Source organism: Clostridium sp. Marseille-P7770, from assembly GCF_902143525.1.
GTDB lineage: Bacteria > Bacillota > Clostridia > Lachnospirales > Lachnospiraceae > Pilosibacter.
Map to the genome: position 1 here is coordinate 57,672 of NZ_CABFVC010000005.1, position 57,671 is coordinate 115,342.

Sequence of the window (57,671 nt, forward strand, 5' to 3'; positions counted from 1 at the left end):
CGATCTTATCTCTCGTCTGACCGATGAGAACGAGATAGCGGACTTTTCCGTCAAAACTCTCGATCCACTCGTCGTACTCGGAATGCTTATCATATCCGCCCGCGATCAGAAGTGTCGGTCCCGGCATCGCCTTGATAGCCTGGATCGCTGCATCCGGGTTTGTTCCCTTGGAGTCGTTATAATAAGTAACGCCGAAACGTTCTCTCACATACTCAATCCTGTGCTCGACTGCCTTGAATTCCTTGCACGCCTCGCGGATCATATCCATCGGGACACCTAAACGGATCGCGATCGCAACAGCTGTCATCACATTCTCATGGTTATGTCTTCCGATGATATTTAATTCGTTGACGTCAAGGACTTTCTCGCTCTTTCCGTCATGACGATAGATGATGAGATCGCCGTCCATGAAGATGCCCTCGTCGAGCTTCTCCTTGCTGCTGAAGTAGAGGACCTTGCACTTTAAGGTCTTTCCGAACTCTCTGAGGACCGGATCCTCGTAGTTTAATACGCAGGTATCTTCCTCTGTCTGATTTCTTGTAATTCCTTCCTTTACCTGAATATAGCATTCCATCGTCTTATGGCGGTCCAGGTGGTCCGGAGTGATGTTTGTGATCGCGGACACGTTCGGATGGAAGTCCATGATCGTCTCGAGCTGGAAGCTGGAAACCTCAGCGACTGTCACGGACTCATCGGTTGTCTCGAGTGCGTGGGCAGTATACGGATCTCCGATATTTCCTACTACGAATACGCTCTTATAAAACTTCTTCATGATCTCTCCGGTGAGCGCTGTCGTCGTTGTCTTTCCGTTTGTGCCTGTGATCGCGGCAAGTTTTCCCTTTGAGCAGTGGTAAGCGAGCTCGATCTCACTCCAGATCGGGATCTTCGCCTCATCGATCACCGCAACGAACGGTGCCTCGAGCGGGATGCCCGGGCTGATCACGCATAACTCTACCCCTGCAAGATCTGTCTTTTTCAGTTCTCCGAGAACGATGGTCACTTTCGCGCCTTCGTCAAATTTTGCTTTCAGTTTTTCTTCGGAAAGTTTCTCATTTCCATCATAAAGGACCACTTCGCCGCCCTGGGCAAGCAGAAGTTTTGCTGCGGAAATACCGCTGATCCCTGTTCCTGCAACTAATACTTTCTGTGACATGGTTTCTCCTCCTATATGTTTATAATCCCAGATAGGCAACCAGACAAAGGATTGCCGTAATGATCGAGAATACTGCGACAACTCTCGTCTCTGACCATCCGCAAAGCTCAAAGTGATGGTGGATCGGAGCCATCTTGAAGATCCTCTTTCCGCCGGTCTTTTTAAAGTATGTGACCTGGATGATCACGGAAAGGACCTCCACCAGGTAGATCAGACCGACAAGTGCGATAAAGATCGGCATCTGCATCATGAACGCGCTGGATGCCACGAAACCGCCGAGAGCCAGGGAACCTGTATCTCCCATAAAGACCTTCGCCGGATATACGTTGAACAGTAAAAATCCCAACAGACTTCCGACTACCGCACCGGTGATCGGGCTGATCCCGCTGTCCTCGCCGATCGCGACCACTGTAAAGAAGGTCGCTACGAGGATCGTCACGCTCGTGCAGAGTCCGTCGAGTCCATCCGTAAAGTTTACGCCGTTGTCTGTACCGAGAACGATAAAGAATACCGCCGGGACAAACAGCCAGCCGAGATTCAGATAATATCCGTTCTCAAATCCGCCGGTGAACGGGATCAGCATTCCTGTTCCCACATCCCCGGAGGTCATCAGATAATAGGTGAAGATCCCGGTAATGATAAACTGACCGATGAGTTTCTGGATCGGATTCAGTCCTTCCGACCGCTTCATGACGATTTTGATGTAGTCGTCCAGGAAACCGATGATCCCGAATCCGACTGTCACGAACAGGATCGGAATGATCCTCGGATAGCTCTTGATATAGAATAAGGATGTGATCACGGTCGCCGTGAGAATAATGAGTCCTCCCATTGTCGGAGTTCCCTGTTTCTTTAAATGGCTCTGCGGACCGTCATCGCGGACCTGCTGCCCGAATTTCAGGCGGTGAAGGAAAGGGATCACCACCGGGCAGAGCGCCGCGCTGATCGCAAAGGCGATAATGATCGCCAGGATTGTCTCATTTACCATACTGAACCTCATATTTCCAGTTGCACCTCATACTTCCTATGTAAATATCGCGGGACCGGCCTGTTTTTCATCACATTTTCCGGTCTGCCGCGTAAATAGTATACGTCCTTTTCTCTTAATAATCAATCGAAATTTGTATCTGTTCCGTACCTTCACGCCCACGCGCAAAAATTCATTCCAGATCGGCAGGATCCACTCTTTCCACATCCAGATACGGCAGGATATTTGAAAAGATATCCGCGATCACCGGAGCCGCGATCGTGCCGCCGTAATAGATCCCCACCGGCTCATCGATCGTGATCAAGGCAATCACCTGAGGATCATCCGCCGGCGCGAAACCCAGGAAAGAAGAAATATACTTCTTTAAGCTTCTCGGGAGCTTTTCAGATGTCGCCGTCTTTCCGCCGATCCGGTATTCCGGGAGCTTTGCTCGTTTTCCGCTACCCTCCGCTACCACCTGCTCTAAAATATAGCGCATGGTCTCACTCGTGGATCCCGATACGACACCGGTCCTTTCCGGGTAGGAAAATGTCCTGTAAAACATCCCGTCCGTGCTCTCCGCGCTGACCGCGAAGTGCGGTGTGATCCGCCTTCCCCCGTTTATGATGGAGGAGGCCGTCGTGATGAGCTGGATGGGTGTGATCTGGAAAGACTGACCGAAGGAAACCGTCGCAAGTTCGACTAACCCCATATTTTCCTTTTTATGCATGATCGTCGCCGCCTCGCCCGGAAGATCGATCCCGGTCTTTCCGAGAAGTCCGAACTGTTCAAAATAGTGGTAGAACGAATCCACGCCGAGTCTCTGTCCCACGTCGATGAATACCGGATTGCAGGAATTCATCGCGCCCTGGAGGAATGTCTCCGCACCATGTCCGCCGACTTTATGGCAGCGGATCTTCCGGTCCTCCACGATCCGGAATCCCGGACAGGAAAATTTATCGTCCAGATGGACCACTCCGGCCTCAAGTCCGGCAGCGGCTGTGATGATCTTAAATGTGGATCCCGGCTCATACGTATCGTTGATACAGCGGTTCCTCCACATTTTGTTCCGCGCATCCTGAAGCTCTGTCCCTGTGAGTCCGCTGCTTTCCCCGCTCAATGAAAACGGGTCGTTCAGGTCAAATTCCGGCGCATTCACCATCGCGTAGATCTCTCCGTTCTGAGGATTCATGATGATGATGGAGACCGCCTTTGCACCTTTTTTCTCCATGACCTGGTATGCAGCCTGCTCCGCGTACTTCTGGATATTCACATCCAGACTCACGGTCAGGGTATTTCCGGGGATCGGTTCCACCCGCTCCTCCGCGGCATTTTGAAGTTCTGTCCCTTTCGCGTCTGAGAGTGTCAGGATCAGACCGTCCTGTCCCTTCAGATATTTCTCGTACATGACTTCCAGACCGATGATCCCCTGATTGTCCGCCCCTGTAAATCCAAGAACTTTGGATGCGAGACTTCCGTAAGGATAATAGCGCCTGTAGTCCTCATCGACTTTTACGCCGGAAAGTCCGAGATTCATGATCTCGTCCCCCACCGACTTTTCCACATTCGTCCGGATGATCTCCCTGGAAGACCACTTTTCCACTTTTTTCCGGACTTCCTCCTCGGAAAGATCCAGTATCCGCGCAAGCTCCCGGATCACTTTCTCCGGCTCCTTCACCTGATTGTGGATCACGGACACCGTGCAGACCGTCCGGTTCGCCGCGATCACGGTCCCGTTCCGGTCCACGATCTCACCCCTGGCGGCCTTGATGGTCCGCTCCCGCTCATGGAGCGCATCCGCCATTTTGCTGTAATGATCCGATCTTGCGATCATCAGGAACCCCAGCTGTCCGCATAAGCCTGTCATCAGGAGCGCCGAGATCACAAAAACGACCAGGATTTTTTTCCTGTGATATGTCAGAAATTCCGCCATCTCCAAAACTTTCAATAAAAAGTCTTGGTAACTAATATACGGGACTTCCCGTTTTATCATGCGCAAAAATCCATGTTCTCAGCTTCCGGTCTGCATTTTCCTCTTTCCCGTTCGATCCGCTACATCGCAAGGAATCCGGCCAGAGCCCGTTTCGCCCCGGTAAGTCTCTCCTCAAACTGCGGATAAAAATCCTCTTCTTTTTTATAAGGAGACAGGTAAAACTGCCGGATCAGATACAGGCTGATCGTCTTCGCAGCCTGTCCGGACGTATCTTTCCCGATCACGCGCTCCAGATCCTTTAAAAAATAATGCCAGGTACAGACAAAAGCGTCATAGCGCTTTGGCTCCGGCATATCGATCCATTTCCTGACTTTTACTTTGGCGCGGGTCTCCTTCGCGCACTCGTAGACCTGTAAAAAATAGCGGAATCCGCCGTCCTCATAGATCCTTCCGAGAGGAAACAGTCGGCAGATCCCCGGACGGTACGCATGGATCGTGCATCGTCCATTTGCGTCCAGAAAAGAACAGGTCTCTTCCTCACCGCTCATTTTAAGGTTCGGGAGAATGATCCCGTCCACCACATTTAACTCCAGCGGTCCCGCCAAAAGCGCCTCAAACGTTTTTCCGGTCCCGGCTGTCATGCGGTACGCGTCAAAAGGATCGAGGACCACGGAGGTCCCCATCCCGGTACAGCAGGCGTGGCAGCCCTCGCACCCGGCGCAGTCCGCCTTCACCATATCATCCAGGCCATAGAGTTTTCCGTCGGAAACCTCTGCCATATCCATCTCTCTGTTCATCGTCTTCTCCCCATGTGGCAAAACACGCTCCGCGCATTTCCCCATTATTGTGACAGCAGCCAGAGCCCTGCGCATTGCGCGGACTCCGGCTTATCGTTTGCGTAATTTCATGCAGCAGGCATAAGCTGACCGGTCTTCACCGGAATTACTGTGCAGCCTGCGTCGTCTCCATCGTCTCTTCCGCTCCGTCCTGCACTGTCTCCGTCTCCTGAACGGCTTCCATGCTCTGGGCTTCCGCTGTGCCCGCATCTGAACCATCGGAAGTATCCGCCGGCATATCATCCGGCAGCCCGAGACCGTCATCAAACGGGACCACTTCATCCTGCGGTGTTGTCTCCTGCGGGATCACATTTCCGTCAGCGTCCGTCGGCGCTTCTGTCTCCGCCTCAGTCTCTCCTGTTCCGGGCTCCAGTCCGCCTTCATTGTTGTTCGTGATCCCCTCACTCTGGTCCGCGAGACTTGCGTCCTCCGCCGCGGTATCCGTATCCGGGAACACATTCAGGTAAGGAAGAGCCTCCGTCATGATCTTCTGGAAAACCTCTGTAGCGAATGTACTGTGCGCCTGCTCTTTTCCCGGAAGGTTCGGGGTATCGATGACCACATATAAAAGAAGCTGCGGATCATCCGCTGGTGCAAAGCCGCAGAAAGATACGAGATAGTTGTGTGCGGAACGCGGAAGCTTCTCCGCTGTTCCTGTCTTTCCGCCGACCTTATATCCGGCAACACGTCCCGCTTTTCCGGTTCCTTCCTCGTCATCGACGGTCATGAACAGTGCATGACGGATAAATTCGCTGGTGGACTCGGATACCGTCTCCCGAACCAGGTTCGGCTCGATCTTTCTGACGACTGATCCCTGATCATTCACGATCTGTTTTACCACATGCGGTTCATAGTAGGAACCGCCATTGATGACAGAGGCGAATGCCGCTGCCATCTGGATCATCGTGCAGTTATAACTCTGTCCAAAAGAGTTTACCGCAAGGTCCGTCGGTCCCATATTGTCGGAATTGTAGATCAGTCCGTACGCCTCACCCGGAAGATCGATCCCGGTCTTCTGGCCCATACCAAACAGTTTCTGATACTTCGCAAAACGCTGGATTCCAAGTTTCGACGCGATCTGCATCATGACATCGTTGCAGGATTTCATCAGGGACTGCTCTACCGTGAGGATCCCGTGTCCATAGATGCTGACACATTTGATCCTGTATCCGCCGACATCCTGTCCGCCGTCACAGAGGAATGTATCGTTTTGTCCGATCACGCCCTCCTCCAGACCGGCTGCAACTGTCATCGGCTTCGCCGGGGAACCCGGCTCATAGGTATCGTTTACACAGTAGTTTCTCCACATCTGGTTCCAGGCATCCATCCTGCCTTCATCCGTCATGGCAGCGATCTCCTCCTGGGAGTAGGCGCTGCTCAGATCTCTCGGATTATTCAGGTCGAATCTCCTGTTGGAGGACATGGCAAGGATCTCGCCGTTTCTCGGGTCCATGGCGATGACAGCCGCGGTCTTGCTTCCGATCCCGCTCATCCACTCATCGATATATTTTTCCACGATGCGCTGGATGTTCACGTCGATGGTGGAAACGATCGTGTTTCCGTTCTCGGCGGACTTGATGACCTTCTCCATGTTGGCCTCATCATCCAGATAGCCGTACTCTCTTCCGTTTGTTCCTGTCAGCTGGTCGTTGTAATACTGCTCGATCCCGCCGCTTCCCTGTTTTCCGTTATCATAGGAAAAGCCGATCACATTGCAGGCCAGCGTGTTGTACGGGTAAAATCTCCGGTACTCATCCTCAAACCAGACACCTTTGACCTTCTTTCCGCTGTCATCCTTCGACTTTGCGTAGGCATCGTTCAGTTCCTTCTTCTTTGCCTCGAATTCTTCCTTCTTATCCGCGGAGATCTGCTTCTCATACGGCACATAGTAGGAATTCTCGTTTGCGGAGATCACAGCCATCAGGTCCGCCCGGTCGTACCCGAACACCTCGCAGAGGGCGGACACCGTCGGCTCCAGATAGTTATCCTTATCCTGGTTGATCTGATTCGGGTCGAGGATCAGGTTGTAGACCTTCTCGCTCGTCGCCAGATACGTTCCGTTTCTGTCCACGATATCACCGCGGCGGTACGGGATCGTCCGGCTGTCGTAGGAGGAATGCTGGTTCAATACGATCTGGGTGTAGTCTGCGTTTTTATCCTTGATCATCCGGTATAAAACAACGACAAGACCAAACAAAGCCAGCGTCGTTACGAGAACCGTAACCGCCAGCTTTTCTTTCATACTCATGGTAAAAACTCTTTTATTATTACCGTTCCGGGATGTCTTCATACTGTCTTACATACTCGCTTTCCGTCTTATTGTATAAGCGGACCTGGTCCTTATTGGCATAAACCATTCCCAGCTCCTCTGTTGCTACCTTATACACATAATCCAAGTCCACCGATGTGTTGATCCTTGTAAGAAGGGCGTCATTGTCCCCTTTCAGCTTTTCAATGCTCTCCTCAAGGCTTTCAATGTGATTCAGCCTCGCCGTCACGGAAGACTGGAGCTTTAAATAGCTCACACAGATATACAGCGTGCAGATCATAGCCGCTGTCAGCAGTAATACGGAAAAAAGATTCATCTGAAGCGCTTTTTCCTGATTTCTCCGAACTGTAACGGTATGGGATGAATTCCGTTTCTTCTGCTTTCTTCTTTCCTGCCCCTCATACTGCGGAGCATGCTCGATCTTGCGGACAGTATTTCCCTCTACATATTCGGTTGCCTGTGGGGCTCTTCTCCATCTCCTTGCTGCCATACCATCACTTCCTTTCTAAAAATGGCTGTAACTGCTCAGTATCTTCACAGTTATATAGGATTCTTCTTTTGCGATGCTCTCTGGCTTCTCTCAAACACACGAAGCTTCGAGCTCTTTGATCTTCTGTTCTCTTCCAGTTCCTCTTCCGACGGGACGATCGGTTTTCTCGTCACGACACGGCCTTTGCTCTTTCTTCCGCATACGCACACCGGGAAGTCCGGCGGGCAGATACATGGATTTTCATTGGTGCGGAATCTCGTCTTTACGATCCTGTCCTCCAGAGAGTGGAACGTAATGATCGAGAGGCGTCCACCCGGATTTAAGAGATCGATCATCGTGTCAATGGAATCGTTCAAGACATCCAGCTCATGGTTCAGTTCGATGCGGATCGCCTGGAATGTCCGTTTTGCCGGATGTCCGCCCTCTGCGCGGATCTTTGCAGGGATCGCACCGCGGATGATCTCCGCGAGCTGCAGTGTCGTCTCGATCGGGTGGATCTCCCGCTCTCTCACGATATGCTTCGCGATATTCTTCGCAAAGCGATCCTCACCGTAATCGCGGATGATCTTATACAGCTCCATCTCGCTGTATCCGTTTACGATGTCCGCTGCTGTCTTATCGTTTCTCTGGTCCATTCTCATGTCCAACGGGGCATCCTCCCGGTAGGAGAATCCACGGTCCGCCGTGTCTAACTGGTAGGAAGACACGCCAAGATCCAGGTAAATGCCGTCCACCTTTTCGATTCCAAGGTTAAAGAGCACTTCCCGGATATTTTTGTAGTTGCTTCTGACGATCGTCACTTTATCTTTAAATGGGAGAAGGCGCTCTGTCGCAGCCGCGATCGCGTCCGCGTCCTGATCGATCCCGATCAGGCGTCCGTTTTCGCCAAGTCTCCTCGATACTTCGTATGCATGTCCTCCGCCGCCCAGTGTTCCGTCCACGTAAATCCCGTCCGGTTTTACGTTCAGACTGTCGACAGTCTCCATCAGCAGGACTGATTTGTGTTCAAAAATCATATGCCAAGACCTTCCATATTTTCTGCAATTTCTTCCATGTCATCATAGACATTCTTCTCGTTCCAGACTGCCTTATTCCAGATCTCGATCCGGCTTCCGACGCCAACTAAGACAACGTCTTTTTCCAGATGTGCGAATTCTCTTAAAACAGAAGGGATCAGGATCCTTCCCTGCCTGTCCACCTCGCAGGCGCAGGCTCCTGCCAGGAAAAATCTTGAAAACTTTCTGGCATTGGCATTCGTAAGAGGAAGTGCGTGGAGTTTTTCTTCAAAGGATTTCCATTCGGAATTTTCGTACACGAAGAGACACCCGTCCAATCCCTTTGTCACAACGAACTCATCGCCCAGCTGCTCACGGAATTTAGAAGGGACGATCAGACGACCTTTTGCATCGATTGTGTGACTGTACTCCCCTATGAACATGACTCTCCCCGTTGGACGGCGACTGTTTTTTATCCACCGATCCACCATTTTAAACCACTTTTATCCACTTTCCACCACTTCTAATGTAATCTTAGTACATTTACTTTAAAATAGCAAGGAATTTTTCACTTTTTCGTGTATAAAAGGAGGTGCGCTTTTTTAGTTATCCATATGCCGGGGAAACGGTGTAAAACCGGACATTTTCAGAGTTTTCCACAGAAAAGATCCCATATGTGCCGGATATAACTGCGCCGGATCCCTCTGCCTGTGACTGATTTCACACCTAAGCAAAGGAATTTTCCTGATGAAATGAAAAAAGCTGCCCATCCGGACAGCTTTTTTCATTTCATCAGGTGTATATTCGATTTTTATGTACTGCGGACTTTAATATCCCGCATCCATATACTCTTCGATCAGCCGGTCAAGCTCCACACTATACCGGTAGATCAGATCATATGCCTCTTTTCCATCAATGCTTCCGTTCAGGCGTTTTCTCGCCTCTTCGATCCGATTTACCAGTTCTTCCCTGCTCTCCATATCAGTTTGCTCCCTTTCTCTGGGCGAACGCTTTTCTCCTGTGGTAGATCAGTACCACAAGAGATACCGTCGCCAGCACAACAGATAACGCCTGGGATACCGCAATCCCGGTACCCGGTATCAGGAGAGAATCCGTCCGCAGGCCTTCGATCCATGTTCTTCCGATCCCGTATCCGGCAAGATAGATACAAAGCATTTCCCCCGTGAACGTTTTCCGTTTGCGGAACCAGAGCATAAACATCAGAAGTCCGAAATTCCACAGTGATTCATAGAGGAACGTCGGATGGACCTGAATGTACTCGATCCCGTTGTCAAGGATCAGATGGTCGAGGAGGTTCTGTGAGATCATGCTTTCATTCACGATACTACGTTTGAGCCGCATGGCAAACAGACAGTCCGTATAACGGCCAAAGGCCTCGCAGTTCACAAAGTTTCCCCATCGTCCGATCATCTGTCCGGTTACAAGTCCGAGGCAGGCGCTGTCTGCCATGGACAAAAAGGAAAGATGGCGTTTTTTCGTAAATACGAGCAGCGTCAGGATCCCGGCGATCACTCCCCCGTAGATCGCAAGTCCGCCTTTCCTTAAATTCACGATCTCCAGCAGGTGGTCTTTGTAATATCCCCACTGAAAGAAAACATAGTAGATCCGCGCTCCGATGATGGAAAAGATAATCCCGTAGAGTGCGAAATCAACATAAATATCCGGATCCTGTCCCCTGCGCTTCGCGTCGGACTGGGCGACCAGAAGTCCCATGATCATACCGATCCCGATGATCAGCCCGTAGTATGCGAAGGAGATCCCTCCGATCGAAAAGCTCTTCACCATATGCGGGATCGTGATCCCGAGGTGAACGAAGCTTACATCTGCTCCTGTCATATCGTATTTTTTCTCCTTTATTTCTTTGGTGAGTTTTATTTTACTCCGAAAACATGCAAAAAGCAAACAGATTCGCCAGACAGTCCTCATGTTTATTCGACAAAAGTTGACGATTCCTGTGGAACTTTCCGGTTACTTTTCGCGGGTAGGAATTTTCTGAACTGAAAATTCCGTATGATACCGTTGTGGCCGCGGATTTTGCCGATTCGGAATGCGAAGCATCGGCAAAATCCTGTTACGGTATATTTTATACTTTCCATTGACATCAATTTTATAAGTTTTTATACTGAAACCATAAGATGTTGGGGTCAAAAGGTTTTGACCCCTTACAAGGAGGAACATCCATGGACATTCAGACCTATCTCGATACACTGAAATCATATGAGCCTTCCATGATCCGGACGCGCCGCGATCTTCACAGACACGCGGAGACCGGCTGGCTCGAATACCGCACCACCGCGCTTCTTATTAAGAAGTTAAAGGAACACGGGATCCCGGTGAAATACGGAAAAGAGATCATCAACAAGGATTATCTCTGGGCTTACCCGTCTGAAAGCGTTCGGAAAAGCGCCATCGGCCGGGCGCTTGCAGAGGGCGCCGACCCGGAAATCATCGAAAAAATGGACGGTTTCACCGGTCTCTGCGCCGTGATCGAGACCGGAACGCCGGGACCTGTCCTCGCACTCCGCTTTGATATCGACTGCAACGATGTCACCGAGAACACCGATGCGGACCGCCAGCCTGTGAAAGACGGATTCTGCTCGATCCATGACGGCTCCATGCATGCGTGCGGCCATGATGGACACGCATCCCTGGGACTCCACACCTGTATCGCGTTGAATGAGCTCAAAAATGATCTTTGCGGGACCATCAAAGTCATCTTCCAGCCCGCCGAGGAAGGAGTCCGCGGCGCACAGTCGATCGCGGAAGGCGGGATCCTCGATGATGTGGACTATCTTCTCACCGGACACCTCGGGATGGGATGGAATACCGGTTCCCTCGTCGCCCTCTCAAAAGGATTTCTCTCCACAACGAAGGTCGATGCCGAATTTAGGGGGGTCTCCGCTCATGCCGGAATGTCCCCGCAGGACGGAAAAAATGCAATTCTTGCGGCATGCTCGGCAACTCTCGCCATGCACACGGCCTGCCAGGACTCCAGAGGCGCATCCCGGATCAACGTCGGAACGATCCAGGGCGGAAGCGGAAGAAACGTCGTACCTGCGAATGCCATGATCCGCTTTGAGACACGCGGGGAGACCGCCTCTATTCAGGAGCTTGTCCTGAAAAAGGCTATGAACGCGGTAAACGGGGCCGCTGAAATGTTCGACTGCTCCGTGGATACGAAGATCATGGGCAGCGCTTCGAGTGCCGACAGCAGTGCAGAGCTGGAACCGTTCATCAGGGCCGGAGCCGCGAGAGTCCCGGAGATCACCAATTATGTAAAGGAAGCCGCTTTCTCCGGCTCTGAGGATGCCACCTACCTGATGGCAAAAGTCCAGTCCCACGGCGGAAAGGCTGCTTATATGTGCATCGGCTCCAATATTGCTGCTCCGCACCACAATGATCATTTTAATTTTGATGAGTCGTCCCTGCTCACGGGGCTGCGGCTTTATGTCTCCACCGTGCGGGAGATCATGCACAGATAGAAGAAGGCAGCACAGACTCCTCTCCATTTCAGTTAGTGAAAGCCAACAACTTTCTTTCAGAACATTGCGCTCTGCGCTCCGTTTCGATCGGTGCACCCCATTGTCTTCCAGACATATGCGCCTTCGAGGAGTGTTTATCTCAGCCGGAGATTGGACGCAGCTGAGACAAATTGGTGTTACCTAACATCCAAAAGATGTGGGAGTTTTATCTGACTGAGACAAATTTTGATCAAAAAAAGCCATGGAATCGTACATGATACGCATTCCATGGCTTTTCTTATATTTCTTTATAACAACTGTTCAGTTCCTGTGATCTTGCAATCCGCACAGGAAACTTTCGGACTTTCCGCAGCTGCTTCATCTGTTATAACAAGCCTGTCATCCAGCCGAAAATTATACGTTAAAGCGGAAGAGAACAACATCTCCATCCTTCATCACGTAATCCTTACCTTCCATGCGGACAAGACCTTTCTCCTTCGCACCGTTGTAGGAACCGCAGTCTAAAAGATCCTTGTAGTTGACAACCTCTGCCTTGATGAATCCGCGCTCGAAGTCGGAGTGGATCTTTCCTGCTGCCTGCGGAGCTTTTGTGCCAACCTTGATGGTCCATGCACGTGTCTCCTTCTCTCCTGCTGTCAGATAGCTGATCAGGCCAAGGAGACGGTAGCTTGCAGCGATCAGCTTGTCAAGACCGGACTCTTTTAATCCGAGGTCGTCTAAGAACATCTTCTTCTCATCATCGTCGAGTTCAGAAATCTCTTCCTCGATCTGGGCACATACGACAAATACCTCACTGTCGTTTTCTGCCGCGAACTTGCGGACAGCCTGTACATGCGGGTTGGAAGCACCGTCATCTGCGAGATCATCCTCACCGACGTTCGCTGCGAAGATCACCGGTTTCCAGGTGAGAAGGTCGAGAGATGCGACAAATGCCTGCTCCTCCTCGTCCTCGCACTCGAAGCTCTTTGCAAGGTTGCCGTTCTCAAGATGTTCCTTTACGGCCTTTAAGATATTTAATTCCTTCGCGAGTGCCTTGTTGGAAGCTGCGCCTTTTCCCATCTTTGCGATCCGGCGGTCGATGAGCTCGATATCTGAGAAGATCAGCTCCAGGTTGATCGTCTCGATGTCGCGGAGCGGGTCAACGCTTCCGTCTACATGGATGACGTTCGGGTCCTCAAAGCAGCGGACAACATGAACGATCGCGTCAACCTCACGGATATTTGCAAGAAACTGGTTTCCAAGTCCTTCACCTTTGGACGCGCCCTTTACGAGACCGGCGATATCAACGAACTCGATTACAGCCGGTGTTGTCTTCTCAGAGTGATAGAGGTCTGTTAAAAGTTTTAAACGGAAATCCGGTACCGGTACAACGCCCACGTTCGGGTCGATAGTACAGAACGGATAGTTCGCGGATTCTGCACCCGCCTTTGTCAATGAGTTAAATAAGGTACTTTTTCCTACGTTCGGCAGACCGACGATCCCAAGCTTCATTTTATTTTAATCCCTGTTCGAAGAACCTTTCCATGCAGGGCTCTTCGCCTTTCTTTAATTTTCCTGTACGCAATTTTCACTTTTTCGATGCAACTCCCGCTTTCCGGCAAAAAAGTCCATCGCGACTATAAATTATAGCATAAGGGCTCTGCTTTGTAAATCTTAACAGGAATTTTTTGCATGACTTGCATGACTGCCGCACTGCCTCACATGTCTACCTTGAAAACCAATCCTTCATGCACTGAAGGACCTGTACCAGTTCCTCCTCTTTGATCACATACGGAACCATCGCGTAGAGGTAATTTAAAAATGGACGGCTGAATACTCCTCTCTTGTAAGCATACTCCTGATATCCTTTCAGAACGGCCGGATCGTAGACCTCAACGCAGACACATCCGCCCATGATCCGGACTTCCCGGATCCTCGGGTCTGTGAAACCTGCCATCTCGCGGCGTGTGATCTCCTCGATCTTTCTGATCTTCTCCATGTAATTCTGCGTCTCAAACAGCTCGATCGATGCAAGAGCCGCGCTGCAGGCCAGCGCATTTCCCATGAAGGTCGGCCCATGCATCAGGGCATGTTCCGGAACGTCATCGTAAAACCCTTCAAATACTTTCCGGTTCGCCACGGTAGCGGCATGGCCGATATATCCGCCTGTCAGAGCCTTTCCGAGAACCAGGATGTCCGGAAGGACAAGATCCGCCACGAAGCGGTTTCCGGTCCGCCCGAATCCGGTCGCCACCTCATCAAAGATCAGGAGCACACCGTACCGATCACAGAGCTCCCGCGCCTTTTTTAAGAACGATACATCGTACATCCGCATGCCTCCGGCTCCCTGGAGGAGCGGCTCCACCAATACACAGTTCAGCCGGTCATGATATGTCTCAAACGCCTGCTCCAGCGCCGTGATCTCCGTCGGGATATGGGCGACATATGGGCTTGCCCCGTACGCCTTCAGCACGAAATGATAATCTTCATCATCCCCAGCTTCCATCGTCTTAAAAGTGTCTCCATGGTAGGCGTGTTCCAGAGCCAGGATCATCGTTCTCTTTTCATCCCCGCGGTTCATGTAGTACTGAAGCGCCATTTTTAACGCAACCTCGACTGCCACACTGCCGGAGTCCGAGAAGAAACAGTAGTCAAGATCTCCCGGAAGCCAGGATGCCAGCTTTTCCGAAAGTTTTCTCGCCGGCTCATGGGTCAGTCCGCCGAGCATGACGTGGGAAAACTTTTCCACCTGGGAGATGATCGCCTGGTTGATGACCGGATTCTTGTATCCATGGATCACGCTCCACCAGGAGGAAACGGAATCGATCATTTTCTGATCCTTTGTATAGAGATATACCCCGTTTGCGTCCACGATCTCGTACGGTGCCTTCATTGTTTTTAATTGTTCATATGGATACCAGATCATTTTTCTCTTCTCCTTATCTCATCTTTGTTTCCTGCTCCGCCTGTTTTGCGCTGCATGATTTCCCATCGTCATATAAGTTCTTCAATTCCTCCGCCCCGATGGAAAGCTCTGTGTCACCGTCCGCCACGCACGCGACGACCGGAACTCCTGTATAAAATTCACACATTTTCCGGTTGTCCTCACAGAGCACATCTCCCTGTCTGTAGTGGTTCAAAATGATCCCCTTCAGAGCGATCCCCTGTTCCTTGAGGTAATATGCGGTCAGAGCCACGCCGTTGATCGTTCCAAGCCCCGCGTCCGCAACGATCAGACAGCCAAGGTCACAGGCTTTTACAACATCCGGAAGGCGGAGATCTGCCTCATCGAAGCAGAGCGGACACAGGATCCCGCCGCTTCCCTCCACGGTCACATATTCGTATTTTTCACAGACCTCATGGAACTTTTCCAGTACCGTTTCCATCCGGACCGGATTTCCCTCCAGCCGCGATGCCAGATGCGGGGAGACTGCCGTCTCATAGACGTACGGACACATCTCCTCCAGCGGCTGACGGATCCCCGACATTGTTTTTACCTGAAGAGCATCCCCCGGGATCAGACTGCCGTCCGGGCGCCTCTCATTCCCGCTCATTGCCGCTTTATAGTAGGCCGCGTCCGCTCCGCTCTCCTTCAGCTTTTTCACGATCAGACCGGTCACATACGTCTTTCCGACATCGGTTCCCGTGCCTGTGATAAAAATATTTCTGCTCATCTCTTATCCAAGTCTCCCTTCCCTGATCATCGGGATCATCCGTTTTCCGATCGCCGCAGCCAGAATGCACAGCGCGATATCCCCCGGAACTGCCAGCAAAAAGCAGTATAAAAACAACGGCCACAGACCGATCGGCGTGTTCAGCACGAAATTACTGATCACATAATAGTAGACCATGCCGAACGCATAGACGATAAAAAGGCCGATGAAATTTGCTGCCAGAAGCCGTCCGTAGCCGGGATGACTTTTCTCATTCGCGATCCGTCCGGTCACATAAGCGGCCGCCGCAAATCCGATGATGTACCCGAAGCTCGGCTGAAAGATGTAGCCAGGCCCGCCGCCCTGCGTAAATATTGGGAGTCCCGCCAGGCCCAGCACGATGTAGATCACGACCGCCAGCGCCCCGTTTCCGGGGCCGAGAAGAAGCCCGGCCAGCATGGTGAACAGAAACTGCAGGGTAAACGGAACGACCGGAACAGGAACCTTGATAAATGCCCCGACTGCGATCAGCGCGACAAACATCGCGCACAGCACAAGGTCTTTTGTTTTCATACGCTTCAAAATGATTTCCTCCTCAAATACATGAACGTCCCGGAAATCCGGAACATTTTTCCTTGAAATGTCTGAAATCTCCAGCGATCCGGAGCGTCTCAGCTTTCTGCACATGCGCATGCTTTTCCCGTCTCTCCCATACCTTCTGGGACAGCCGCCGCCATCCTCAGATCCCGGGTGGTATCACAGAGAAGAACTGAGAAGGAGCTTATCATAGAATTTTCGTATTGTCAACCTATTGTTTTTATATGGTTGACAATTATATTAAAAAGATACCGAATAAGCTCTATGGCCTACTCGGTATCCTGGTATCATTACGTTTTATCGTTCCTGTTCCCGCGCTCTTCGAACAATCTCACTTCATCCACTCAAACGCGATCCGCGGTGTTCCATCCGGAACGTAAATGATCCCGCATCTCTCAAATCCCTGTTTTTCCAGGGCTTTCTGCATGACTTTATTATGTTCGTGGGTATCGATCCTGATATGGGAGATGTTGGATTTTGCAAAATCCATGATCCGCCCGATGACATTGTGAAGGGTTCCGTCGCTCGCGACACGATGTACCGCGGCGTATGGGGCATCGGATTTCCACTCACCCTGCTCAATCACCGCGTAGCATGGGTCTGCGCCGATGATAAAAGCAAAGGCCGCATGGATCTCGCCTGCTTCCTCGAGAACGTACAGATTTCCTGCTTCAATATCCCCCGGAAGCAGACGCTCCGGAGCATCTTCGCCGTCCCACTGGCTGAAATTCCCGTGGTCACGCATGAACTGGCGGGCGGCCGCGTAGATTTCATGGATTCTCAGAAGATCGGCCGGAGCTGCTTTTCTGATCGTAAAGGTATCTTCTGTCATGGATTTCATCCTCCTGCATATGTATATTTTTCACTGGCCTGTTTTCATCATTGTATCACAGCATATTTTGCAAGACAATCTGTCATTTTTTGCGTAAGGACCACAGGGAGGAAAATCCACCGGGATCCTTTGCATCCCGCCCTGTGATCCTCAGTGCAAGTTTCCCTCCACTGCTCATTGCTTTTCACAGCAAAAGCGTGAGACTTACTTGCTCTTGTTAAAATATTTCTTCAGTCTTTCCCAGGGCTTACCATGGAATCACCTGTTTTCTGTTCTGTACTTCCTTTGTACTGCTCATAGTATGGTCCAAAATCCGCCTGCTATGCGCGCTGATAACAGGTTCCCTGTTCCATTTTTTCCATGAATCGCATTCCCGGGGCGGTCACATCACCTGAAAAGCTGGAACACACCGCCCGCCGGTTCCATCGCAAACGTCATTTCTTTTTTTGTCACCGGATGGAAAAAAGTCAGTGATGATGCACAAAGGGCGATCGACTCTCTCTGTCCGCAAAAATTTCCGGCTGATGTTCTTTTTTCTGCCGCCATGCCATACTTCATATCCCCATAAAGCGGCGTTCCATGATACGCCATCTGCACACGGATCTGGTGATGTCTTCCGGTCTTTAATGCAACTTTTACGAGACTCAGCCCTTTTCCGGGCATCCCATTCTCTTCCCCATCGATCGTTTTTAACACCTCATAGGAGAGCTCCGCCTTCTTTGCTCCGGTTATCCCCTTATCCACAACCTGTGAATAATTCCCGTCCGGTGTTTTCACCAGATAATCCACATAGTTATCCACCGTATTCACAGGCTTTCCGTGGACAACTGCCGTGTAGATTTTTTTCATCTTATGGCTCTGAACCTGCTCACTCAAAGCCGCCGCTGCCCGTTTCGTCTTCGCGTACACCATTACACCGGAAACCGGCTTGTCCAGTCTGTGGATAACTCCCACATACGGTTCCTTCCCCGGTGTGCATGATTTGTTGATAACCAGGTGTTTTTTTACCTCACTCACCATATCCGGCGCGAATCGTTTTGCCGCCTGGGATTCCACTCCCGCCGGCTTTACGACGACGATGATCTCGTCATCCTCGTATAATACTTTTAACATCAAAATATTTCCCCTTGCATATTTTTATCGTAAGTGGTATAGTATATTCAAACATGATAAGTAGTTTTCAAAACTACATATCGTGTTTCTGGTATTTAATACAGGTTACTCATTCACATGATTGGAGGAATGATTATGGAACTGAAAATAAAAGATCCCGGAAGCGCGCTGACTCACTTTATCGCAATGCTGGCCGCTATGGCTGCCGCAGCGCCGCTTCTCGTAAAAGCCGCGTCCGTCCCCGGGACGATGCATTTAAAGGCGCTCAGCGTGTTCATCGTCAGTATGATCCTGCTCTACGCCGCAAGTACGGTCTACCACACCTTCGATATCTCGGAGCATGTCAATAAACTTCTCCGAAAGATCGATCACATGATGATCTTCATCCTGATCGCCGGAACTTACACTCCGGTATGCCTCATCGTCCTCGGAAACCGTTCCGGCTACCGGATGCTGTCCCTCGTCTGGGGCATCGCGATCGTGGGAATCATCATCAACGCCCTCTGGATCAACTGCCCGAAGTGGTTCTCCTCCGTGATCTATATCGCGATGGGCTGGGTGTGCGTCATGGCGATCCGTCAGATCGTCGCAGCCCTGACTCCTGCCGCTTTCGCCTGGCTCCTCGCCGGCGGGATCATCTACACGATCGGCGGCGTGATCTACGCTCTGAAACTGCCGATCTTCAATTCAAAGCACAAAAACTTCGGCTCCCACGAGATCTTCCACCTCTTTGTCATGGGCGGAAGCTTCTGCCACTATATGATGATGTACGGATATGTGGCAGCTGCATAAAATTTTCGTAACTGTTCAGTACCTTCACACCTACAGGAACCTCCCCCGGAGCTTCCCTTCGGATGCATGGCAAGTTACACGCAAAAATCCATTCCAGATCGGCTGCGCCGATGGGATTTTTGCCTTCAAACCCATGTTTTCTTACGGTCAGCGCAGTAAATGCGCAGACCTACTGAACAGTTACAAACTTTCCAACTACACCAATTTCTATTGTTTTCATTTCCGGCGCGGCTAAAAACCGCGCCTTTTTCAGTATAGCAGACTTCGGCTGCTTTGTCATTCTGAACTGTTTTGGCGGTTATCCTGCCTGGTTTCATAGAAAGTTCCATCGGCATTTCCTGTGAAATGAAACAAGTGAAAACACGCTTCGCGAGTTTCCCCTTGTTATCGCGACAGTCGCCAAGGTCTCGCGCAAGCGCGGGCTTTGGCTCGTTGTTCGCGTAAACAGAAAAAGCAGAGCCTGCCAGCATTTCGCCAGCAAGCTCTGCTTCTTTATTATTGTTCTTATGCAAGACCGGCTTCTTACCCCGGGCGCTTTTCCTCACAAGATCCATATTCCGGATCCTGCCTGTCTTTTTATCGTTTCCGTCTCTCTTTGTCCCGCTTCCGCTTCTCCTCGAGCAGCCGGTTAAATTCGGCTTCCGCGTCGCCGCCTTCCGCAATGAGACGCTGTCTTCTCTTTTCCCGCCGGAGTGCTTCCGCTTCCGCCTCTTTCTTGTTGCTCTGGATCCTGAACCAGATACCGCCGCCGATCAGGGCTGCTGCCGCAAGGATCCCCACAATGATCAGGACGATCTTCACCGGGAATGCAGCTCTTACATCTCCGCTTCCGGCCTGGTCCGACGCGTCTTCACCGTCTGCCGCAGTCGTCACATCCATTTCTCCCATGGTCTCCGTCTCTGTCTGGTCATCGGTATTTCCGTCGTCGGATGAAGAATCCGCTGCGTCCGTACTTTCTTCGGACGGTTCTTCCGCAGCCGTGGTCTCCGTCCCGCCTGCTGCCTCCGCAGCCGCGAGCGCCTCCGCCCCCGCCTTCGTCATCAGGTACGCAGATCCGATCTTTCTCTCGTTATAAATATAGTTCAGGACGCCGACCGTTCCCTCCGGCGCTCCGTCCGGAACCGCACCGAGCCTCAGCTCCGCGTCCGCAAAGCTCGCATCCTTCGGGAGTGTGATCTTCTTTCCCGCCTGGACCGCCAGATCAGACGGTGCATAGCTTGTCCCGTTGACATCCACCTGGTCCTCTCCTGTGACATATCTTGTCTCATTCTCCGCGATGTCCACGTTCTGGAAACGGTTCAGTCCAAACTGCAGGAGATTCTTTCCATCCACAAAATACTGTCTCGGACTTCCCTTTAAGATGACGGATACGACACGTCTGCCGTCCTTCTCTCCGTATGTGACGAGTGTGTTTCCCGCTTTTAAAAGATACCCTGTCTTTCCGGCAACCGCCTCCGGACAGTAGTACGGGCTCTCGGTATCCTCCGTGATCACAAGGCGGTGCTCATTTCTCACACTCACCCCGTCCGGGTTGTTCGTGGTCGCACCGACCTTCCATGATTTCGCGGAGCTGATCTCTAAAAGCTTCGGATTGCTGTACGCCGCAGCTGCGATCTTCATCATGTCAAACGCAGTGACGACCTGATCATCATTGTTGAGTCCTGACGGATTCGCGAAATGACTCTCCGTGCATCCCAGCTCCGCGATCTTCGCATTCATCATATCCACGAAATCCGGGATGCTGCCCGCGACATGTTCCGCCAGCGCGTTGGCCGCCTGGTTCACGGACGCCAAAAGCAGCGCATAGAGACAGTCCTCAACCGTCATCGTATCGCCAGCCACAAGACTTAACTTATTTCCGCTGTCCGCCTCCACGGAGTTCATCGCTTTGTCCGAGTAAGTAACCGTATCGGTAAGGTCCGCATGCTCCAGCACTACAAGCGCCGTGAGGATCTTTGTGATACTCGCCGGATAATATTCCACATGGCTGTTCTGTCCGAAGAGCATCGTTCCCGTGTCCACGTCCATGACAGCTCCGGCTTCCGCCTCGATCCCCGTATCGGACGGCCAGTCCGGTCTCGCGAACGCCTGTATCGTCCCCATCTGGGCAAATACGAGCACGCCGCAGAGTACCTTTGCCAGTTTCTTTTTTAACGTATGAATCATAAATCTTTTCTCCCTGTGTTCCGGTTATTCGGCCCCTGGGCCACCAGCTCCTCTTTCTGTTTCCGGGAAAGCTGTTTTACCTTTGCTTCCCGGCTCATCGCCTCTTCCTTCGTCTCGAACGTCTCATACCACACCAGCCGCACCGGCCGCCGCGGTTTCGTATATTTTGCGCCGCGCCCGGAATTGTGCGCGTTCACCCGCTTTTCCAGATCATTCGTCCATCCGCAGTAAAGCGTTCCGTCCGAACACTCCAGAAGATATGTGTAGTTCATCTGCCGTTCTCTCTTTCTCAGGTTCCGGTACCCAGGCACTCCCTGCCCGCGCACCGCAGCACGATCTTCCGATACTTCGCGTTCCGTCTTTTTACATATTATGTAAACGGCAATGGGACCATGGAATCCATCACCGTCCTCCGAAAGCCAGCGCCTGCGGAATCTATATGAAAGCATCGGGATGCCCTGTTCTGTTGTGATACTGTTATTTTATGCGGCGTCATCAGAAAGGTTCCGGAAGCTACGGAAGCATTTTTTTCTCTTTCCGGCGTGCGCAAAAAATCCGCGACCATAACGGTATCATACGGAATTTTCAGTTCAGAAAATTCCTACCCGCGAAAAGTAACAAAAATCCCACTCATACCATTATATAAAATTTTCCCCGAATTGCAACCAGACATTCGGGGAAAATAAAAATTTCAACCCTGTACCGTTTTTACCAGGATCAGCCTGTCACCGGACCGGATCGTGCTGTCCGTCAGATGATTCAGTTCCATGATCCGCTCCACGCTGGTGTGGAACATCCTTGCGATCTTCCAGAGCGTATCTCCCGGCTTCACCACATATCCGATGATCCCCGGCATCTTTTTTAACTTCTCTGTATCAAGCGGCTCCTCCGTCACCGCTGCCACAGTCTGCACACACACAGGAGTCAGCACCAGCACATCCGCCGTGATCTGCGCCTTCACCTCAACGGCATCCCCGCCTGCCATGACCGCGGAAAGTCCGGAAATCCCCGGCGCGATCTCGTAGACCGCATCCTGCGGCAGTCCGTCCGCGGCTGCCATCAGATGAAACGGCAGGACCTCCGACGCCGCACCGACAGGCGCCTGATCATCCGCCGTCAGGTACAGAAGCCGGACCTCCAGCACCCCGTCCATGTGGATCCCGTCCTCCCTGATCTGCACCTCGTCGATCTTCACATCCCCGTCAGCATGGCACACCTGAAGGATCCTCTGTCGCCCGGTGAGCTGCACCTTCTCCTGGAGCTTTGTCCGCACCTGGTTCCGGACCGCCAGCGTGTCAAAACATGCAGTGCCTGTCTCCGGGATCACTTCCCGGTCCAAAGCATAGAGGTCGCTCAAAAGCTCCACCTCTTCCTCCTCATAGAGCCTGATATCCAGCTCCATGACCGCGTCCACGGCGATCTCCCGCATCTCCCCGTCAGCATCCGGCTGCAGCTCCAGATCCCGGTGCACCAGCTTTACCGTGATAAACGGGATCATGTCCTCCGCCGACTCCGTAAGCTCCACGTCCCCGGAAAACGGAACAGTCTCCTCAAAACACTGCACCGGCATCTGCCCGCCGCCTGCCGAGTAGACTGCGAACACGAGAAGATCTCCGTTGATATGGATCTTCCCGTCGAGCGGCTTCGTCTCCACATCCTGAAGACGCATATCCTGCCACAAAAGAGTCTCCGCATCCGGATTATTTCCCGGTATTGAAAGTACCTCCCGCACCCGGAACGTATCCCGCCGACGCACAGCGATCGCCGCCACGGTCAGCGTCTTCTTTAATACCTCGACCTCACCGTCAAACTTCGCATCGGACGCCGCCTCCATGTCCCGGATCTCGTCCGCCCTGAGGTTCAGCGTCACGAGTGCCTTGACATTCAGCTTTCTCGAATTGATGAGACTCACGTTCAGATCATCCAGCTCCCATCCCGCCTGAACATAATCATTTTCCGAAAGTCCCGGCATATGTACCGTCTCCGTAAACGGAATGCTGCCCGCGAGCGCCGTGAGTTCCCCGCCGGGACGCCGGTACAGGATCCGAAACTCCAGCTTTCCACTCACCTCCGCCTTCTCACCGGGATTTTTCACCGAGTCGATCTTTACCTCCCCGTTTTCCATGATCAGCTCCTCCACATCATCCATGGAATCCGGCACATTAAAATCGTCATCCAGGGTCATCTGGGACGTGACGTTCCCCCGGCGACGATTCATGTGGATATGCTTCTTCAAAAGTTCCATCATAAAAACGCCACCATACCTTTCCAGTTTATGCTTCAGGAAATTGTATGATGACGTTTAACATTTTATACCTGCTGTTTACAGCTCCTTCTTCGCCTCTTCCAGCTCTTTTTCAAGCTCCCGCACCCGGCGCTCCAGCTCGTCGATCGTGTCCTGGATCTTACAGATGTGCTCCATATTGACCTTCTTCGCCGGATCCTTCACCGGAAGACCGTCCTTCTTCACCTGTCTCGCCGGAATTCCCGCAGCCGTACTGTTCTCCTCCAGCGGCTTCAGAAGGACCGCATTCGCCGCGATCTGACAATTATCCCCAACCTCAAAAGCACCGAGGATCTTCGCTCCGGCTCCGATCAGGACATTATTTCCGATCGTCGGATGGCGCTTTCCCTTCTTGGTTCCGACGCCGCCCAGAGTCACACCCTGATAGATCGTACAGTTATCCCCGACAACCGTAGTCTCCCCGATCACGATCCCGCATCCATGGTCGATCAGAATCCCATGTCCTAAAACGGCCCCCGGATGGATCTCGATCAAAGTAAAAAATCTGGCAATCTGAGAGATCAGGCGCCCAAGAAAACGCATATTATGCGTCCAGAACCAGTGAGCGATCCGATGCCAGATCAGCGCATGAACTCCCTGATATAACAACAGAACCTCCAGCGCACTCCTGGCCGCCGGATCCCTCTCCTGCACCGCCTTAACATCAAGCCAGATATCCTTAAATAACATCCTTTTCCTCTCCTTCTGTCATTCATCCGTAACCATCAAAGATCACCCAGCCCGTTCCGGCACAATCCCCTCCGGACAGCCTGCAGATCCGCCAAAATAATTACCAGTATTTTAACAGAATTCGTTGCTAAAGTAAAGTGCTAAACTATCCTACTGAAACACCACCGGCTTATCCCGAAACTCCGTCCTCACGATCAACACCGGAAACGACTCTTCCGTCCCCTTCGCCTCCCCGGCCTCCGGCCCCAGAAGCTCCGTCCGGATCACGATCGAATTATCCGTCTCATAAAGCGCCTTCACCGCCACACTGTACCCGCCGCCCTTCTGAGGTCCCTCACCGATCACAATATACATCTCCTGCCCGTCCGCATATGTAAGCTTAAACGCTTTCTCCCTCTTCTTATCGATCAGCTCCTTCAGCGCCGCCGGAATATCCGCCTCCCCGCTGACCGTAAACTCCAGATCCTCTCCCCTTTTCTCCTCCGAATCCCCGGACTGACATCCAGTAAATGCCGCAATCCCGCCCAAAATGACCATCAGGACTCCCAGCACCGTAAGCACCTTTCTCGCGCGTTTTGGCAACCGTCTGAACATAAAATAAGATCCCCATCATGGATTTTGTTACAATCCTATTCCGGGGATCCTGAAATTATGATGCTCTCACATCGTTACAATCCACGGGCACTTCCTGCCCGTGAAAATAACCTCATATCTGCATTTCAGCGCAGAGACGACCGGTTCTTTTCCCTCAGTCGCTGTCCGGCAGAAACTTGATCTTCACCATGATCTGCTTTGCAACCTGATTCTCCGCAAGCTCAATATCATCCACATGAGTCGCGAACGGCAGATCGCCCTCAAACTCCTCAAGCTCCACACTGATCCAGTTCTGCGCCGCATCACGGGCATTCTCGATCGCGTCCTCTAAGTCAGCGCCATCTGCCTCACACATCTCCAGATCCGGGAAAAATGCGTGGAAACCGGTTCCGTCTTCCTTCTTTGTAAACACAGCAGGATATGTAAATGTCATGATACTCTCCTTTCCTATAAAGCGAAAACAGGCCGCAGGCTGCAAAGCAAAACGCTGCAGGCTGCGGCCCATGTTTTATATAGCGGGTGATCTTCTATAACTGTTCATTACCTTCCCAGTTTTCGATTACTCGTTATCCTCTTTCTTATCAGAACGCTCCCGTCTGTCGTCGCGGCGTCCGCCTCTTCTGTCGTCACGTCTCTCCGGACGGTCGCTTCTTTCGCGTCTCTCCGGACGAGTCAGCTTCTCAAGATCAGCTGTCATGTCCTCCGGTCTCATTGTCAGGTTGATTCTTCCCATGCGGTCAACCTCAACGACTCTTACCGTAACCTCATCGCCGATGTTGACAACATCCTCAACCTTAGCGACACGCTTGTCGGAAAGCTTGGAGATGTGAACCATACCATCCTTGTTCGGAGCAAGCTCAACGAATGCACCGAATTCCATGATGCGGACAACCTTACCTGTGTAGATCATGCCCGGCTCAACATCTGTCACGATGTTCTTGATCGTAGCGATCGCCTTGTCGATCATCTCCTGATCAGTACCGCAGACATTGACTGCACCGTCATCTGTGATGTCGATCTTAACGCCAGTCTCGTCGATGATCTTGTTGATCACTTTACCCTGCTTGCCGACTACATCGCCGATCTTAGCCGGATCGATCGTGATCTGGGTGATCTTCGGAGCATACTTGGACAGAGTCTTTCTCGGCTCAGAGATAACCGGAGCCATGATGTTGTCCATGATGTAGATACGGGCTTCACGGCAGCGTCTGATCGCCTCCTCGATGATCGGGCGTGTTAAACCGTGGATCTTGATATCCATCTGGATCGCTGTGATACCCTCGTGAGTACCGCCAACCTTGAAGTCCATGTCTCCGAAGAAGTCCTCGAGACCCTGGATATCGGTAAGAACGATGTAATCATCGTCTGTCTCGCCTGTTACAAGACCGCAGGAGATACCGGCTACCATAGTCTTGATCGGAACACCTGCTGCCATAAGGGACAGGGTAGATGCACAGATGCTTGCCTGGGATGTGGAACCGTTGGACTCCATCGTCTCAGATACGGTACGGATCGCGTACGGGAACTCTTCCTCGCTCGGGAGTACCGGTACAAGAGCACGCTCAGCAAGAGCGCCATGACCGATCTCACGGCGTCCCGGTCCTCTGGACGGCTTTGTCTCGCCTACGGAGAAGGACGGGAAGTTGTAGTGGTGCATATATCTCTTAGTTGTCTCATTCTCATCAAGACCGTCAAGACGCTGTGCCTCGGAAAGCGGCGCCAGTGTGCAGGCATTTAAGATCTGGGTCTGTCCACGGGTGAACATACCGGATCCATGTACACGCGGAAGGATGTCGATCTCAGCAGCTAACGGACGGATCTCGTCGATGCGGCGGCCATCCGGACGCTTGTGGTCTTTTAAGATCATCTTTCTTACAGTCTTCTTCTGATACTGGTAAACAGCCTGTCCGATAAGCGGAAGCCACTCTTCGTTCTCAGCGAAAGCCTCTTCGAGACGCTCTGTGATCTGGCGGATGTTCTCCTCACGCTTCTGCTTTTCATCTGTGAAGACAGCCTCTTCCATCTCAGCAGGCGGAACGATCTCTTTGATCGCAGCAAACAGCTCATCCGGGATCGCGCAGCTCTCGTAAGTGTGCTTCTCCTTGCCGCACTCAGCAACGATGCGGTCGATGAACTTGATGATCTCCTGGTTTACTTCATGTGCCTTGAAGATCGCATCGATCATGGTCTGCTCCGGAACTTCCTTTGCACCGGCCTCGATCATGATTACTTTCTCTCTTGTGGAAGCAACAGTAAGTGCAAGATCAGATACCTTCTTCTGTGCGGAAGTCGGGTTGATGATGAACTCACCGTCAATTAAACCAACCTGTGTCATTGCGCACGGGCCGTCGAACGGGATATCAGAAATGCAGGTAGCGATCGCAGAACCGAGCATTGCTGTAAGCTCCGGGCTGCAGTCCGGGTCAACAGACATAACAATGTTGTCAAGAGTTACGTCGTTTCTGTAGTCCTTCGGGAATAACGGACGCATCGGACGGTCGATAACACGGGAAGTAAGGGTTGCATTTTCGGATGCCTTTCCCTCTCTCTTTGTGAATCCGCCCGGGATCTTTCCTACAGAGTATAATTTCTCTTCGTACTCTACGCTTAACGGGAAGAAATCGATTCCGTCTCTCGGCTTGTCAGATGCAGTTGCGGTAGAAAGAACAACTGTATCGCCGTAGTGCATGAAAGCTGCACCATTTGCCTGCTTTGCAACACGGCCAACCTCAACAGTGAGGGTACGTCCTGCAAGTTCCATGGAAAAACTCTTAAACATGGCTTCGTCTCCTTTTCATTCATTTGCGACAGAAGAAGCCGAAATGGATCTGTCCGTCAACAGGCCGGGACCTGCCGGACATCCACCCGAAACTACTAAACTGGACACGAGTTACAATCCATGGGCACTCCATGCCCCTGCACTGCAGCAGGATTTTTCCGATGTTTCTCATGCACACTTTAGCGGTCTCGGACGTTTCTTCTGCCAATATTTTGTTTACTTAGATAACACAAAGGTGGAGTACACGAAAAACATGCGCTCCACCCATAAGTCTGCTATTACTTTCTGATGCCTAACTTCTCAATAAGAGCACGGTATCCTTCAAGATCTTTCTTCTTCAGGTATGCAAGAAGACCACGTCTCTGACCAACCATCATAAGAAGACCACGTCTGGAGTGATGATCTTTCGGGTTAACTTTTAAATGCTCTGTGAGCTCAGCGATTCTCTCTGTAAGAATTGCGATCTGAACCTCCGGTGAACCTGTGTCGCCCGGTTTTCTGCCATACTCAGCGATAATAGCTGCTTTCTTTTCCTTTGAAATCATTGTGATTTCCTCCTTAAAATTCTTAAAACTTACCGATCACCAGGTCCCGGTTGGAGTTATCCGCAGACCGAGCGTCGGCGCTTTTCGCATACTCCGACAGTATATCATACCTGTCTGCAAAAGTAAATCACTTTTTGTAGCTTTGCACTACTTTTTCAGGCTTATTTTAGTAGCTCTCCGCTACTTTCATTGGTAATCTCCCACCAGGAAGCGCGAAGCGCCTTCCCAACCTACACTCCCGACGATTCCCAGCGGTGAGCTTCCGGGCTGGGGCGCCTTGATCCGGGGATCTGGTTCCTCTTAGCCCGCAGGAGAATGCGTTGGAGGAAAGAGGACACTTGTCTGAGCGCAGCGAGTTGTGTCCTCTTTTCTCCGCACTTAGCATTCTCATGCAGGCTTAGAGGAACCATCCCCGCATCCCGGGCGCCCCGGCCCGGAAGCTCACCGCGTACCCCCCGTCAGCAACTTCTATCTCATCAAAATCCCGGTCCAACCTCCTGCTCCGTCGTCCCTTCCGTCTCCGGCGCAAACCCCGGTCCGACACTCTCCTGATCACCGCCCGCCGCAGGCGTTGTCGACGCTTCCGTAGTCGGTGCCGCTGTTGTAGGAGCCGCCGTTGTCTCCGGTGCTGCCGTTGTCGGCGCTGCTGTCGTCTTCGGTGCTGCCGTCGTCGCAGCAGCCGTAGTCGCCGCCGTCTCATCCTTCTTCGTTCCGCTCGTCGAAGCACTCTCCGTACCGTCTAAATGGTAGCACAGGACCGGATCGCCCGCCGAAATATTCTCGTAGATCGTCTTTGCGACCGCCGGCGGCAGATTGACACATCCATGAGAACCGTTCGTCTTGTAGATCGTCCCACCGAACGTCTTTCTCCAGTTCGCGTCATGAAGACCGATCCCTCCGTTAAACGGCATCCAGTAAGATACCGGCGTCGCATATCCCTGTCCCTTTAAAGTCGCATTCCGCTGCTTATAAGTGATCGAATATGCTCCTGCAGGAGTACTCCAGCCCTTCGCCGCATTTCCCGATACGAAATCCGACTGGACCACCAGCTTTCCCTTCACGTAGAAATAAAGATGCTGTGCCGTAAGGTTGATCTCCACATATGTATTCCCGTAATCATTCCCCGTCCGGCTCGCGCCCTTCTGGGAATACTCCGGCTCCCTCGAGGTCTGTTCCCCGTTTTTGATCAGGCTCACAAGCGTCGCTGCCTCCTTCGCCTGATTGATCTTATAACCGTAGCTTCCGCCGGTGATGGAAACCGTCTTCCCGTAGGATGTCTTCAGACTCTTCGCTTTATACGCAGTATCATAAGAGGCAGCCAGCTTCTTGACATACTCAGTCGCCTTTCCCTCATTGATTCCGACACTCGTTCCGTTCACAGTCAGCCAGTTGTGGATCTCATCTCCGCTCAAAGTCTCAGACTTGTCACCGAATTGATAAGTGATCCTTGCCCCGACATACTTGTTCATCGTCTCACAAGCAGTCTTTAACGCCTCGTCCTCGGAAGTGATGGACGGAGACACATAGCATCCCTGTTCCTCCAGATCCACGCTCTCCGCCAGAGACATGACCGCAGCGGCCACCGCCTCTTTCACCTTGTCCTCCAGAAGCTCCGTTCCCTCATCTTCTTTGATGATCGTGTAGCCCCCGGACGTATAATCAGAGATCTTCGCGTCCTGCGGTTCTCTCATATTTTCCTTATCCATGCAGGAGAGACTGTCCACCGCTTCGCCCAGCATCTCATCATTGTATCGGATCAGCGCGTCCGTATTCACCTCATTCACGGATTTTCCGAAGCGGTATTTTCCCCACTCCATCGGTTTCTGGGCCGCGATCGCCTTCGCCAGGGTATCGTCAAACTCCGCGTAGAGTCCCACTTCTTCCCCGGTGATCGACTCAGAGAGATCCTCACGCCCGTTGATCGTGAGTTTGTAGCCCTTTAACTGCTCCATGATCGCGTCTTCCACTTCCGCCGCCGTCTTTTCTGTCACATCCATCCCGTCAACGATGGTTCCCGGCAGAAAACATGTCTTGTATTTTAAAGATTCATGCCAGTAAAGTCCGCCGCCAACGGCTCCGACGAGGACGACCACGCCGCCGCACACGGCAGCGATCTTCACTGCAAGATCCTTATTTATTCCAGGTCCGCGGTCTCTTCCCCGTTTTCTTCCTTTCTGGGCTTTGAATTCCGCATATGTCATCGTCGGCTTCTGCCAGGACGTTCCTTTTTCCTCGCCATCCGGCTTATTTTCTAACTCCAATTTTCCTTCTCCACTTTTCCAGTCATTCTGCTGCCTTTTTTCTTTCAAGATCCAGGCGCATCCTTTTCTGACTCTGTTTTATCTGTATTCAGCCAAGATGGCTTTTCTGAAAAGAGTGATAGCGTTCCCTGCACTCCCTGATATCATGATCCAGCTGCGCTTTCAGCGCGTCGATCGATGCAAACTTCATCTCCGGTCTCACAAAATCGAGGAGCTCCACTTTCATCTCTTTTCCGTAGAGATCCCCCGAAAAATCATAGAGATATGTCTCCACACCGATCGGATTATCCCCGGAGATCGTCGGTTTCGCTCCTACATTCGTAAGGCCTCCGTAAACCTTTCCGTCCACAGTCACCCGCGTCACATAAACGCCGAACTTCGGAAGATGCTTCACAGCCGGCGGGATCAGATTCGCCGTCGGATACAGCTTTGTATGCCCGATCGCATTTCCATGCTCCACTTTTCCGGTGACAAAATAACAATATCCCAGCAGGTCATTCGCCTTCCGGATATTTCCATCCGCCAGCATTTCCCGGATATAGGTGCTGCTGATGATCTTTCCTTCCTCATCACGCTCTTTATCCACGATAAAATAGCGATAACCATACTTTCCGGAAAGCCGCTCCAGCATCGCACAGTCCCCGGCCGCTTTGTATCCGAAATGGCAGTCCGGTCCGGAGACAATGACTCCGGCGTTCATCCGCCCGACAAGAATATCGGAGATAAATTGTTCCGGTGCCATATGGCAGACTTCCTCGTCAAACGGGTACTCCACGATATAATCCACGCCGACCTGCTCCAGGAGCATCTCGCGCTCCGGGTTCGTCATGATCATGGTCTGCATTTTTCCCTTCACGAGCGTCCACGGAGGCGTCGCGAACGTGAACACGGCGATCTTAAATCCCTGTTCCTTCCATTTCAGCATCTCGTGCATCAGCTTCTGGTGACCTCTGTGAAGTCCGTCAAACTTTCCGATGCTGACAACTGTCTTCTCTTTGATCTGAAACTCTCTGGTTTCTGCGATGTACTGCATGTCAATTTCCTCCCAGAAAGATTTTCTCCGGATAGTACATCCGTTTTTCCGCGTCATACCGAAATACGCCGATAAACGTTCCATCCGAATGGTAAACGCGGAACATGTCCCCGTCTGTTACATCCTTCACCGCGCGGCTGCGGAACGGATTTCCGTTCTTTAAGAGCTTATCCAGCTCCTCCGTCTCCGATCGGATCTCCGGAAGATCTTTAAAGACTTCCTCCACCGGAAGTACCACCTCACCGAGACGCCCTTCCTCCTTCAGCTTCTGAAGATCATCCAGCTTCAGGCTGTCTTTGATCTCAAATCTCCCCACTTTCGTGCGGAGCAGTTCCTTCATGCATCCGCCGACGGAAAGCTTCGCGCCGATATCATGGCACAGGGTCCGGATATACGTTCCCTTTGAGCAGGACACGGTCATCGTGACCTCCGGGAGATCCATCGTCTCGATCTGAATATCGAAGATCTTTACCGGGCGCGCCTTCCGCTCCACGGTCTTTCCCTCTCTTGCAAGTTCATATAATTTCTTTCCATCGACTTTTAACGCCGAATACATCGGAGGAACCTGGTCATAATCCCCGATAAAGGAGAGGACTGCCTCACGGACCTGACTTTCTGTAAGTCCTGACGTGTCCTTTGTCCCGATCACTGTCCCCGTTGTATCCTCCGTGTCCGTCTCCGTTCCCAGAAGAAGAACAGCCCGGTATGTCTTATCATGATCGGTCAGCATATCGCAGAGTTTTGTTCCTTTTCCGGCACACACCGGAAGAACGCCTTCCGCCGCCGGGTCAAGAGTCCCTGTATGACCGATCTTTCTCTGTCCGAGGATCCCTCTCATTTTCGCCACGACATCGTGGGAGGTGAATCCTTTTTCTTTATATACGTTAATAATTCCGTCGTACATTCTTTCCTCCGCTCTTATGGACACACGGTCCCGGAATTTTCATTCCAGAAAATTTTCACCCGTGAAAAGCAGCATTTTCATCCCACTGCTCTTTGATCTTTCCGCTGATCTTCTCTGCGATCTCCTCCGGCTTTCCTGTCATCGTGCAGCCTGCAGCCTTTACATGACCGCCGCCGCCGAAGCTCTGGGCAATCCTGCTCACATCAACCTCCGAGTTCGTCCTGAGGCTCACCTTATATTCGTCCGGATTTCCCGTCTCATAGAGCAGGAATACGACCTCTGCGCCCTCAATGACTCGCAGCTGGTCCACGATCCCGTCCGTCGCCTTGACCGTGCACCCGTATTCCTTTAACTCATCCGTTGTCACCACAGTATAGATGCAGCGGTCGTCGAGGATCCTGACACTGTCGAGGAGCGCACGTCCGTGAAGTTTTGCCTGACCGTATGTCTTTGCGAAAAAGCTCTCATCGATGATCTTCGGGAAATCGATCCCTTTCTCCATCAGGAACCCCGCGATATCCATGGTCTTCCTGGAGGTGTTGGAATACTTGAAGACGCCTGTGTCATGGGCAATCCCTGTATACAGGCACTCTGCGACCGCTTTGCTGATCTTGTCCTGATCGAGGAGACCAAACAGCACTTCGCTCGCGGAGCTCGCCCCGCTTTCGATCACATTGACCCTGCAGAGACCTTTGTTTGTGATATGATGGTCGATACAGAACGTGTCCTTTGCCGTCTCCCGGTAAGGTGCGAACGCACCGAGGCGCGGAACATCGCTGGCATCCGATGTGATGCAAAGATCGAATGTTTTTGTTCCGTCATATTCTGTGTGTACATCATTATAACCGGAAAGATAGGAAAATTTCACTCCCATTTTCTCCAGATAGACCGAAACCTCAAGTCCCTCATAATTTTCCTTCAGATAATTATAAAGTCCCAGGCAGGATCCGATACAGTCCCCATCCGGGTTTACATGTCCTAAGATCACGATGCTCTTCTTTCCCTCCAGCATCTCATCAAGAATTCCCAATGCTTTCGCCTCCTCGTAATCAGAAAAATCCGGCAGAATCCGCGCCGCGCGCGTCTGACCGGATTCCTCCATATAATCCTCCGCGGCTGCTTCATTTCCGCAGCCGCGGTGCGTCTTCTGTTCCGATCGTGCCGGCTCCCGGATACTCCTCCGGACCGCTCCGATCATTCCCCAGATTTTCTACTGGTCGTCGTTTTCTTTCTTATCATCCTCATCCGGCAGATCCTTTGTCACCTCATCGATGAGTTTTGACATGCGGACGCCGTACTCGATGGACTGATCCAGCACGAAGAAGATCTCCGGAGTATTCCGGAGGTTGATCTTCTTCGCGAGCTGGGTCCTGATAAAGCCCTCCGCGCTCTTTAAGCCGCGGATCGTATCTTTTGCCTGCTCCTCATCCGCAAGAACGCTGATATACGCCTTGCAGATCTTGAGGTCCGGTGTGACCGAGACCTGGACCACGCTTGTCATCGGATGAATGCGCGGATCCTTGAGCTCGGAGCGGATGATCTCGCTCAGAGCTTTCTGGACCTCGCCGTTGATCCGGATATTTTTAACACTGTTTTTTCTCATGATATTACCTCTTCTTTAAAACCTATCTCGGTACCTCTACCATGATGTAAACTTCGATCATATCGTCTTCCTGGAGATCGTTGAATCCCTCGAATACAAGACCGCACTCGTAACCTGCTGCAACTTCCTTCACATCGTCCTTGAAACGCTTTAAGGATGCAAGCGGTCCCTCGAAAATCTGCTCACCGTCTCTTGTGATGCGTGCCTTGCTTCCGCGGGTGATCTTACCGTCAAGCACATAGGAACCAGCGATCGTGCCGACTCCGGATGCCTTGAATGTCTGGCGGACAACCGCATGGCCGGTTACCTGCTCCTCGTATACCGGGTCGAGCATACCCTTCATGGCTGCCTCGACATCCTCGATCGCCTGGTAGATGACACGGTACAGACGCATATCGACTTTCTCGCGGTCTGCGATGGACTTCGCCTGTGCGTCCGGACGAACGTTGAAACCGATGATGATCGCGTTGGAAGCGGATGCAAGGGAAACATCGGACTCGTTGATCGCGCCGACGCCGCCATGGATGACTTTGACAACAACTTCCTCGTTGGAAAGTTTTACGAGACTCTGTTTTACAGCCTCTACGGAACCCTGTACATCGGCTTTTACGATGATCGGAAGTTCCTTGACATTTCCGGCCTTGATCTGGGAGAACAGGTCGTCTAAGGAAAGTTTTGCCTTTGTATCTTCGATCAGCTTGTTCTTGCTCTCAGCGATGAATGTCTCAGCGAAGCTTCTCGCCTCTTTCTCGTTCTGGTGGGCGATGAAGATCTCGCCTGCGTTCGGAACGTCATTGAGACCGAGGATCTCGACCGGAGTGGACGGACCTGCCTCTTTGACACGGTTGCCCTTGTCGTCCATCATCGCGCGGACTTTACCGTAGCAGCAGCCTGCCGCTACTGCGTCGCCGACTCTTAACGTACCTTTCTGTACGAGAACAGTTGCGACCGGTCCTCTTCCCTTATCAAGCTGCGCCTCGATCACAAGACCTCTTGCGCGGCGGTTCGGGTTTGCCTTTAGCTCTTTTACTTCTGCTGTTAAAAGGATCATCTCGAGAAGTTCCGGGATTCCCTCTTTTGTATGTGCGGAAACCGGTACGAATACGGTATTTCCGCCCCAGTCCTCAGGGATCAGCTCATACTCGGATAATTCCTGTTTTACTCTCTCTACGTTTGCGCTCGGCTTATCGATCTTGTTGATCGCAACGATGATCTCAACGCCTGCGGCTTTCGCATGGTTGATCGCCTCAACGGTCTGCGGCATAACACCGTCGTCCGCTGCTACTACGAGGATCGCGATATCGGTTGCCTGGGCACCGCGCATACGCATGGCTGTGAACGCCTCATGACCAGGTGTATCGAGGAATGTGATCTTCTGGCCGTTGTAATCTACAACATAAGCACCGATGTGCTGTGTGATGCCGCCTGCCTCTCTGGAGGTAACGTTTGTCTGGCGGATCGCATCGAGAAGAGAAGTTTTACCGTGATCGACATGACCCATTACGCAGATGACCGGCGGTCTCGGAACCATGTCCTTCTCGTCCTCTTCATCCTCTTTTAAGAGTTCCTCGATGACATTGACTTTCTTCTCTTTCTCGCAGAGAACGTCATATTCCATTGCGATCTCTTCGGCTTTCTCAAAGTCGATCTCCTGGTTGATCGTCACGATCGTGCCCTGTAAGAAGAGCTTCTTAACGATATCAGCCGGACGTAATTTCATCTTTTCCGCGAGTTCCTTGATGGTGATAACCTCCGGGATCACGATGGTCTTGATCTCCTCGACCTTCGCCTCCTCCTTCTTCGGCTGCGGCATAACCGGAGCTTTTACGCCCTTCTGGCCCTTTCCTGGTTTGCCTTTCATCTCCATGTCGCGGTCTTTCTTTGCGTCATGCTCTTTCTTGTAAGCATTCTTGCTCTGCTTCGTATTCTGCTGCTTCTGTGCAAGCGGAGTATCGAAGGACGGTTTGGACATGCCCATTCCGCCGCGGTTTCCACCCTGACGGTTGTCATTTCTGCCCTGGAAACCACCCTGACGATTTCCGTCGTTTCTTCCCTGATAGCCGCCCTGACGGTTTCCGTCGTTTCTTCCCTGGTAGCCGCCCTGGCGGTTTCCATCATTTCTTCCCTGGTAGCCGCCGCCCTGGCGGTTTCCGTCGTTTCTTCCCTGGTAGCCGCCCTGGCGGTTTCCATCATTTCTTCCCTGGTAGCCGCCCTGGCGATTTCCGTCGTTTCTTCCCTGGTAGCCGCCTTGGCGGTTTCCGTCGTTTCTTCCCTGGTAGCCGCCCTGGCGGTTTCCATCATTTCTTCCCTGATAGCCGCCCTGACGATTGCCGTCTCTGCTGCCCTGGTAACCGCCCTGACGATTGTCGCGATTGCCCTGATAGCCGCCCTGACGGTTGTCACGATTGCCGTCGCGGTTCGGGAACGGACGGCTCTCTCTCTGCTGGGACTGACCGTCTGTTCTTCCCTGGTTCGGGAGCGGACGGACATTCTCTCTGAGATCCTTTGCAGGTGCCTCAGATTTTGTCTCCTGTTTCTGTGCAGGTGCTGCCGGTGTCTCGGCTGTCTTTGCCGGTGCTTCTGCCGGTGCGTTTCCTGTCGTCGGTCTTACCTGCATGCCGGAACCGTTGTTCGGTCTTGCCGGTCTCTGTCCGCCCTGTGTACGGTTTCCCGCCGGGCGCTTCTGTGTACTGTTCTGCGGACGATAAACCGCAGCAAATTTCTTCTTTGCCGGTGCTGCCGGCGCATTATTTTCTCCCTCAGCCGGAACTGCCGGCTTTGTGGAATTCTCCTGATTCTGATTCAATGTATCTGTTCCCTCTTTTTTCTTTCCTAAATCCTTTTCAAACTCACTCACGCTCGCTACCTCCAAATCACGTTACAGTGCACAGCCACTTTTCGCCCGTGTACCGCAACTGGATCTTGCCGATGCTTCACATTCCTAATCGGCAAAATGCTTCAACAGTGCCTCGGAAAAATTCGGATCGATCACCGCCAGGGACGCTCTCATCTGCTTTCCCAGGATGTGGCCGAGTTCTTCCTTGTTTCCGAACTCAAAGTACGGAACTTTATAGTAAGTACACATGTTCCGGAACATTTTCTTCGTGTTGTCCGAAGATTCTTCCGACACGATCACCAGCCCGGCTTTTCCGGACTTTACCGCTTTTTCTGTGGAAAACTCGCCGCTTCTGACCTTTCCAGCCTTCTCCGCGAGTCCTAAAAGTCCAAGGACCTTATTTCTGTTCATCGATCTGTTCCATCTCCTTTTTCAGACTTTCGTAAACTTCTTTTGGAATTGCCATTTTAAAGGAGCGTTCCAGTCCACGGCTCTTCACTGCCTTTTCAAAGCATGCCATGGATGGGCAGATGTATGCGCCGCGTCCGTTTTTTCTCCCGGTCGCGTCGATGGAAATCACGTCGTCAGTACCTTTTAAAACCCGGATCAGCTCCCGCTTGTTTTTCATTTCACCGCAGCCGATGCACTGTCTCTGCGGAACCTTCTTTACTGTACTCACTGTCGTCGTTCCCTTCTCTCCTATTCTTCTGTCTCGGCCTGTGCTTCGGAAGTCTCCTCTGCCGGAGCTTCATTTTCTGCCGGAGCTTCTTCTCCTGCCGGCTCTACATCTTTCTCGTACTCGCCCTCAAAACCTTCCTCGCCGAAGTCCATATCATCGAAGAGTCCAAGCTCTCTCGCCTGTGTCTCGCTCTTGATATCGATCTTGTAGGTGGTCAGTCTTGCAGCCAGTCTTGCGTTCTGTCCTTCTTTACCGATCGCTAAGGATAACTGGTAATCCGGAACGATGACCTGTGCCTCTTTCTCGTCCTCATCCGCAACAACGGAGATGACCTTTGCAGGGCTCAGTGCGTTCTCGATCAGGAATGCCGGGTTGTCATCCCAGTTGATGATATCGATCTTCTCACCGCGGAGCTCATTTACGATCGCGTTGACTCTCGCGCCGTTTAAGCCGACACATGCGCCTACCGGATCTACGTTCGGATCTGTGGAGCTGACTGCGATCTTTGTTCTGGAACCTGCCTCACGGGCGATCGCACGGATCTCAACGGTACCGTCACGAACCTCTGCGATCTCGGCCTCAAACAGACGTCTCACAAGGTCCGGATGAGTTCTGGATACGGAGATTCTCGGTCCTTTCGGGCTGTCCTTGACTTCCAGGATATAAACCTTGATACGCTCGGTTCTCTGGAAGGTCTCGCCTTTGACCTGCTCAGCCTCCGGGAGGATCGCATCGATCTTTCCGAGATCTACGCTGACATTGCGGCCGATGTAACGCTGAACGATACCGGTAACGACCTCTTTCTCCTTGCACTGCCACTCGCTTAACTGGGATTTCCGGCTCTCCTCGCGGATCTTCTGTAAGATCACGTTCTTCGCGTTCTGGGTCGCGATACGGCCGAAATCATGGGAATCAATGGGGATCTGGACGATGTCGCCAAGGACATGTCTCGGAGCGATCATTCTTGCGTCGGCGAGGCTGATCTGTGTGACCGGATCCTCCACGTTCTCAACGACCTCTTTTTCCATATATACGGAATAATCGCAGCCATCCGGATCAATGATGACTTTCACATTGTCGGCCTTGCCGAAATGGTTCTTGCAGGCAGTGAGAAGGGAGTTCTCGATGGCCTCCAGCAATGTGTCCTTACTGATGTTGTACTCTTTTTCGAGTATGTTCATCGATTCCATCAGTTCCTTGTTCATTTTTTATCCTCCTTATTAAAAATCGAATGCCAGACGAATTAAGGCAATGTCTTTTCTATTGAATGTACTCTCGGAACCATCCTCGTAGCGGATCGTCACGGTGTCCGCGTCATATGCTGTGAGGATCCCTGAAAAATCTTTCTGTCTGTCGATCGCGCGGTACAGCTTGATGTCGACCGCCTCACCGAGACTTCTCTTAAAGTCTTTCTCTTTCTTTAACGGTCTTCCGAGTCCCGGGGAGCTCACCTCTAGGATATAGCTGTCATCGATAAAGTCCTCTTTATCGAGCCAGTCGCTCAGACGTCTCGATACCATCTCACAGTCATCCACTGTAAAACCGCCCTCTTTGTCGATGTACGCTCTCAGGTACCAGGTACCAGCTTCCTTCACGTACTCCACGTCGACCAGTTCATAATTGTTCTCTTCCATGATCGGGGTTAAAAACTTCTCGACCCTGGATTCATATTCCTCTCTTCTTGCCATGGGTTTCCACCGCCTCTCTGCCGGATCTTTCCGGTTATGCAAAACGAAAGAGTGGACGTTTCGTCCACTCTTTTGACCGGTTACTTATGTTATCGATAGCTATCGTACCACAGAAGCTCGGAAAAATCAAGGGGTTTACTTGGAAATATACCTATTTGCGGGATTTCTGTGCATCTTTGCCGGATCGTTCTCCCTCTGTCAGCGCGCTGCAGCAGGATTTTACCGATGGTTCTTCCGTCTCATTGCATGGATGACGGATTTCTGATATACTGTTCCTATCTTAATTATTTAGAAAGCAGACCAGATAATATATGAAACGATTCGTGATCGGGATCCTCGCACATGTCGACGCCGGCAAGACGACCATGTCCGAGGCAATTTTATATGAAACAGGAAAATTAAAGAAAATGGGGCGTGTGGACAACCGGGACGCGTTTTTAGACACTTTCGCGCTTGAACGCGCCCGGGGCATCACGATCTTTTCGAAGCAGGCGGTCTTTCCGTTAGGCGACGCCTCCGTGACGCTCCTTGATACGCCGGGACATGTGGACTTTTCCGCGGAGATGGAGCGGACGCTGCAGGTCCTCGACTATGCGGTCCTCATCGTGAGCGGGGCCGACGGAGTGCAGGGACATACGGAAACTCTTTGGAGACTCTTAAAACGCTACCGGATCCCGGTATTTATTTTTGTCAATAAGATGGATCAGAAAGGGACGGATAAAGAAGCGGTCCTGGCATCCTTAAAAGAACGGCTGGATCCGGCGATCGTGGATTTTACGGGGATTTCCGGATACGGAGAGATTCTTGACTTTGGAAATGTTTCGTCAGACGGTTCCGGAAGCGGAATGACAGTAGACTCTTTCGCACGGTCCAGTTCCGGAAATGAGAGATCCGGTGAAGAGATTTTTGAGGAGATCGCCACCTGTGACGAAGAGCTCCTGGACTCCTACCTGACAGACGGAGTCTTAAAAACAGAAGATGTGCGTAAAGCGATCCACGACAGGAAGCTCTTCCCGTGCTTTTTCGGCTCTGCCTTAAAGCTTACCGGTGTCCGGGAATTTCTGACCGCATTCGGGGAATTCGCGTCATGTCCGGACTATCCGGCAGATTTCGGTGCAAAAGTGTTTAAGATCTCCCGCGACGAAGCCGGTGTTCGGATGACACATCTCAAGGTGACCGGCGGCGGTTTAAAAGTCCGGGATTCTCTTACTGATTCTGAGGAAAAGATCAACCAGATCCGCCTCTACTCCGGAGCAAAATTTGAGGCGCTCAAGGAAGCGGAACCAGGAATGATCGTCGCTGTCACCGGCATCTCCGATACAAGACCGGGGCAGGTCTTCGGATCTGCCTCCGAGAGTTCTCTCCCGCTTTTAGAGCCTGTCCTCACCTACCGGATCCTGCTGCCGTTCGGGACCGATTCCCACACGATGCTAAAAAACATGCGGATGCTCGAGGAAGAAGACCCGCAGCTCCACATCGTCTGGGATGAGACACTCGGCGAGATCCAGGCGCAGGTCATGGGTGATGTGCAGATGGAGATCTTAAAGAGCCAGGTAAAAGACCGTTTCGGCGTGGAGATCGGATTCGGGGAAGGAAATATTGTATATAAAGAAACGATCGCAAAGACCGTCGAAGGAGTCGGCCATTTTGAGCCGCTCCGCCACTATGCGGAAGTCCATCTCCTGATGGAGCCGGGCGAACAGGGAAGTGGGATGGTCTTTGCAGCAAACTGCAGCGAAGATATGCTGGATAAGAACTGGCAGCGTCTGATCTTAACGCATCTTGAAGAAAAACGCTTCCGCGGGATCCTGACCGGTTCCGAGATCACCGACATGAAGATCACGCTGATCGCAGGACGCGCCCACCTGAAACATACCGAGGGCGGCGATTTCCGCCAGGCGACCTACCGGGCCGTCCGTCAGGGACTCTGTGAGGCGGGATGTGTGCTCCTGGAGCCTTACTACGCATTCCGTCTGGAGGTTCCGTCCGAGAATCTTGGACGCGCGATGGCGGACCTCGACCGGATGCAGGGTGAATTTTCCGCACCGGAGCAGAACGGCGCAATGGCTCTGCTCACCGGGACCGCGCCGGTTTCCACGATGCGGAACTACCAGCGGGATGTGATCTCCTACACGAAAGGACGCGGAAGACTGACGCTCAGCCTTTCCGGGTATGAACCGTGCCACAACGCGGAGGAAGTCATCGCTGCTTCCGGATATGATTTCGATTTTGACCTTCAGGACCCGGCAGGATCTGTTTTCTGCTCCCACGGCGCCGGCTTTGTCGTTCCGTGGAACGAAGTGAAAAACTATATGCATGTGGAGAGTCCGCTCGCAAAGCAGCTTGCGAAGGAAGCGCAGGAGCGGGATTTAAGAGAGGCAAATGAACGGCTCCAGGCGATGGAGGCCGATGTAGCGGCCGGGAAGGTTCGCAGTGCAAAGTTTCGTTCCGGCAGTCCCTCTGGTGCTGTTTCTGAGGCAGCGGTTGCTGCAAATACAGGTTCCGGCTCTTCCCGCGGCCGCGGAGACGGCTCCCTCTCCTTCTATGATGATAAGGAGCTTCAGGCGATCTTCACCCGTACATACGGCGAACCGAAGCGAAAACTCGCCTCCGACTATGACTCCCGCACCGTGATCCGTGCCAAAAATACAGCTCCTGTAAAACCATCAAAAGAAAACGAGGAGCCGGAAGACGAATATCTTCTCGTTGACGGCTACAACATCATCTTTGCATGGGACGAGCTGAGTGAGCTTGCCGCCGTCAATATCGATGCGGCCCGTTACAAGCTCATGGACATCCTGAGCAACTATCAGGGATTCCGGAAGATCTGCGTCATCGTTGTCTTCGATGCCTACAAGGTTCCGGGCGGTGTCGAGAAAGTTCAGAAATATCACAACATCCACGTTGTGTATACAAAAGAAGCGGAGACCGCAGACCAGTACATCGAAAAAGTCGCGATCCGTATCGGCAGGCGTTACCGCACCACCGTAGCAACCTCCGACGGCGTGATCCAGCTCATTATCCGCAGTCAGGGGTGCATCCTCTGGTCCGCAAGAGATTTCCGTGAAGAGATCGAACGCGTCGGCAAGCTGATCTCCGAGGAGAAAGGAAAACATACCGGCAGTGCGAAGAATTACCTCTTCCTGCACGCCGATGAGGAGACGAAAAAATATCTGGAAGATGTGCGGCTGGGGAAGAAACCGGAGATGCCGTAGTCATTTTTCGCAAATGGCGGAATTTCTCATTTTTCTGCCTTGCGCGGTTGCCTGCGGCATTCTCAGGCTTCTCGCAAGTGCACATTCCTGGCACATACTGCCTTTTTCCGGAAAGTTTCATCTAATTTTCCCGGAGAACAAAAAAGAGACCTTCACCTGTCTTCCCAATTTTCTGCCGCTGACATATTCAGCTTCTGAAAATTTGGGGATGACCGTGAAGGTCTCTTTTTTATCTTATCCGATCCATTATTTTTTCATGGATTTGATTACGCATTCATGTTTCTTTGTACTCTTATCATAATTGATCCCCACCAGCAGTAAATTTCCATGGTAATCTTTCAAATGAGCACGATAGGATTCCGCTTTGCTGATCTTCAGCGAACGAAATAATAAATCTGCATCTTCCCCACGCTCATAATAAGCAGCAAGCATGTCTGCTGCCATTGATTTTCCAAAACGTCTTGGTCGGCTCACACACAGGAACTTTTGTCTTGTATCCAAAACTGCATTCGTTTTTTCGATCAGACCTGTCTTATCTACATAAATTTCAGAATTCAGGCTCTCCTGAAATCCCTTGCTTCCCGGATTCAGGTAACTTCCCATGTGAAATCCTCCCTTCTTTATTTTCCGCACTTACCAAGGATCTCCCCACAGATCTCCTCCGCTGTCTTTCCATCCGTCGCAACGGTGATATCTGCGGCCGCCTCATACTTCGGACGACGCTTTTCCATCAGATCCTCAATGTAAGAAAGATTCATATTTCCATTCAGGACCGGGCGCTCTGTGCTGTCCTTGACCCTCCCGTAGATCGTCTCCGGTGTCGCTGTGAGGAGGACGATCTTTCCGCATTTCTTCATAAGACGGACATTCTCCTCCTTCAGCACGGCTCCGCCCCCGCACGAGATCACCGCCGGATCCCGGTCTGAAAAACTGCGGATCAGCGCTGTCTCAAGTGACCGGAAATATGGCTCACCTTTCTCCTTAAAGATCTCCGCGATCTCCATCTGTTCCCCGTTCACGATCTCCTGATCCATCTCCACCTGCTCCGCCCCGGTCATCTCCGCCAGACGCGCCGCATTCGTACTCTTTCCACATCCCATAAATCCAATCAGAAAAATATGCTCCTTCAGTCCTGCCATCCTTACATTCTCCTCTTTCGCCGCCCGTGCCACACAGAATTTCCGTTCTGTCCTCACAGGTATCATTAAGAAAAGTATAGCAGATATAAAAAAGAACTGCAAGCCGGGGATTACCGCAGGCCCTGCCTTGCCGCTATGTCCCCCATCAAGTTTTCCCCAAAATAATCTGAAAAAGCTTATTCCCAATGCATCTCAACAGCAACTTTCCACCAGCGCATCTTTCATCCCTCTTAGCACCCAATATCTCCCAGCGGTGAGCTTCCGGGCAGGAGTGCATGATCCGGGGAGCTGGCTTCCTCTTAGCTCGCGGGTGACTGCGTTGGAGAATCGGGGACACTTGTCTGAGCGCAGCGAGTTGTGTCCCCGATTCTCCGCCCTTAGCAGTCTCCCGGGGGCTTAGAGGAACCCTCCCCGCATCCCCGCACTCCTGCCCGGAATCTCACCGCGTACCACTCGCCAACATATTCTGCATTTCATCTCTCCATTGCATTCCCCCATCCCCACTGCTATAATAGAAAAAATGAAAATAATCCCCCGGAGGTACCCATAAAATGGAACATCAGACACCCACCCCGATCACCGGCCACACCGCCCTGATCTGCCTTCTCGGCAGTCCCTGCGCCCACAGCATCTCCCCAATGATGCACAACGCATCCTTTGAAGCACTCGGTCTCGACTACCGCTATCTCGCCTTTGACGTAAATGAAGCAACACTTCCAACCGCTATCGCCGGCTTAAAAGTCCTCGGTGCCCGCGGTTTCAACCTGACAATGCCGGACAAAAACCTCATGGTCTCCCTCTGTGACGACCTCTCGACCGCAGCGCGGATCATCGGCGCAGTCAACACGGTCGTAAACGAAAACGGACGCCTTATCGGCCATAACACCGACGGCATCGGCTACATGCAGTCCGTAAAAGATGCCGGTTATGACATCATCGGCAAAAAAATGACTCTTCTCGGAGCCGGCGGCGCCGCGACCGCGATCCTGGTCCAGGCGGCACTCGACGGCTTAAAGGAAATCTCTGTCTTCGTGAGACCGACCAGCCGATTCTATGACCGCCTGGTACATACTGTGGACGAACTTACAAAGATCACCGACTGCAAGATCAAAATCTGCGATTTTTCCGACGCTGAACTCTTAAAACAGGAACTCACAGACAGCGCCATCCTCACAAACGGAACCTCCGTCGGCATGGCCCCGCACGAGGATACCTGCCCGGTCCCGGAAGATCTCGTCTTCCCGGACGGTCTCACCGTATCCGACATCATCTACAATCCGCGTGAGACAAGACTCCTCTCCATGGCAAAACATCAGGGAAACCCGTTCTTCAACGGTTCCTACATGCTCCTCTACCAGGGCGCCGAGGCGTTCCGCCTCTGGACCGGAAAAGAGATGCCGGTGGAGCAGATCAAACGTGAGTTTTTCTCCAGACAAGACAGTTCTGCAAGTTTTTGATCCTGCATCCCGGATATGCCGGATTTCACAAAAAGCCGATGAAATCAGGGTAGCTCCACCCGATTTCACCGGCTTTTTCATTGATCTGATTCTTTTATTTTCCTCAATACCTCATTTTCCGTTCAGAACATCCCTACCCATGAAAAGCTGCCCGAGTCGCTCCCTATTTGTAAATATACCGCTTTACTGTGCATCGATGATCTCCTCCGCCATCGCGAACATCTCCTCCGCGCTCAGCTCCTCGCCAAACTTGAACAGGCTGTACCCCTGACCGTCCATGTCCCACTCGACCATACAGGAGGTTGTGATCTCGATCTCATCACTGCCGTAAGCAAGGTCAAAGTTGCCCGCTTCCTGGGCCTTTTTGTCCTCCTCGGTGAGTTCATAATTAGCCGGCACAAATTTGTTGACCGTCTTATAGAATCGAAGTTCCGTGCCATCCCCGCACGTCTTTACATCCGTCGGAGCGCTCCCGCCGTCCAGCCCGACTTCCGCAGAAAATGTGATCGGTTCCATCCCCTCTTTTCCATAAGTAATGTCGAGATGGCTCCCCTTGCCCAGCTTATTTCCATCCTTGTCACTCGTCTCATACTTCACCGGGACAGCACTTTCGAACGTATATCCATTGGAAAACTGTTCCGGGAAATTTACCTTCGGACCATGTTCCTCCTGAAGCTTTAACGCCTGTTCATAAGTATGCACCTCATCTCTCCGGTCACTGTGCGATGTCACTCCCGCAATGTTCCCGATCGCAAATGCTGTCATGCTGCCAAATACACAGATCGCTGCCACCGCGATCACTGCCTTTTTCATAAATCCTCTCTTCATATGCGTTTCCTCTCTTTCTATCTGTTCATATACACGTTTCCTGATCCGCACCTCCCGCAGGGATTCATCCGGAACTTCGCCTGCGCGGCTCTCAAACATTTTTTTCAGTCTTTCTTCTAAGATAGGATCGTCCATGTTTTTCCTCCTTCCTCCTGCGTGAGGACCTTCTTTAACTGCTCCTTCGCATGGTACAGTCTTGATTTCACCGTGCCCTCGAACACTCCGCAGACCTTCGCGATCTCGCGGATCGGCATGTCATTATAATAGTAAAGGATCAGAACCGCTTTCTGTTTCGGCGGCAGCTTCTCCACCGCCTCAAAAAGGATCCGTTCCTCCTCCTTCATGATGCAGGTTTCCAGGACCGACCGTTTCGTGTCCTCCTGCCCGGATGCCGGTTCCTCCTCCGGACACTCCCGCCCTGTCTTTTTGCAGATCTTCCATGCCGACCTCGTGAGGATCCGGTAAAACCATGTCTTAAAGGCCGCCGGCTCTCTGAGCTTCTTTCTGTTTAAATAGCAGGCGGTAAATGTCTCCTGGACAATGTCCTCACTGTCCGCAGCATTTCCGGATATCAGCCATGCGGCTCTGAGCGCCGGCTTCTCATATTGCTCCATCAATGTTCCGAATGCCTCCATGTCGCCATCGATCATCCGTCTCACGATATTCTCTTCATCCATGTCCTGCCTCCTCTCTTTTTTGATGCATCTGTCTTATAGAGACAGGAACCTTGAGGAAAGTTCATTTTTTCTAATAATTTAAATGAAAAAGACAAAAAATTGGCTTCGTCACATTCAGTCTTAACGCTAAGTTGTCTGCAGCAATCCGCACCTTCGCACAAGTACGCATCATTGATACATCGTACCTTCTTATTTATCAGGAAATTTCATCGGAATTTCCTGCCAGACAAAACAGGACAGTGCTCCACATTTCTGTCGACGCACTGTCCTGTATCATGATCCGTTTATTTAGTTTACACGCATGCACATCCAGTCCGCGATCCTGCCCCGTACAGACCGATCGTTCTTTTTCAGGGACTCCACACATGCCAGACTCATATTCTCTCAGTCACAGCTTGCCATCAAGCGTAAATTTCCTGACTTTCTGCTTTTCGTTTTCCTGAATATGATTCGTCACAGTTTGCTCCTGCTTGTAAACTCCCTGTACTTCTGAACCGCCTTTTCTTCCGCCTCTTTCATGATCTCCTCCACCGAGTTCCCTTCGATGTCGAGTCCCTCAGCGGTATAGCATACGGTCTCATGGATCCCGTAATAGACCTTGCAGAGCTTCTCCAGATACTCATATCCGAGGTTCAGCTCCCCGATGGATCCGCCGCTGGTCGTCACATAGTGGAGACTGTCTGCATGGCACAGACCGCCCGGAATGCCCTTGGAGGAGAATGTAAACGTCAGACCTGTCACGCAGATCTGCTCCAGATAACATTTCATCCGTGCCGGGAATGAGAAATCCCAGTACGGAGCTGCAACAACGATCCGGTCCGCAGCCGCGAACTGCTTCGCGTAAGTGAAAAGCGGTCCCTCAAAATTTCCTGCTCTTGTAAGCGATTCCCGGAGTGCGCTCTCCTTACCCGTGAAGAGTTTCAGATCTTCATCCTCAAGATTTAAAGTCTCGATCTCATACTCCCCGTTCTGATTCATTTCCTTTAACAACGTCTGTGCGAGCTGTTCCGTCCTTGAGATGCCGCGGTTGACGCAGGCATCAATGAATAATAACTTTTTCATAGCTGATCTCCCTCGTTTATGTTTTACCCATGCACCTGATTCTGCTATATTGATCCAGCTTTTACACTTATCATGAAGCCAAAAGCAATTTCACTGTTTCTGCACACATTTCAGACCGTCTTTATCACAGATTTTCCTTTGGCTGTCACATATTCAGCAGCCGTCTCGACAGCTCCAGAATCTCCTCCGTGTTCCTGCTGTTGAAGATCTCAACTTTTCCGCCGGATTCCCGGTCCGAGAGAAGTCCGCGCTCCTCAAGACGCCTTTTCGTCTGCTTTGCGGTCCCGAATCCGCCGTCGTAAACGAAAACTCCCGGCAGATGTTTCTGGATCACCTCACGGATCAGCGGATAATGCGTACATCCGAGAACGACCGCATCGATCTCTGCTTTGTCGTACGGTGCAAACTGTTTTTCCAGATAAGCATCGAGAACCGGTCCATCGAGCACGCCGCTTTCAATATATTCCACAAGTCCCGGACACGGCATCTTGATGATGTTCGCATCGTCCTCATAAATATGCATCATCGAATTAAATTTCGTCTGTGACAGCGTCATCGGGGTTGCCATGACGACGACTTTGGAATGTTCCTTTGCCTTGACCGCAGGTTTTAACGCCGGTTCGATCCCGATCACCGGAAGAATCTCCTCATATGCGGCTCGAAGTTCTTTGATCGCCACACTTGTCGCTGTATTGCAGGCCACGACGATTGCTTTCGCGCCCCGCTCCAGCAGAAATTCCACATCTTTTTTTGTCAGGTCTATGACCTCCTCCGGCGTTCTTGTTCCGTATGGGGCATTCGCCGAATCTCCATAATAAATAAAATCTTCTCCCGGCATCAGTTTGACCAGCTCTCTTAACACGCTGATCCCGCCAAGTCCGGAATCCAAAACGCCAATCGGGCGATTGTCTGTACTCATTTTTCTGTCACCTCACCGTTTTTCTGTTCTTCTATATCACTCTGCCTGCCAGAGCTTCCGTATCGCTGGATCTCCTGCCGCAATTCTCCCATCGCTTCTTTCAGGGAGTCCGCTCTGTTGGCGCATTATCAACATGGTCTTCCTTCATATCTGCGGAGTCTGCTTTTTCAATCCTCTCCACTGTTACTGGATTTTCCATCTTTCATCCATCTTACCACATTTTCCTCCGTTTGACCATCCACAGCCTCCCCGCTTTCGCTTTTTGTGCAATTTTTAAGATTTTTGTCAAAATATTTTTCATTTTTGGTTAATCTGTTTTGCAAAATGCTGCTATACTAACGCTGTAACAAAGAGAACAGCAAATGTTCAACCAAACTTAACAAAACCCCCTTTTCAAAGCTGAGGGCTGCTAAGCGAATCCGGCAGAACAAAAGAAGTTGTTTGCCGGCAATCAGATTTTTGGAGGAAAAGATAAATGACTACTTTAAAAGCTGAAAAAAGAAGCATGGATGTTAAGGCAAAGAGATTAAGAAGAGAAGGATTTGTTACAGGCAATGTTTTCGGACATGCCATCGAAGGTTCTATCCCGGTAAAGATGAATGCAATGGATGTTGATCGTCTTTTAAAGACAGAGCATAAAGGCGGCCAGATCAATCTTGATGTCGAAGGTCAGGTTTACGATGTCCTGATCAAGGAAGTTGATTACAATTCCATGACCAGAAAGATCGATGAAATCGATTTCCAGGCACTGGTAAGTGATGAGAAAGTTTCTTCTACTGCTGAGATCGTGATCCTGAACCGTGAAGCCGTTATCGGCGGTGGTTTTCAGGAAGACTTAAACGAGATTGCTTATAAGGCATTCCCGTCCGCTCTTGTTGAGACAACGACTCTGGATGCCGCTGGCCTGAAGGTCGGCGATACTGTCCGCGTGAAAGATCTCGAGATCGCAAAGAACAAAGACATCGACTTAAAGACTGATCCGGAGGCAGTTGTACTCTCCGTCATCCCGGTTCACAACGTTGTTCCGGCTACTGAAGTGACAACAGCTCCTGGCACAGCAGCTGCAGATGACAAAGAGACCAAGTAATTGCTCTGGGATCGAATAATTTATCAAATAAAATCAAAACTGGCGGTACTGCTCCCCTGTGGGCGGCGCCGCCAGTTTTTTTAGCAGAAACTCTGCCAACAAGTTCTGTCCGATAGATCTGTCACGCATACCGTAAATCCGGGGCCGGGACTCGGCCGGGACATTTTTTGATTTCCGTAAACCGTGAAGCATACCTTGTCCGAAGCCCGCAGCGCATCGACCTTGTGTCCTGCGCGCGCCATGGAAATAGATCTTCTGCTCATTTCTGTCGTAAAAATAGTTGACCGGGATCGCATACGGATAACCGTCATCCCCGTTTACCGCGAGAACGCCGCGTCTGCTCTTCTCCAGAAGTGATTCTGCCGCATCAGCCGTAATTGCATTTTTCTTTTTCCGAATTTCCCTGAACAAATTTCTCTCCTCCATCTCCCGAATGATCGTTTTTGCCATATTTTATCACATTCCCGCCCTGACAACAATGATCAAAAATCCCGGATGACAAATGCAGGAATTCCGGTTAATATAGAATCATATGAAAATCGGAACTGTTCCGTATCTTCACGATCATAAAAAAGAAGGTGTCTCGGCACATTCTCGCGCCAAGTACGGTTGCTTGCGACAACCATCATCTTCGCGCGAGTACGCATCCTAGGCACGACTCGAAAAAGGAATTTCTATATGGACCTCAGAATACTCCGCTACTTTCTCACGGTAGCCAAAGAACAAAGCTTCACTAAAGCCGCTGAACAACTTCATATCACCCAGCCGACTCTCTCCAGGCAGTTAGCCGCGTTCGAGGAAGAGCTCGGCATTTCTCTCTTTAACCGGAACGGGCGGACGATCACCCTGACCGACGAGGGGATTCTCCTAAAGCGCCGCGCTCTGGAAATGCTGGATCTCGAAAAGCGGACTCTGGAGGAGCTGAAAGGGACCGAGGAAGTCATCGACGGCAGCATCACGATCGGCTGCGGGGAATTCGCAGCCGTCGAGATCCTGGCAGAGATCTGCAAAGTCTGCCGTGAAAAATATCCGCTCGTACAGATCGCGATCCACACCGCCACGGCGGATACGGTCTACGAGATGATGAAAAAAGGTCTCGTGGACATCGGGATGTTCCTGGAACCCGTGGATACAGAAGGTCTCGACTACATCCGGATCCCTGAAAGTGACCACTGGGTCGTCGGGATGCGCCCGGACGATCCGCTCGCCGGGAAAGACTTCATCACAAAGCAGGATCTCCTCGGGAAACCGCTGATCCTCCCGGAGCGCACCGGAGTCCAGAGTGAGATCGCAAACTGGTTCGGAAAAGACTTCGATAAGCTCCAGATCGCATTCACCAGCAATCTCGGAACAAATGCCGGAGTCATGGCCTTTTACGGGCTGGGATACCCGGTATCCGTCGCCGGTGCGGCAAGATACTGGCGGCCTGACCTGCTCGTTCAGCGGAAACTCTTCCCGGAGATCACCTCCAATACCGTGATCGCATGGCAGAGAAATCTGCCGAACTCCCATGCGGTCAACAAATTTATCGAGATCATCAGTTCTGTGGCCGCTCATGATGCAGGAACTTCTCTGATTTCGTTAAATGCCTGCAAGGCATAAATCATGATTTGATATAGGTATTGGACATTTAAAAATCTTAGAACTACAATGGATGCATAAGAAGATCCATATCTTCTTTCTGCATCCTTTTTATTTACGCGAACTTGTTTTCACAGGAGGTAATTCAAATGGCAAAAAAATTAGTCGCATATTTCAGTGCAAGCGGAACAACAAAGAAAACTGCGGAACTGATCGCAGAAGCAGGAAACGCTGATCTCTGCGAGATCACACCGAAGGTGGCATATACAACAGCAGATTTAAACTGGATGGACAAAAAATCCAGAAGCAGCGTGGAGATGAATGACAAGAAATTCAGACCGGAGATCGTAACGGCAAATATCGATATGAGCGCTTATGATACCGTGATCCTCGGCTTCCCGATCTGGTGGTATGTCGCTCCGACAATCGTGAACACCTTCCTTGAGTCCTACGACTTTACAGGCAAGAAGATCGTCCTCTTCGCGACATCCGGCGGCAGCGGATTCGGCAACACAGTAAAAGAATTAAAACCGTCCGCACCTGGTGCAGAGATCGTGGAAGGAAAGCTTTTAAACAGAGCTTCCAGACAGGAGATCGCTGATTGGGTAAAATCCTTATAATTAAAGTAAAAACCGGCTGCAGACTGGCATGATCCAGGATCATGCAGCCTGCAGCCGATCTGGAAATGGAGAAAAAACATGGCAAAAATTGTACAGACAGCAGGAAGAAGCGCACTGGGTGAATTTGCTCCCCAGTTCGCACATTTTAATGACGATGTCCTCTTCGGAGAAAACTGGAACAACCAGGACATCGATGTAAAGACGAGAAGTATCATCACCGTTGTGGCACTCATGTCCTCCGGGATCACGGATTCTTCCCTCGTGTTCCACTTAAAGAACGCAAAAGCACACGGTGTCACCCAGAAAGAGATCGCCGCAATCATCACCCACGTGGCATTCTATGTCGGCTGGCCGAAGGGCTGGGCCGTCTTCAACCTTGCAAAAGAAGTATGGCAGATGAATGATGGCGACCTTCCTTACGAGGATGAGGCCATGAGATCCCATGCAAAGTCCATGATCTTCCCGATCGGTGCTCCGAATGACGCCTTTGCAAAATACTTCGTCGGTCAGAGCTATCTCGCACCGGTATCCACAAAACAGGTCGGCGTATTCAATGTGACCTTCGAACCCGGCTGCCGCAACAACTGGCATATCCACCACGCAAAGAGCGGCGGAGGACAGATCCTTGTATGCGTGGCCGGACGAGGCTACTATCAGGAGGAAGGCAAAGAAGCCATCGAGATGAAGCCGGGCGACTGCATCAATATTCCGGCGGAAGTCAAACACTGGCACGGTGCCGCTCCGGATTCCTGGTTCTCCCATCTCGCCATCGAAGTTCCGGGCGAGGAGAACTCCAACGAATGGTGTGAGGCCGTTTCTGATGAGGAGTACGGGAAACTGAAATAGGATGATCCCGCACTTTACCGCATACAAGCGCTCACACTGCAAAGCGCCAGTTTGACAATCCGCTCTTTTTTCTCTATGATTTACACGCAGACAGTGTCTCCTGTTTTGGAAAACTCTGCAAAAATCTGACAGAAAAAGGACGTACAGTATGTTCGAAAAACTAAAATATTTCTCCACGATCTTCTTCGGTACTTTCATCATCGCCGTGGGAGTCTATTTTTTCATGAATCCGAACCACATTATCAGCGGGAGCATCACCGGACTCGCAGTAGTCCTCGTAAATTTCATTCCGCTGTCGCTCTCCGTCATGACTCTGATCTTAAACATCATCTGCATCATCCTGGCGTTTCTCTTTATCGATAAGACTTTCGGGACAAAGATCATCTTTATCTCCATCCTGCTCCCGGTACTTCTCTTCGTATTTGAAACCGCCTTCCCGGATCCGGGATCTCCGACGGGGAACATCGCCCTGGATGTAGTTGGTATGATCGTTGTGATCTGTTTCGGACAGGCGATCCTCTTCAACGCCAACGCGGCATCCGGCGGTCTCGATATTATCGCGAAGATCATGAACAAATATCTCCATCTGGATCTCGGACAGGCGATCATCATCGCCGGCATGGTGACGGTCGCGAGCTCCTATTTCGCCTACGATCTTCAGACCGTGATCATCGGTGCTCTGGCGACCTACTTCAGCGGTCTCGTGCTGGACTACTTTATCGATGAGTTCACCGGAAAGATCCGGGTGTGCGTGATCTCCGAACACAACGATGAATTCCGCCGCTATGTGATCGAGAATCTCCAGCGCGGCATCACTGTCTACACGGCCACCGGCGGCTACAGCGATGCCCAGAAGAGCGAGATCCTGGCGATCCTCACAAAGAAGGAATATGGTCAGTTTATGGACTATGTCCAGTCGAAAGATCCAAACGCGTTTGTCACGATCTCCAACGTAAAGCGCGTTGTCGGAAGCTGGAATACGCCGAAGAGACGGACGTACTTCTAAAAAAAACAATATTTCCCTTATTATCACGACAGTCGCCAAGTTCTCGCGCAAGCGCAGACTTTGGCTCGTTGTTCGCGTAAATCAAACAGGTCCGCACCGGTGATCTTCACCTGCGGACCTGTTTTTTATCAATCTGGATTTGTACGAAATCTTTCTATATAAAATCCCCGTCTTCAGCTTCCCGTTTAATTCAGGAAATTCTCGATGATCACGTTCTCCGCTTCTTCCTCGGTAAGTCCCAGAGTCCGGAGCTTTAATAACTGCTCATCGTTGATCCTTCCGATCGCCGCCTCATGGATGATTGCCGCGTTGAGATCACGCGCGCGGATCTCCGGGATCGAGCCGATCTCCGCATGGTCCATGATGATCGAGTCACACTGGATATGCGCCTGGCACTTGTTGTTGCCGACCGCCTTCGGATGGAACGTCTGGACGGAATTTCCCTTTCCGACGGATCTAGAGATGATCTGTGCGGAGCTCTCCTCCCCGTTTAAGCGGACCTCGATGTTGGACTCCGCCGTCTGCTCTCCCTCGGTCATCAGGCGTTCAGTCACATACAGTCTGGAGTTTTTCTCCATCTCGACAAGCGTCTCGCGGACCGTAGAGTCAACGCCCTTGATTTGCGCCGTATCCAGCGTAAATACGGAGTTTTCTCCCACATAGATATTCGTCACCGGATTCAGCACACGACCGCCGGTCCCGTTTCCCTCTCCGTAATGCTTTTCCTGATAACAGACATTCGCGTTCTTTCCGACATGGAAGGTATGGATCCCGTCATGACGGCTCTCATTGCAGCCGCTGTTGTGGATCCCGCATCCCGCAACGATCGTCACGTCCGCGCCATCTGCGATGTAAAAATCATTATATACAAGATCCGTCATGCCGGAAACGCTGACAACGACCGGAATATAGACCTTCTCGCCCTTTGTCTCGCCGTCGATATAGATATCGATCCCCGGCTTGTCCGTCTTCTTTTTGATCTTGATGTGCTCACTGTCCCCGTGGCAGATGGAAGTTCCGTTCTGACGCAGGTTGAAAGCGCCTTTCTGGGAAAATCCATTGTCATTGATGACTTTCAATACTTCTTCTACTACATGATCCAGCTCTACCATTACGCTCTCACCCCCGCTTTTCCTGCACATGTATGACATTTATCGAGACCGTTCAGGCACGGAAGGACATCTTCTCTGAGACCTTCCGCCTTGATCTTTCCATCGTCGATCACCATGATCCGGTCCGCCATGCTGATGATCTTCTCCTGGTGGGAGATCACGATCAGACTCTGTTTTTTCTCTTTGTGGATCTCCTCGAATTTATGGATCAGCATGGAAAAGCTCCAGAGGTCGATCCCGGCTTCCGGCTCATCGAAAATACATAAGGTATGTTCCTTCGCAAGAACTGTCGCGATCTCGATCCGTTTCATCTCGCCGCCGGAGAGCGTTCCGTCGATCTGGCGGTTTAAATATTCCTCCGCGCAGAGTCCGACATCCGATAATAACTTGCAGCACTCGACGTCTGACATTTCTCTTCCTGCTGCCAGTGCGAGAAGTCTCTGCACCGTCATTCCCTTAAATCTCGGCGGCTGCTGGAACGCGTAGCCGATCCCGGCATTCGCACGGTGGTTGATATCGTAATCCGTGATATCCTCCCCATTTAAAAAGATCTTTCCGCTCTCCGCCTTCTCGATCCCGATCAGGACCTTCGCCAGCGTAGACTTACCGCCGCCGTTCGGTCCCGTGATCACCAGCATTTCTCCATCGTCCACCTGGAAAGAAATATGATCCAGGAGACATTTTTTCGTCCCGTTATCCTCCACATGGAGGACTAAATTTTCTGCTTTTAACACAATTTCACCTCTCTGTATCTATGCCCCCGTACTCTGACAATCTCTCATTTTTCTCCAGTCACGAATACCGCTGAGTTTTGTTAAATCCTATTTTCCGGTAGGTATGAGTGTATTATAGCGCAAAATTATCAATTTCGCCATCAAATTATAGGATTCTCCGGATGTTCCTCTTTTTATACATGTTCTGTTTCACGGAATTTTTTCATTCCAGATTCCAAAATTTGTTATCCCGACCTTCCTCTGATATTTGCCACATCCGCTGTCATTCCATGTGCTGAAACTATGACAGGCGGCCTCTCTATTCCATTTTCACCGTCTCCCGCAGATCAAATTGCTTTTTCGCATGTTCTATGATAGACTGTCTCTTACACGCACAAATGTATTTGTGAAAAAAACACGAGGAGACTATATTATGAATCATAAACGCAGTTCGTTCTCCGGAAAACTCGGTTTCGTCTTATCGGCGGCGGGTGCATCCGTGGGACTGGGAAACATCTGGCGTTTCCCGTATCTCGCCGCGAAATACGGAGGCGGGATCTTCTTACTGATCTATATCATCCTGGCGCTGACCTTCGGCTACACGATGATCATGGCGGAGACCTCCTTAGGGCGCATGACGAAAAAAAGCCCGGTCGGAGCCTACGAATCCTTTGGAAAGTCAAAACTCCTGTCCGCCGGCGGCTGGATCAACGCCGTGATCCCGATCCTGATCGTGCCGTACTATTCCGTGATCGGCGGCTGGGTCATCAAATACCTGTTTGAGTATCTTCTGGGACACGGACAGGCACTCGCGGCTGACGACTATTTCTCCGGCTTTATCTCCAACGGGTTTTCCGCGGAGATCTGCTTCCTGATCTTCACCATGTTCACAGTTGTGATCATCTACATGGGTGTCCGGAACGGGATCGAGCGCGTCTCAAAATTTATGATGCCGATCCTCGTGATCCTCTCCGTGATCATCGCGTTCTACTCCGTGACAAGACCGGGCGCGATGGCAGGCGTGAAGTATTTCCTGGTTCCAAACCTCGAAAACTTCTCCTGGATGACCGTCGTCTCCGCGATGGGGCAGATGTTCTACTCCCTGTCGATCGCGATGGGAATCCTCGTCACGTTCGGCTCCTATATGAAAAAGGACACCTCGATCGAGGATTCGACGAAAAATGTTGAGATCTTTGACACTGCGATCGCGATCATGGCCGGACTCATGATCATTCCGGCCGTCTTTGCCTTCTCCGGCGGCGACCCGGATACTCTCCAGGCTGGACCTTCCCTCATGTTCATCACACTTCCGAAGGTATTTGCGGGCATGGGATTCGGAACAGGCACAGGGATCCTGTTCTTTCTCCTCGTCCTGTTTGCGGCGGTCACAAGCTCCATCGCCCTGACCGAGAGCGCCGTATCCACCTTCGAGGATGAGCTGCACTGGAGCCGGAAAAAAGCGACCGTCTTTATGACCGTTGTCATGATCTTTCTCGGAACACTCTCCTGCCTCGGATATGGTCCGCTGGCGGGCATTACCGTGATCGGAATGCAGTTCCTTGATTTCTTTGATTTTCTGACCAACTCCGTCATGATGCCGATCGCGGCGATCGCGACCTGCCTGCTCGTATCGAGAGTCATCGGCGTGGAAAAGATCGAGAACGAAGTTACCGAGGGCGGCCACCCGTTCAAGCGGAAAGCCATCTTCCAGTTCATGATCAAATACCTCTGCCCGATCTTTGCCGCGATCATTCTTGTGAGCTCCGTGGCGAATGCGTTTGGGTGGATCTCGATGTAACCGTAAAAGAAAGAGCCGTGCCATTCTCGTCGGATGACATGACTCTTTCTTTTTCTATATTTTTCTGACATTCCGCGAAATTCTTTTTCCGTGAATTTTTTGCGAAACTGCATTTCATCGCCTTCCAATGAATTTCCTGAACATGATGTACAGATTTCCGGACTATCCGTTTTCCCTACTCCTCCGGCTCCTTACATACATCCACCCAGCCTTTCGCACCGGCGACTTTCTCCAGCTCCGGGATCGTGAGTTTTACCGCGCTGTGGTCGTTTCCGGCTGCCGGGTAAACGGTCGTAAACTGCTTTAAGCTCTCGTCCAGATACACCGTGATCCCGTCATTGATCCCGAACGGGCACACGCCGCCCGGCGCATGGCCGATCGTTTCTTCCACTTCATCAAACGGGATCATCTTCGCCTTCACATGAAAGGTTTCTTTG

The 57,671-nt window shown here is 51.5% G+C and carries 55 protein-coding genes (2 of these 55 cut by a window edge); 10 read left to right on the plus strand and 45 right to left on the minus strand.

The window, feature by feature from the left end:
* The 10 genes from murD to lgt all read right to left on the minus strand — a co-directional run.
* Positions 1–1,153: the 5' portion of a UDP-N-acetylmuramoyl-L-alanine--D-glutamate ligase gene (gene murD, locus FN001_RS13005; RefSeq protein ID WP_142412131.1), read on the minus strand. It extends 194 nt beyond the left edge of the window; only the first 1,153 of its 1,347 coding nucleotides appear in the window; the start codon lies at positions 1,151–1,153; its stop codon lies off the left edge, out of view.
* Between the two features lie 19 nt (positions 1,154–1,172).
* Positions 1,173–2,141: a phospho-N-acetylmuramoyl-pentapeptide-transferase gene (gene mraY / locus FN001_RS13010; protein ID WP_118299008.1), complete on the minus strand. Its 969-nt coding sequence runs from the start codon at positions 2,139–2,141 to the stop codon at positions 1,173–1,175.
* 172 nt (positions 2,142–2,313) lie between these two features.
* Entirely contained in the window at positions 2,314–4,053 is a 1,740-nt protein-coding gene (locus tag FN001_RS13015) for a peptidoglycan D,D-transpeptidase FtsI family protein (protein WP_142412132.1), read from the minus strand.
* Between the two features lie 119 nt (positions 4,054–4,172).
* Positions 4,173–4,850 carry a YkgJ family cysteine cluster protein gene (locus tag FN001_RS13020; protein ID WP_118299006.1) on the minus strand — a complete coding sequence of 226 codons (678 nt, stop codon included), beginning with the start codon at positions 4,848–4,850 and terminating at the stop codon, positions 4,173–4,175.
* Between the two features lie 145 nt (positions 4,851–4,995).
* The gene (locus tag FN001_RS13025; RefSeq protein WP_486463521.1) at positions 4,996–7,137 is read right to left on the minus strand and encodes a peptidoglycan D,D-transpeptidase FtsI family protein; all 2,142 of its coding nucleotides are present in this window, start codon (positions 7,135–7,137) and stop codon (positions 4,996–4,998) included.
* Positions 7,138–7,156: 19 nt separating this feature from the next.
* Positions 7,157–7,648, minus strand: a complete 492-nt coding sequence (locus tag FN001_RS13030; RefSeq protein ID WP_142412134.1) for a septum formation initiator family protein — start codon at positions 7,646–7,648, stop codon at positions 7,157–7,159.
* 50 nt (positions 7,649–7,698) lie between these two features.
* Positions 7,699–8,664 carry a 16S rRNA (cytosine(1402)-N(4))-methyltransferase RsmH gene (gene rsmH / locus FN001_RS13035; protein WP_142412135.1) on the minus strand — a complete coding sequence of 322 codons (966 nt, stop codon included), beginning with the start codon at positions 8,662–8,664 and terminating at the stop codon, positions 7,699–7,701.
* Complete coding sequence (mraZ, locus tag FN001_RS13040) at positions 8,661–9,086, minus strand: division/cell wall cluster transcriptional repressor MraZ (RefSeq protein ID WP_118322480.1); 426 nt, start codon at positions 9,084–9,086, stop codon at positions 8,661–8,663. Before mraZ ends, rsmH begins: the two co-directional genes overlap by 4 nt.
* Positions 9,087–9,470: 384 nt before the next feature.
* On the minus strand, positions 9,471–9,623 hold the full coding sequence (locus FN001_RS13045; protein ID WP_118530749.1) for an aspartyl-phosphate phosphatase Spo0E family protein: 153 nt from the start codon (positions 9,621–9,623) through the stop codon (positions 9,471–9,473).
* Between the two features lies 1 nt (position 9,624).
* Positions 9,625–10,500: a prolipoprotein diacylglyceryl transferase gene (lgt, locus tag FN001_RS13050; RefSeq protein ID WP_118322479.1), complete on the minus strand. Its 876-nt coding sequence runs from the start codon at positions 10,498–10,500 to the stop codon at positions 9,625–9,627.
* A 344-nt stretch (positions 10,501–10,844) separates the two neighbouring features.
* Here lgt and FN001_RS13055 point away from each other — a divergent pair, with 344 nt between their 5' ends.
* Entirely contained in the window at positions 10,845–12,146 is a 1,302-nt protein-coding gene (locus FN001_RS13055; protein WP_185911939.1) for an amidohydrolase, read from the plus strand.
* 393 nt (positions 12,147–12,539) lie between these two features.
* On the opposite strand, the gene ychF is transcribed toward FN001_RS13055, so the two are convergent.
* The 6 genes from ychF to FN001_RS13085 form a co-directional block, all read right to left on the minus strand.
* The gene (gene ychF, locus FN001_RS13060) at positions 12,540–13,637 is read right to left on the minus strand and encodes a redox-regulated ATPase YchF (protein ID WP_118530747.1); all 1,098 of its coding nucleotides are present in this window, start codon (positions 13,635–13,637) and stop codon (positions 12,540–12,542) included.
* A 214-nt stretch (positions 13,638–13,851) separates the two neighbouring features.
* Positions 13,852–15,051, minus strand: a complete 1,200-nt coding sequence (gene bioA, locus FN001_RS13065) for an adenosylmethionine--8-amino-7-oxononanoate transaminase (protein ID WP_142412137.1) — start codon at positions 15,049–15,051, stop codon at positions 13,852–13,854.
* Between the two features lie 13 nt (positions 15,052–15,064).
* Entirely contained in the window at positions 15,065–15,799 is a 735-nt protein-coding gene (gene bioD, locus FN001_RS13070; RefSeq protein ID WP_142412138.1) for a dethiobiotin synthase, read from the minus strand.
* A gap of 3 nt (positions 15,800–15,802) precedes the next feature.
* Positions 15,803–16,351, minus strand: a complete 549-nt coding sequence (locus FN001_RS13075; protein WP_118299020.1) for a biotin transporter BioY — start codon at positions 16,349–16,351, stop codon at positions 15,803–15,805.
* Between the two features lie 355 nt (positions 16,352–16,706).
* Positions 16,707–17,207 (minus strand): N-acetyltransferase, encoded by a 501-nt coding sequence (locus tag FN001_RS13080; RefSeq protein ID WP_142412139.1) that lies wholly within the window; start codon positions 17,205–17,207, stop codon positions 16,707–16,709.
* A 387-nt stretch (positions 17,208–17,594) separates the two neighbouring features.
* A complete protein-coding gene (locus FN001_RS13085) occupies positions 17,595–18,320 on the minus strand; it encodes an RluA family pseudouridine synthase (protein WP_118515260.1) in 726 nt (241 codons plus the stop codon).
* 135 nt (positions 18,321–18,455) lie between these two features.
* On the opposite strand from FN001_RS13085, the gene trhA reads away from it, so the two are divergent.
* On the plus strand, positions 18,456–19,112 hold the full coding sequence (gene trhA / locus FN001_RS13090) for a PAQR family membrane homeostasis protein TrhA (protein ID WP_118298993.1): 657 nt from the start codon (positions 18,456–18,458) through the stop codon (positions 19,110–19,112).
* A 125-nt stretch (positions 19,113–19,237) separates the two neighbouring features.
* Here the strand turns inward: trhA and FN001_RS13095 are convergent, their stop codons facing one another.
* The 19 genes from FN001_RS13095 to FN001_RS13185 form a co-directional block, all read right to left on the minus strand.
* The gene (locus FN001_RS13095; protein WP_142412140.1) at positions 19,238–19,666 is read right to left on the minus strand and encodes a hypothetical protein; all 429 of its coding nucleotides are present in this window, start codon (positions 19,664–19,666) and stop codon (positions 19,238–19,240) included.
* A gap of 22 nt (positions 19,667–19,688) precedes the next feature.
* The gene (locus tag FN001_RS13100; protein ID WP_142412141.1) at positions 19,689–21,278 is read right to left on the minus strand and encodes a D-alanyl-D-alanine carboxypeptidase family protein; all 1,590 of its coding nucleotides are present in this window, start codon (positions 21,276–21,278) and stop codon (positions 19,689–19,691) included.
* On the minus strand, positions 21,275–21,550 hold the full coding sequence (locus FN001_RS13105; RefSeq protein ID WP_118298991.1) for a GIY-YIG nuclease family protein: 276 nt from the start codon (positions 21,548–21,550) through the stop codon (positions 21,275–21,277). Before FN001_RS13105 ends, FN001_RS13100 begins: the two co-directional genes overlap by 4 nt.
* Before the next feature lie 419 nt (positions 21,551–21,969).
* Positions 21,970–23,526, minus strand: coding sequence for a DUF3794 and LysM peptidoglycan-binding domain-containing protein (locus FN001_RS13110; protein ID WP_142412142.1), 1,557 nt, complete (start codon positions 23,524–23,526; stop codon positions 21,970–21,972).
* 75 nt (positions 23,527–23,601) lie between these two features.
* Entirely contained in the window at positions 23,602–24,252 is a 651-nt protein-coding gene (gene cysE / locus FN001_RS13115) for a serine O-acetyltransferase (protein ID WP_142412143.1), read from the minus strand.
* Positions 24,253–24,402: 150 nt separating this feature from the next.
* Positions 24,403–24,846, minus strand: a complete 444-nt coding sequence (locus tag FN001_RS13120) for a protease complex subunit PrcB family protein (protein WP_142412144.1) — start codon at positions 24,844–24,846, stop codon at positions 24,403–24,405.
* A 154-nt stretch (positions 24,847–25,000) separates the two neighbouring features.
* Entirely contained in the window at positions 25,001–25,279 is a 279-nt protein-coding gene (locus tag FN001_RS13125; RefSeq protein ID WP_118298987.1) for a type II toxin-antitoxin system HicB family antitoxin, read from the minus strand.
* A gap of 126 nt (positions 25,280–25,405) precedes the next feature.
* Entirely contained in the window at positions 25,406–27,625 is a 2,220-nt protein-coding gene (locus FN001_RS13130) for a polyribonucleotide nucleotidyltransferase (protein ID WP_142412145.1), read from the minus strand.
* Between the two features lie 278 nt (positions 27,626–27,903).
* On the minus strand, positions 27,904–28,170 hold the full coding sequence (gene rpsO / locus FN001_RS13135) for a 30S ribosomal protein S15 (RefSeq protein ID WP_118298984.1): 267 nt from the start codon (positions 28,168–28,170) through the stop codon (positions 27,904–27,906).
* 476 nt (positions 28,171–28,646) lie between these two features.
* On the minus strand, positions 28,647–30,431 hold the full coding sequence (locus tag FN001_RS13140) for a L,D-transpeptidase family protein (protein ID WP_142412146.1): 1,785 nt from the start codon (positions 30,429–30,431) through the stop codon (positions 28,647–28,649).
* Positions 30,432–30,519: 88 nt separating this feature from the next.
* Positions 30,520–31,464: a bifunctional riboflavin kinase/FAD synthetase gene (locus tag FN001_RS13145; protein ID WP_118298982.1), complete on the minus strand. Its 945-nt coding sequence runs from the start codon at positions 31,462–31,464 to the stop codon at positions 30,520–30,522.
* A gap of 1 nt (position 31,465) precedes the next feature.
* On the minus strand, positions 31,466–32,368 hold the full coding sequence (gene truB / locus FN001_RS13150) for a tRNA pseudouridine(55) synthase TruB (protein WP_142412147.1): 903 nt from the start codon (positions 32,366–32,368) through the stop codon (positions 31,466–31,468).
* A gap of 55 nt (positions 32,369–32,423) precedes the next feature.
* Positions 32,424–33,470: a DHH family phosphoesterase gene (locus FN001_RS13155; protein WP_243122021.1), complete on the minus strand. Its 1,047-nt coding sequence runs from the start codon at positions 33,468–33,470 to the stop codon at positions 32,424–32,426.
* Positions 33,471–33,578: 108 nt separating this feature from the next.
* Positions 33,579–33,971 carry a 30S ribosome-binding factor RbfA gene (gene rbfA, locus FN001_RS13160; RefSeq protein ID WP_142412148.1) on the minus strand — a complete coding sequence of 131 codons (393 nt, stop codon included), beginning with the start codon at positions 33,969–33,971 and terminating at the stop codon, positions 33,579–33,581.
* 22 nt (positions 33,972–33,993) lie between these two features.
* Positions 33,994–36,828 carry a translation initiation factor IF-2 gene (gene infB / locus FN001_RS13165; protein ID WP_243122022.1) on the minus strand — a complete coding sequence of 945 codons (2,835 nt, stop codon included), beginning with the start codon at positions 36,826–36,828 and terminating at the stop codon, positions 33,994–33,996.
* 84 nt (positions 36,829–36,912) lie between these two features.
* Positions 36,913–37,218 (minus strand): L7Ae/L30e/S12e/Gadd45 family ribosomal protein, encoded by a 306-nt coding sequence (locus tag FN001_RS13170; RefSeq protein WP_118298979.1) that lies wholly within the window; start codon positions 37,216–37,218, stop codon positions 36,913–36,915.
* Positions 37,205–37,486, minus strand: a complete 282-nt coding sequence (gene rnpM, locus FN001_RS13175; protein WP_021904668.1) for an RNase P modulator RnpM — start codon at positions 37,484–37,486, stop codon at positions 37,205–37,207. The genes FN001_RS13170 and rnpM overlap by 14 nt, the downstream gene beginning before the upstream one ends.
* A 20-nt stretch (positions 37,487–37,506) precedes the next feature.
* Positions 37,507–38,691 (minus strand): transcription termination factor NusA, encoded by a 1,185-nt coding sequence (gene nusA / locus FN001_RS13180; RefSeq protein ID WP_118298978.1) that lies wholly within the window; start codon positions 38,689–38,691, stop codon positions 37,507–37,509.
* Between the two features lie 15 nt (positions 38,692–38,706).
* Positions 38,707–39,174, minus strand: a complete 468-nt coding sequence (locus FN001_RS13185; protein WP_118298977.1) for a ribosome maturation factor RimP — start codon at positions 39,172–39,174, stop codon at positions 38,707–38,709.
* 311 nt (positions 39,175–39,485) lie between these two features.
* Between FN001_RS13185 and FN001_RS13190 the strand changes: the two genes are divergently transcribed.
* Positions 39,486–42,389: a translation factor GTPase family protein gene (locus tag FN001_RS13190; RefSeq protein ID WP_142412149.1), complete on the plus strand. Its 2,904-nt coding sequence runs from the start codon at positions 39,486–39,488 to the stop codon at positions 42,387–42,389.
* A gap of 246 nt (positions 42,390–42,635) precedes the next feature.
* Here the strand turns inward: FN001_RS13190 and FN001_RS13195 are convergent, their stop codons facing one another.
* Complete coding sequence (locus tag FN001_RS13195; RefSeq protein ID WP_486463522.1) at positions 42,636–42,992, minus strand: AAA family ATPase; 357 nt, start codon at positions 42,990–42,992, stop codon at positions 42,636–42,638.
* 17 nt (positions 42,993–43,009) lie between these two features.
* A complete protein-coding gene (locus FN001_RS13200; RefSeq protein WP_142412150.1) occupies positions 43,010–43,528 on the minus strand; it encodes a shikimate kinase in 519 nt (172 codons plus the stop codon).
* Positions 43,529–44,079: 551 nt separating this feature from the next.
* Here FN001_RS13200 and aroE point away from each other — a divergent pair.
* Complete coding sequence (gene aroE, locus FN001_RS13205; protein WP_142412151.1) at positions 44,080–44,985, plus strand: shikimate dehydrogenase; 906 nt, start codon at positions 44,080–44,082, stop codon at positions 44,983–44,985.
* A gap of 183 nt (positions 44,986–45,168) precedes the next feature.
* Here the strand turns inward: aroE and FN001_RS13210 are convergent, their stop codons facing one another.
* The 4 genes from FN001_RS13210 to murI all read right to left on the minus strand — a co-directional run bounded on the left by FN001_RS13210 (position 45,169) and on the right by murI (position 48,471).
* Positions 45,169–45,948 carry a hypothetical protein gene (locus tag FN001_RS13210; protein ID WP_142412152.1) on the minus strand — a complete coding sequence of 260 codons (780 nt, stop codon included), beginning with the start codon at positions 45,946–45,948 and terminating at the stop codon, positions 45,169–45,171.
* A complete protein-coding gene (locus FN001_RS13215) occupies positions 45,930–46,490 on the minus strand; it encodes an RNA polymerase sigma factor (RefSeq protein WP_142412153.1) in 561 nt (186 codons plus the stop codon). The genes FN001_RS13210 and FN001_RS13215 overlap by 19 nt, the downstream gene beginning before the upstream one ends.
* 453 nt (positions 46,491–46,943) lie before the next feature.
* A complete protein-coding gene (locus FN001_RS13220; protein WP_142412154.1) occupies positions 46,944–47,552 on the minus strand; it encodes an NAD(P)H-dependent oxidoreductase in 609 nt (202 codons plus the stop codon).
* A 145-nt stretch (positions 47,553–47,697) separates the two neighbouring features.
* Positions 47,698–48,471 carry a glutamate racemase gene (murI, locus tag FN001_RS13225; protein WP_142412155.1) on the minus strand — a complete coding sequence of 258 codons (774 nt, stop codon included), beginning with the start codon at positions 48,469–48,471 and terminating at the stop codon, positions 47,698–47,700.
* A 475-nt stretch (positions 48,472–48,946) separates the two neighbouring features.
* On the opposite strand from murI, the gene FN001_RS13230 reads away from it, so the two are divergent.
* Entirely contained in the window at positions 48,947–49,558 is a 612-nt protein-coding gene (locus tag FN001_RS13230; RefSeq protein ID WP_142412156.1) for a 50S ribosomal protein L25, read from the plus strand.
* A 33-nt stretch (positions 49,559–49,591) separates the two neighbouring features.
* On the opposite strand, the gene FN001_RS18630 is transcribed toward FN001_RS13230, so the two are convergent.
* Positions 49,592–50,008, minus strand: a complete 417-nt coding sequence (locus tag FN001_RS18630) for a pyridoxamine 5'-phosphate oxidase family protein (RefSeq protein WP_279230968.1) — start codon at positions 50,006–50,008, stop codon at positions 49,592–49,594.
* A gap of 228 nt (positions 50,009–50,236) precedes the next feature.
* On the opposite strand from FN001_RS18630, the gene FN001_RS13240 reads away from it, so the two are divergent.
* The 4 genes from FN001_RS13240 (at position 50,237) to FN001_RS13255 (ending at position 53,611) form a co-directional block, all read left to right on the plus strand.
* Positions 50,237–51,160 carry a LysR family transcriptional regulator gene (locus FN001_RS13240; protein ID WP_142412157.1) on the plus strand — a complete coding sequence of 308 codons (924 nt, stop codon included), beginning with the start codon at positions 50,237–50,239 and terminating at the stop codon, positions 51,158–51,160.
* Positions 51,161–51,288: 128 nt separating this feature from the next.
* Positions 51,289–51,759 carry a flavodoxin gene (locus FN001_RS13245; protein WP_142412158.1) on the plus strand — a complete coding sequence of 157 codons (471 nt, stop codon included), beginning with the start codon at positions 51,289–51,291 and terminating at the stop codon, positions 51,757–51,759.
* A gap of 78 nt (positions 51,760–51,837) precedes the next feature.
* Positions 51,838–52,605, plus strand: a complete 768-nt coding sequence (locus FN001_RS13250) for a carboxymuconolactone decarboxylase family protein (protein WP_142412159.1) — start codon at positions 51,838–51,840, stop codon at positions 52,603–52,605.
* A gap of 148 nt (positions 52,606–52,753) precedes the next feature.
* The gene (locus FN001_RS13255; RefSeq protein ID WP_142412160.1) at positions 52,754–53,611 is read left to right on the plus strand and encodes a YitT family protein; all 858 of its coding nucleotides are present in this window, start codon (positions 52,754–52,756) and stop codon (positions 53,609–53,611) included.
* Positions 53,612–53,796: 185 nt separating this feature from the next.
* Here the strand turns inward: FN001_RS13255 and FN001_RS13260 are convergent, their stop codons facing one another.
* Together FN001_RS13260 and FN001_RS13265 are read right to left on the minus strand one after the other, a co-directional pair.
* Positions 53,797–54,714, minus strand: coding sequence for a SufB/SufD family protein (locus tag FN001_RS13260; protein WP_486463523.1), 918 nt, complete (start codon positions 54,712–54,714; stop codon positions 53,797–53,799).
* An 8-nt stretch (positions 54,715–54,722) separates the two neighbouring features.
* Complete coding sequence (locus FN001_RS13265) at positions 54,723–55,457, minus strand: ABC transporter ATP-binding protein (protein WP_118321263.1); 735 nt, start codon at positions 55,455–55,457, stop codon at positions 54,723–54,725.
* A gap of 412 nt (positions 55,458–55,869) precedes the next feature.
* Here FN001_RS13265 and FN001_RS13270 point away from each other — a divergent pair, with 412 nt between their 5' ends.
* Complete coding sequence (locus FN001_RS13270) at positions 55,870–57,234, plus strand: sodium-dependent transporter (protein WP_142412161.1); 1,365 nt, start codon at positions 55,870–55,872, stop codon at positions 57,232–57,234.
* Positions 57,235–57,409: 175 nt separating this feature from the next.
* On the opposite strand, the gene FN001_RS13275 is transcribed toward FN001_RS13270, so the two are convergent.
* A protein-coding gene (locus FN001_RS13275; RefSeq protein ID WP_142412162.1) for a YbaK/EbsC family protein crosses the window boundary here: on the minus strand, positions 57,410–57,671 show its 3' portion. It continues 212 nt past the right edge of the window; only the last 262 of its 474 coding nucleotides appear in the window; its start codon lies beyond the right edge, outside the window; it ends in the stop codon at positions 57,410–57,412.

Excerpts from the sequence above, each read along its gene's own strand:
- ychF (WP_118530747.1), bottom strand. The coding sequence starts at position 13,637 with ATGAAGCTTGGGATCGTCGGTCTGCCGAACGTAGGAAAAAGTACCTTA.
- FN001_RS13105 (WP_118298991.1), bottom strand. The coding sequence starts at position 21,550 with ATGAACTACACATATCTTCTGGAGTGTTCGGACGGAACGCTTTACTGC.
- FN001_RS13030 (WP_142412134.1), bottom strand. The coding sequence starts at position 7,648 with ATGGCAGCAAGGAGATGGAGAAGAGCCCCACAGGCAACCGAATATGTA.
- FN001_RS13025 (WP_486463521.1), bottom strand. The coding sequence starts at position 7,137 with ATGAGTATGAAAGAAAAGCTGGCGGTTACGGTTCTCGTAACGACGCTG.
- FN001_RS13125 (WP_118298987.1), bottom strand. The coding sequence starts at position 25,279 with ATGACATTTACATATCCTGCTGTGTTTACAAAGAAGGAAGACGGAACC.
- FN001_RS13110 (WP_142412142.1), bottom strand. The coding sequence starts at position 23,526 with ATGATGGAACTTTTGAAGAAGCATATCCACATGAATCGTCGCCGGGGG.
- FN001_RS13195 (WP_486463522.1), bottom strand. The coding sequence starts at position 42,992 with ATGGGAAGTTACCTGAATCCGGGAAGCAAGGGATTTCAGGAGAGCCTG.
- FN001_RS13190 (WP_142412149.1), top strand. The coding sequence starts at position 39,486 with ATGAAACGATTCGTGATCGGGATCCTCGCACATGTCGACGCCGGCAAG.
- FN001_RS13100 (WP_142412141.1), bottom strand. The coding sequence starts at position 21,278 with ATGATTCATACGTTAAAAAAGAAACTGGCAAAGGTACTCTGCGGCGTG.
- bioD (WP_142412138.1), bottom strand. The coding sequence starts at position 15,799 with ATGAGCAGAAATATTTTTATCACAGGCACGGGAACCGATGTCGGAAAG.
- lgt (WP_118322479.1), bottom strand. The coding sequence starts at position 10,500 with ATGACAGGAGCAGATGTAAGCTTCGTTCACCTCGGGATCACGATCCCG.
- FN001_RS13250 (WP_142412159.1), top strand. The coding sequence starts at position 51,838 with ATGGCAAAAATTGTACAGACAGCAGGAAGAAGCGCACTGGGTGAATTT.
- FN001_RS13075 (WP_118299020.1), bottom strand. The coding sequence starts at position 16,351 with ATGAAAACAAAAGACCTTGTGCTGTGCGCGATGTTTGTCGCGCTGATC.
- FN001_RS13080 (WP_142412139.1), bottom strand. The coding sequence starts at position 17,207 with ATGACAGAAGATACCTTTACGATCAGAAAAGCAGCTCCGGCCGATCTT.
- FN001_RS13130 (WP_142412145.1), bottom strand. The coding sequence starts at position 27,625 with ATGTTTAAGAGTTTTTCCATGGAACTTGCAGGACGTACCCTCACTGTT.
- FN001_RS13170 (WP_118298979.1), bottom strand. The coding sequence starts at position 37,218 with ATGAACAGAAATAAGGTCCTTGGACTTTTAGGACTCGCGGAGAAGGCT.
- FN001_RS13095 (WP_142412140.1), bottom strand. The coding sequence starts at position 19,666 with ATGGATCTTGTGAGGAAAAGCGCCCGGGGTAAGAAGCCGGTCTTGCAT.
- FN001_RS13245 (WP_142412158.1), top strand. The coding sequence starts at position 51,289 with ATGGCAAAAAAATTAGTCGCATATTTCAGTGCAAGCGGAACAACAAAG.
- FN001_RS13200 (WP_142412150.1), bottom strand. The coding sequence starts at position 43,528 with ATGGCAGGACTGAAGGAGCATATTTTTCTGATTGGATTTATGGGATGT.
- FN001_RS13055 (WP_185911939.1), top strand. The coding sequence starts at position 10,845 with ATGGACATTCAGACCTATCTCGATACACTGAAATCATATGAGCCTTCC.
- FN001_RS13185 (WP_118298977.1), bottom strand. The coding sequence starts at position 39,174 with ATGGCAAGAAGAGAGGAATATGAATCCAGGGTCGAGAAGTTTTTAACC.
- FN001_RS13270 (WP_142412161.1), top strand. The coding sequence starts at position 55,870 with ATGAATCATAAACGCAGTTCGTTCTCCGGAAAACTCGGTTTCGTCTTA.
- aroE (WP_142412151.1), top strand. The coding sequence starts at position 44,080 with ATGGAACATCAGACACCCACCCCGATCACCGGCCACACCGCCCTGATC.
- FN001_RS13230 (WP_142412156.1), top strand. The coding sequence starts at position 48,947 with ATGACTACTTTAAAAGCTGAAAAAAGAAGCATGGATGTTAAGGCAAAG.
- FN001_RS13015 (WP_142412132.1), bottom strand. The coding sequence starts at position 4,053 with ATGGCGGAATTTCTGACATATCACAGGAAAAAAATCCTGGTCGTTTTT.
- FN001_RS13210 (WP_142412152.1), bottom strand. The coding sequence starts at position 45,948 with ATGGACGATCCTATCTTAGAAGAAAGACTGAAAAAAATGTTTGAGAGC.
- FN001_RS13045 (WP_118530749.1), bottom strand. The coding sequence starts at position 9,623 with ATGGAGAGCAGGGAAGAACTGGTAAATCGGATCGAAGAGGCGAGAAAA.
- cysE (WP_142412143.1), bottom strand. The coding sequence starts at position 24,252 with ATGTTATTTAAGGATATCTGGCTTGATGTTAAGGCGGTGCAGGAGAGG.
- rsmH (WP_142412135.1), bottom strand. The coding sequence starts at position 8,664 with ATGATTTTTGAACACAAATCAGTCCTGCTGATGGAGACTGTCGACAGT.
- bioA (WP_142412137.1), bottom strand. The coding sequence starts at position 15,051 with ATGATCTGGTATCCATATGAACAATTAAAAACAATGAAGGCACCGTAC.
- murI (WP_142412155.1), bottom strand. The coding sequence starts at position 48,471 with ATGAGTACAGACAATCGCCCGATTGGCGTTTTGGATTCCGGACTTGGC.
- mraZ (WP_118322480.1), bottom strand. The coding sequence starts at position 9,086 with ATGTTCATAGGGGAGTACAGTCACACAATCGATGCAAAAGGTCGTCTG.
- trhA (WP_118298993.1), top strand. The coding sequence starts at position 18,456 with ATGGAACTGAAAATAAAAGATCCCGGAAGCGCGCTGACTCACTTTATC.
- truB (WP_142412147.1), bottom strand. The coding sequence starts at position 32,368 with ATGTACGACGGAATTATTAACGTATATAAAGAAAAAGGATTCACCTCC.
- FN001_RS13120 (WP_142412144.1), bottom strand. The coding sequence starts at position 24,846 with ATGTTCAGACGGTTGCCAAAACGCGCGAGAAAGGTGCTTACGGTGCTG.
- FN001_RS13145 (WP_118298982.1), bottom strand. The coding sequence starts at position 31,464 with ATGCAGTACATCGCAGAAACCAGAGAGTTTCAGATCAAAGAGAAGACA.
- FN001_RS13155 (WP_243122021.1), bottom strand. The coding sequence starts at position 33,470 with ATGGAGGAATCCGGTCAGACGCGCGCGGCGCGGATTCTGCCGGATTTT.
- nusA (WP_118298978.1), bottom strand. The coding sequence starts at position 38,691 with ATGAACAAGGAACTGATGGAATCGATGAACATACTCGAAAAAGAGTAC.
- FN001_RS13085 (WP_118515260.1), bottom strand. The coding sequence starts at position 18,320 with ATGTTAAAAGTATTATACGAGGATGACGAGATCATCGTCGTCGTAAAG.
- rbfA (WP_142412148.1), bottom strand. The coding sequence starts at position 33,971 with ATGAGAAAAAACAGTGTTAAAAATATCCGGATCAACGGCGAGGTCCAG.
- FN001_RS13215 (WP_142412153.1), bottom strand. The coding sequence starts at position 46,490 with ATGGATGAAGAGAATATCGTGAGACGGATGATCGATGGCGACATGGAG.
- rpsO (WP_118298984.1), bottom strand. The coding sequence starts at position 28,170 with ATGATTTCAAAGGAAAAGAAAGCAGCTATTATCGCTGAGTATGGCAGA.
- FN001_RS18630 (WP_279230968.1), bottom strand. The coding sequence starts at position 50,008 with ATGGCAAAAACGATCATTCGGGAGATGGAGGAGAGAAATTTGTTCAGG.
- FN001_RS13240 (WP_142412157.1), top strand. The coding sequence starts at position 50,237 with ATGGACCTCAGAATACTCCGCTACTTTCTCACGGTAGCCAAAGAACAA.
- FN001_RS13220 (WP_142412154.1), bottom strand. The coding sequence starts at position 47,552 with ATGAAAAAGTTATTATTCATTGATGCCTGCGTCAACCGCGGCATCTCA.
- mraY (WP_118299008.1), bottom strand. The coding sequence starts at position 2,141 with ATGGTAAATGAGACAATCCTGGCGATCATTATCGCCTTTGCGATCAGC.
- FN001_RS13255 (WP_142412160.1), top strand. The coding sequence starts at position 52,754 with ATGTTCGAAAAACTAAAATATTTCTCCACGATCTTCTTCGGTACTTTC.
- FN001_RS13020 (WP_118299006.1), bottom strand. The coding sequence starts at position 4,850 with ATGAACAGAGAGATGGATATGGCAGAGGTTTCCGACGGAAAACTCTAT.